Origin of the sequence: Nocardiopsis sp. CNR-923, from assembly GCF_001942255.1 — a bacterium.
In the GTDB taxonomy this organism is placed as follows: domain Bacteria; phylum Actinomycetota; class Actinomycetes; order Streptosporangiales; family Streptosporangiaceae; genus Nocardiopsis.
The window spans coordinates 1-57486 of the sequence record NZ_MKKC01000079.1 but is presented as its reverse complement, the minus strand read 5'-3'; the positions used below and the strand labels follow the sequence as shown (position 1 = coordinate 57486).

The window sequence follows — 57486 nt, the reverse complement described above, 5'->3', positions numbered from 1 at the left end:
AACACTCCTGCGGAGGTGTACGCGGCCCATCAGGAGATGCGTCTGGCCGCGTGATGCGGACGGTTCAAAGCCTGTCCGGAAACAGCAGGGCCCCTCAGGTCTGGTCAGGCCCCGCACCGCACGGACCGGAGCGCGCTGACCTCCGGTGTCGTACCCCCTGGAACCGACCACCCCACACGTGTCTGACGTCCTCCTCGGCGGAAGGAACCTCCGGTGTCTGGAAACCACGGCTTCGCGAGCGCCATCGGCGCCCGTGCCGTCGTGCTCTCCGCACCGGTCCGGCGGGCGCTGCTGTCGGCCGTCCTCGTCGCGGGGGCCCTGTTCGCCGTCTGGTTGGCGTCGGCCACTCCCGCGCACGCGGCCCAGGCGGCCGAGCGCTCTTCCGGGGAGGGGCTGTTCGGGCAGGTGGAGCAGGCCAGCGGACTCGGTGCCTTGGCGCAGAACCGGACCTCCGTGGCGGGCACGCCGGAGCAGGGCCGGGCCGAGCACGGCGCCGCGGAGGACCGCGGCGGCGAGCCCGGTGGGAACCGCTCCGGGGTCGTCACCCCGGTCGCGACCGCACTGGACCGCCAGCCCCTGAGCGGGGCCGTGGCCGGTGTGGGCGAACGGACGTCGCACGCGGTCCAGGCGGCCTCCGACTCCGTCTCCACGCCCGTCGCCGAAGGCGCTGACGTGGCCGAACGGATCCGCGAGGCGATCCGTCACGGGCAGCCCGAGCACGCCCACGATCCCGCCGTCGAGCTGGATCGGGACGACGCAGACGGGCCGACCGACGGAGTCGAGGAGGCGCCCGAGGCGGATGTCGCCGTCCTGCCCGAGCTCGTCGTCCACGCCCTTCAGCATCCGGTGGACGGCGCAGACGCCCACGCGCCCGACTCGGCGGACGAGGTCGCGCCCGACGCGGACGGGAAGGACGAGCGGCACCGCGCCGTCGTCGACTCCGCCCGTTCGGCCGTCGCCTCCTCGTCCTCCGCGCCCGGCGGCGCGGTCGGCGGCGTCGGCGTCGCGGGCTTCCTGTCCGCCGCGACGGCCCCCGCCCCCTCTCCCGGCCCACTCCAGGCCGCCTGGCACGTTCTGCGCGCGGCGCCCGCCGACTCCGCCGACGAGCCGACCTTCTCGCCCGACTAGCACGGCGCTCTCCGTCGGGTCGCTGAGCGACCCTTCCCTTTCTGGCACCTCCCGCCCAGACCCGGGACACCCGTCGGCCTCCGCCTCGGGTCACCGTCCGGACGTCTCTGGGGGTTGACGTGAGCCGCGCACCTCGACGGCGAGGTTCACGTCAGTCAGTGGTCAGCCAGACCGAGGACTGTCGACCGGCCGAGTCCCGCCGCTCCCTCCAGGCGTGACGGGCTCTCCGGACCGCATGATCGCAGCACGCGGAACGCGTCCCCCCGGCCAGGGGACCGGACCGTCGGGCAGCGGGGCCCGACACCCGCTCCGCCGCCCTCCCGACACACAGCCGTACACCTACGTAGTTCCGGAAGGAATCCCATGTTCAAGACCGCGCGCACCACCGCCAGGACCGCGCTGATGGCCGCCAGCACCGCGGGTTTCGTCGCCTTCGGGGCGGGGATCGCGGGAGCCGACACCCTCGGCGGCGTCACCGACGGCCTCCCCCTGGGCGACCTGGGCAGCCAGGTTCCCGCGCAGCTGACCGAGGGTGTCTCCTCTCCCCTCGGCGACCTCGTCAAGGTCGAGCCGGGCACGGTCTCGGCGACCCCCGAGATCGACCACCAGTCGAACCCCGTCGACGGCGTCCTCGGCGAGGGCGCTCCCGTCCACGCCCCGATCGGCGACGAGGCCAACGCCGCGAACGTCGGTCCGCTGGACCTGGGGAGCGTGCAGGGCGCCATGCCTTTGGCGCACGCGGTCGACCACCAGGCCGTGGCCGCGGGCGACCCGGTCAGCGACCTGCTGGGCGGGTCCGGGGGCGACCCGGTCTCCGGTCTGCTGGGCGGTCTGCTGGGCGGCGTGAACTCCGGGGGCGGCACCCTGCCGCTGGCGCACCCCGTCGCCGCGTCCGAGACGCCCGGCTCGGTGGGGGACGTCCCGGCCGTGGTCGGAGAGGTCCTGCCGATGGCCGCCGCGGACACCCCCGTCTCGTTGGACCCGGGGGAGAACTCCGACCTGACCGGCGGCGCCACCACCCTGCTCCCGGCGGTCGGGCTGCCCGAGCCCACCGCGGTCCTGCCCATGGCGGCCCCCGACGCCTCCTCTCTGACCGGCCTGGTGCCCATGGACGCGCTCGGCGGCGACCTGGTCGCCGTCGAGGGGATGCCCACCGTGGGTCAGCCTCAGGTCGACCCGGGTGTGACCGACATGGTCGGCGGCGTCCTGGCCTGACCCCCGAGAACGTGCGCCCGCCGGTGGTGGCGGGCGCACAGGGCCTCGGGCGGTGAGCGGAACCCGTCCGCCGACGGCGGCGCCGGTCAGAACTGTGGGGGTTCCCGGCGCGAACCGGCGGAGACCGCGTGTTCCCGCCGCCTGAGGCCAGCGCGGCCCCGGACGAGCCAGTCCGGGGCCGCGTCGTCCGTGTTCGGGGCCGGGGCGGCTCCGGACGACGGAGACAAAGAGCGGGTCGGGACGTCCCGGCGCTCCTGGCCGGTTCGGGGAAGCGTCCCCTGGCTCAGCTCGCCTGGCCGGTGCCGAAGCCCAAACCGTCGACGCACGGGTTCGCGGTCGCGTCGCGGCCCTCGAAGGGCGCGGTGGACGGTTCTTCCCCGTCGATTCCCCCCACGCCGGAGGCGGCGGTCTCCGGGACCGCGACGGGCGCGGCGGACTCCACGGTATCGCGGGGGGCTCCGACCTCGTCCGCCGCCAGGTGCGCGGGCAGCGACCGGTCCTCGCGCACGGCCGTGAACAGCTCGGCGGCCCGCGCCTCGTCCCACAGGATCCGGTTGGGGTCGTAGGGCGCCTGGTACCACGGCACGGTGTGGAACTCGATGTCGGACAGATCGACGTCGGCGAGCGTGACCGCGATGGAGAGCATGCGGTCGAGGGTGAGGTCCTGGTCGGTGGCGCTGTTCTCGGCCACCGCGTTCAGGAGACCGTTGAGACGGGAGGGGCTGGTGAGGACCTCGCGCCGACCCACCTGCTCGGCGAGCGCGCCGAGGAACATCTGCTGACGGTCGATGCGGCCGATGTCGCCGCCGTTGCCGATCTCGTACCGCGCCCGTACGAAGGACAGCGCGTCGTCGCCGTCGAGGATCTGCTGCCCCGCCTCCAGGTCCAGCCCGGAGCGCTCGTCGCGCATCGGTGCGGGGATGCACATCTCGACGCCGCCGATGGCGTCGACCACGTCGCGGAAGCTCATGAAGCTCAGGTGCACGAAGTGGTCGACGCGGATGCCGGTCAGCGACTCGACGGTGCGCACGACGCACGGCGGGCCACCGTGGAACATCGCGGCGTTGATCATGCCGAAGTAGCCGCTGGTGCCCTCGGACTGGCCGTAGGGGGCGCAGTCGGGGAGTATGACGAGCGAGTCGCGCGGGAAGCTGATCACGGAGACGCCCTCGTTGCCGGGGGAGACGTGCGCGAGCATCAGCGCGTCGGAGCGTTCACCCTCGAACTCCCGGCTGTAGGCGGTGGTGCCCTCCTCGTACCCGTCGGCGCCCATGAAGAGGATGTTGACCGCGTCGTTGAGCCGGTCCGGGCGGTCCTCCTCCTCCAGCACCGCGCTCAGATCGTGCTGGACCATCCCCGAGCGCAGGGAGCTGTAGTAGCCGTAGGCGGTCCCCACCCCCCCGGCCAGCAGCACGGCGACGCCCGCGGCGGCCCACAGGAGGGCGCGGCGCCATCGGCGGCGCACGGGAGGTGGAGCGGTCGGGGCCTCCGCACCGGTGTCGGCGGAGGAAGTGTCGTCGCGCATCGGGCAACCTCGGTGAGTTCGGCCGACGGCAGGTCATGGCCGCCGGCTCGCGGTGGGGCGCACATCCGTGTCCTGGGGGGAGAGGAGGGGACGCGGAGAGCGGGCGCGGGTCGCCGCGGGATCCGGGAGGGCCTGGGGGAGGGGCTGTCGGTCCCGGGGCGGCGGACGGGCCGGGAAACGGTCGGATCCCGGTGTGTCCGCGCGTGTCAGTGATCCTAGGCGAAGAAGCCGTCGGCCGCGCGTTCCGGTTGTCCGCGCGCGGGGTCACTGACCACAATTGCGCCGCACAGTTTCTTCGCCGGGTGGTCGTCCATTGACGCTGCTGCGATCGACTCTCGCATCCTGGGCCGCGTTGATCACGTTCGACCCGCCGAATGCGCGGGTCTTCGACGATCCGTGGACGGATCCGGCACGACGACGCGGGGTGCGGCCCACGCGTCGACGGGGTCCGTCAGTCGTCCCAGAAGGCGCTGTCCTTCTCGGTCTCCGCGTCGGTGGCCGTGTCGCCGCTCTTGGCGGACCGGGTGGTCGTCCCGCTCTTCGCGGAGCTCTTGGCCGTCTTGCGGGACGCGGCCTTGCCGGTGGCGTTGTGCCGGGGCCGGGGGGTGACCTGGGCCTTGGCGATGGGCTCGCCGGGCTTGGGCGTCTCACCCGCGTGGATGCTGAGCGCCTCCTCCTCGACGCTCAGCATCTTGCGGACCTGGGCGGGCACCTCGGGCAGGCGCTCGGCGCGCAGGTGTGCGCCGAGGACCTCCAGCGCGTGGTCGCACAGTAGCTGCCGGGCGCGCGCCGACTTGACTCCGCTGAGTTCCTCGATCTCGGGGAGTTCGCGCTCGCGGAGGAGGCGGATGACGTCGCGGAGCCTGTCGCGGGTCTTGCGGTCGGTCATGGCCATGACCGTCAGCTCGGCCTCGGCGAGGAAGCTCTGGGTGGCGTCCTGGGCGTCCCGCTCGGCGATGAACGCGCTGGTCAGGCTGCGGGCGGAGGAACGGGAGGCGTTGCGCACCCCGTCGCGGCGGATGAGCTGGGCCTGGACGGCGGTCACGACGACGCTGGTGACCAGGCTGACTGCGGCGCCCAACAGGACGAGCAAGAGGGGGTTGTTTTCTAACACTGTGAGTGCCTTTCCGGGCGGCGGTCCGCACGGGGCGCGGTCATGGGGGTGAGCGGAGGTGTGCGGGAGGGACCGGGTGCTGGGCGACTATTCGGCACCGCGGGCGTGCTTGTCAAGTGCCAGCAGGTGCACGGCGCGTGTCGGCAACGGTGTCGCCGCAGGTCAGGTCGCGCCTCGCCGTAATCGATTCGGTGCTGGGAGTGAGGGGGAGATTCCTCACTCTCATGGCCTGCCCGGCCGTGCGGGGGGCGCAAACCTCGCTGTCCACAGGCTGTGGACAGAGAACGCGCGAGCCCGGAGCGGCCTCGGCCGGCCGCTGTCGCACACGCTCATCCGGCCAGGAGTTTGTTCACCGCCTCCGGCGACAGGATCTCCTCGATCACCATCGCCGCGCACCCGCGTACGCCCGCCTCGTCCCACAGCGCGCTCGGCACCACGCGCAACTGGCGGGTGGCCAGGGCCGTGCACTGCTGGAAGACGATCTCGCGTACGCCCGCGACCAGGTGGTCGTAGGCTTCGGACAGATCGCCGCCCAGCACGATGACCTCGGGGTTGAGCAGGTTGACCGCTCCGGCGAGCACTTCTCCCAGTCGTCGGCCGGCGTCCCGCACGAGGGTGACCGCGACCGGGTCGCCCTCCTGCGCGAGGGCCACCAACTCCTTGAGCCCGTCGAGGCGGCGGCCGCCCGCCGCGGCGCCCTCCAGCAGCCGCCGGCCGCCGGCGACCGCCTCCAGGCAGTCGGTGTTGCCGCAGCGGCAGGGGAGTCCGCCGCCGTCGCGGACGGGGATGTGTCCGATCTCCCCGGCCGCGCCCAGGCGCCCCGCAGCATGCGGCCGCCGGACAGCAGTCCCGCGCCGATGCCGGTGGAGACCTTCACGAAGATCATGTCGTCGGCGGGGCCGTGCCCGCCCGCGATGTGCTCGCCGAGGGCCATGACGTTCACGTCGTTGTCCACCGTCACGGGCACAGGGAAGCTTTCGGCGACGAGCGGGGCGAGTGGGACGCCGGCCCACTTGCCCAGGGCGGGGCGGTCCTCGGCGCGGCCCGCCTGGAACTCGACCGTGCCGGGCAGTCCGATACCCACGCCGCGCACGTCGGAGGGGTCGCGGCCGAGAGCGGCGAGCTGCTCGGTCCAGGTGTCGAGGAGCCAGGGCACCGTGACCTCCGGCCCCTGCTCCATGTCCGGGGAGCCCGGGGTGCGGACCAGGATCCGGCCGTCCAGATCGCACACGGCGGCCTGGCTCCGGGCCATTCCCAGGGCGCTGGTGAGGATGAGGCCGCTGGCGGCGTTGAACTCCAGCAGCGTGGGCGGCCGACCCCCGCTGGAGACGGCTCCCGTCCCCTCGACGACCAGTCCGCTCTCGATCAACTCCGTGACGCGCAGGGCGACCGTGGGGCGGGAGAGACCGGTCGTGCGCGCGATCTCCGACCTGCTGGTGGCCGCGCCGGTGCGGATCATCTCCAGGATGTGGCCGCTGGTGGCCGTCGAGGACAAGCGTCCAGGGGTTCTAGCCATGCCTCATTGAATCATCGCGTTTCGACGGTACCGGGATGGATGGGAGGTTATGTAAAGAAGTGTTCTGAAGTGTGCTTGGTTTTTTACCATAGTCGGGCTTAAGGTCGGAAGTGCCGGGTGGAACCGGTCACGGGTTCCACCGGGGTTCACCCCCGCGCATCCCACGGCGCGCGCCCCGCCTCCCGACCTCCTCTTTCGACGGAGCAGCCCGAACATGTCGCAGCAGTCCGCGCCCAGACCGACTGACCTGGTGGTCTTCGGGGGTACCGGCGACCTCTCCATGCGCAAACTCCTGCCCTCCCTCTACCTGTTGGACCGCGACGGTCACCTGGGCGGGGAAACACGCGTGGTCGCCGTCTCCCGCGACGGGCTGACCGACGCCGACCTGCGTGACAAGGCCGCGGCGGCGGTGGGCGGACACCACGCCGTCCAGGTCGCCGAGCCCGACGTGCTCGCGCGCTTCCTCAGCCGTCTGTCCCACGTGACGGTCGACGTCGGCGGGGACCCCTCCGGCTGGTCCGACCTGGCCGACGCCCTGGGCGGCGACCGCGACCGCGTCTTCTACCTCGCCGTCCCGCCGATGATCTCCGGCTCCATCTGCCGGGGCCTCAGCGAGGCCGGACTGGTCACCCCGAGCTCCCGCGTCGTCATGGAGAAGCCCCTCGGACGCGACCTGGCCTCCTCCCGCGAGGTGAACGACGCCGTCGGCGCGGTCTTCGACGAGTCGCAGACCTACCGGATCGACCACTACCTGGGGAAGGAGACCGTGCAGAACCTGCTCGTCCTGCGGTTCGCCAACGTCTTCCTCGAACCCCTGTGGAACTCCCGCTGGATCGACCACGTCCAGATCACCGCCGCCGAGACCGTCGGCGTCGGCGGCCGCCGCGGGTACTACGACACCTCCGGCGCCATGCGGGACATGGTCCAGAACCACCTGCTCCAGTTGCTGTGCCTGACCGCCATGGAGCCCCCGGCCACCTACGACCGCGAGGCCGTCCGCGACGAGAAGCTCAAGGTCCTCCAGTCCCTGCGACCCCTGACCGGCGAACGTGTGGCCGAGGACGCGGTGCGCGGCCAGTACGTCGCCGGAACCGTCCAGGGCTCGCGGGTCCCGGGCTACCTCGACGAGCCGGGCGGAGCGCCCACCAGCACCGCCGAGACCTTCGTCGCACTGCGCGCCGAGATCGCCAACTGGCGGTGGGCGGGTGTCCCCTTCTACCTCCGCACGGGCAAGCGCCTGGCGCACGACCGCTCGGAGATCGTGATCCGCTTCCGCGAGGTCCCGCACACGATCTTCCCGGGGACCAACACCCTGTCCGGGGCGGGCAGCCTCGTCATCAGACTCCAGCCGGACGAGGGCATCCACCTGACGATGCTGGCCAAGGCGCCCGGCGCCGGAGCGCTGCGGCTGCGCCCGGTCCCGTTGGAGCTGAGCTTCGCCAACACCTTCGCCACCCGCTCGCCCGAGGCCTACGAGCGGTTGCTGATGGACGTGTTGGCCGGGGACTCCACCCTGTTCATGCGGCGCGACGAGGTCGAGGCCGCGTGGCGCTGGGTGGATCCCATCATCGAGGCCTGGAACGGCCAGAGCACCACCCCCGAGACCTATCCTGCCGGGAGCGCCGGCCCCGCGGGCGCGCAACGGCTCATCGGCCGCACCGGCCGGACGTGGTACGAAGAGGAGCAGCCCCGATGACCGCGCACACCACCGAAGTCCGTCCCGTCGTCGCCGAGGTCACCGCGCGCCTGGCCGAGCGCAGCGCGAAGACCCGGTCGGCGTACCTGGCCAGGATCGCCGAGGCCGCGGGCCAGGGCCCCGCCCGGTCCGCCCTCGGCTGCGCGAACCTGGCGCACGGTTTCGCCGCCTGTGGCGTGTCCGACAAGCTCGCGCTCGCCGGCGGCGTCACGCCCAACGTCGCGATCGTCTCCGCGTACAACGACATGCTCTCCGCGCACCAGCCGCTGGAGGCCTACCCCGCGATCATCAAGGCCGCCGTGGCCGAGGGGGGCGGCGTCGCCCAGTTCGCGGGCGGGGTGCCCGCCATGTGCGACGGCGTCACCCAGGGCGCCCGGGTATGGAGCTGTCCCTGTTCAGCCGGGACGTCATCGCGATGGCCACCGCCGTCGCGCTCTCGCACGAGATGTTCGACGCCGCCCTGATGCTCGGCGTGTGCGACAAGATCGTGCCGGGCCTGCTCATCGGCTCGCTGTCCTTCGGCCACCTGCCCGTGGCTTTCGTCCCCGCCGGGCCGATGCCCTCGGGCCTGCCGAACAAGGAGAAGGCACGCGTCCGGCAGAAGTTCGCCGAGGGCGAGGTCGGCCGCACGGACCTGCTCCAGGCCGAGTCCGCGGCCTACCACTCGCCCGGGACCTGCACGTTCTACGGGACCGCGAACTCCAACCAGATGCTCATGGAGGTTATGGGCCTGCACCTGCCCGGGGCGAGCTTCGAGCAGCCGGGCACGCCGCTGCGCGAGGCGCTGACCGCCGAGGTCGGACGCCGGGTCCTGGCGCACACCGCGCTCGGGGACGACTACACCCCGGTCGGTGAGCAGGTCGACGAGCGGGCGATCGTCAACGCCGTCGTCGCGCTGCTCGCCACCGGCGGTTCCACCAACCACACCCTGCACCTGGTGGCCATCGCGCGCGCCGCCGGGATCCAGCTGACGTGGGACGACTTCGCGGCGCTCTCCGAGGTCGTGCCGCTGCTCACCCGCATGTACCCCAACGGCGCCGCCGACGTGAACCGGTTCCACGAGGTGGGCGGGATGGCCTACCTGATCGGACAGTTGCTCGACGGCGGTCTGCTGCACGAGGACGTGCGCACGGTGGCGGGGCCGGGTCTCGGTCGGTACCGGCAGTCCCCGATCCTGGAGGGGGCCACGCTGACGTGGGGCGACGGGCCCAAGGAGAGCGCGGACACGACCGTCCTGCGCGGCGTGGAGGAGCCCTTCGCCGCCGACGGCGGTCTGCGCATGCTCTCGGGCAACCTGGGCCGCGCGGTGATCAAGGTGTCGGCGGTCGCCCCGGAGCGGCACGTCGTCGAGGCCCCTGCGCGGGTCTTCGGCGACCAGGCCGAACTCCAGGCGGCGTTCTCCGCCGGTGAGCTGACCGGTGACTTCGTGGCCGTGGTCCGGTTCCAGGGCCCGCGCGCCAACGGCATGCCGGAGCTGCACAAGCTGACCCCGCCGCTGGCGGTGCTCCAGGACCGGGGGCAGAAGGTGGCGCTGGTGACGGACGGGCGGATGTCGGGCGCGTCCGGCAAGGTGCCCGCGGCCATCCACGTCTCGCCGGAGGCCGAGGCGGGCGGCGCGCTGGCGTACGTGCGCGACGGCGACGTCATCCGGCTCGACGCCGTGGCGGGCACACTGGAGGTGCTGGCCGACCTGAGCGGCCGTGAGTCCGCCCAGCCGACGGTGGACTCCTCCGTCGGAACCGGCCGCGAGCTGTTCGCCGCGCTGCGCGGCGCGGTCGGTCCGGCTGAGGCGGGCGCGGGTGTCTTCGGCGTCTGACCCCCTGCGCGCCGCCGGCGCCTCGGTGCCGTGAACTCCGACGAATCGACCCTGGAGACGACAGATGACGACGATCCCCCGCTCGGGAGCGGACGTGCTCGACCTGGCCCCGGTGCTGCCGGTGGTCGTGGTCTCGGACGCGGAGGTCGCGGTGCCGCTGGCCCGCGCGCTGGTGGCGGGCGGTCTGCCCGGCATCGAGGTGACCCTGCGGACCCCGGCCGCGCTGGCGGCGATCGAGCGGATCGCCGCGAGGTGCCCGAGGCCGTGGTGGGCGCGGGCACGGTGGTGGGCGCGGAACAGGCGGCCGCGGCGGCCGGGGCGGGGGCGCGGTTCCTCGTCAGCCCCGGGTGCACGCCCGACCTGGCGGCGGCGATGGCCGACACCGGGCTGCCGTTCCTGCCCGGCGTGAGCACGGTGTCCGAGGCGATGGCGCTGCTGGAGCGCGGCGTCTCGGAGCTGAAGTTCTTCCCGGCGGAGGCGGCGGGCGGGGCGCCGTTCCTGACGTCGCTGGGCGGGCCCCTGCCGCAGGTGCGCTTCTGCCCGACCGGCGGCATCACGCCCGCCTCGGCGCCGACCTACCTGGCGCTGCCGAACGTGGGGTGCGTGGGCGGCAGCTGGCTGACCCCGGCGGACCTGGTGGCGTCCGGGAAGTGGGACGAGATCACCGCCCTGGCGCGGGAGGCGGCGGCCCTGCGCGGCTGACCGCAGGGTGGGGGTCCGCCGGGTGAGGTACTGGAGGTCCGCGGCGTTCACCGCTTCGCCTCCTGTTCGTCCTGCCGGATGTCGCGGAGGTTGTACAGGTCGCCGAGGCGGAACATCCGCCAGTTGCCCGGGGTGCGCAGGCATCGGATGATGCCCCGGCGCTCCCACTCCCGCAGGGTGGTGGAGTGGACTCCCACGATGCGCGCGGCCTCGGCGGCGTAGGTGTACAGGTCGGGGTCCAGGTCGTCGTTCATCGGCCCACCCCCAGGGCCAGCGCCTGCCGGAGCAGGGTGGCGAGTTCGAGGTGCAGCACGTAGGCGCGGACGCGTCGCGATCGTCGCCGCAGTAGGGTGTGCACGTCATCAGCTCCTCATTAGCTGGTGGCCATGCCCCGGGAGCCGTCCGACCGGCTCGCCGGGGTCTGTCATGCCTGACGCTAGAAGGCTGGACACGACGAAGGGGGTAGCGTCGCTACCCCCTCGCCGACAGGTACAACCCGTACCCCCTACGCCGCCTGCACTCCGATCTTGCGCGCCAGGTGCCGCACGTCGTCGCGGATCATCGCACTGGCCGAAGTCGACAGGTCCATCACGGCCGACCGCGTGAACCGGTTGAACCTCGCCGTCTCGGGAGACACGTCGTAGGCCTTCTTCAGCAAATGCACGACAGCGATGCTCTCGCCCTGCAGGCTGTGGGCGCGCGCCGATTCGATCATGTGGAAGCTCCGGCGCGTCGCCGACGGCATCGGCGCGAGGTCGATGCGCTCCGCCATGCTGACAGCTGTACCGGCGCACATGAGGTCGTTGTTCATGGTGATGGCGTAGGCGTCGACCATGCCACGGCCGAAGATCAGGAAGGGGTGCGAGTACCGGTCGCCGAGACGGCGGGCGGCGCCGTCCGCACGGTCCCAGTAGTGCCATGCCTCGCCGCTCCGGCCGACCTTCGCGAAGGACAGGCCGCCGCCAGGTGGAGGAGACCCCACCGCGCCAGATCCTCCGGCCCGTGCTCCGGGGCGAGCAAGCTGGCGGCGCTCATCGCCAGGTCCACGCGCGCCTCGTGCCGCTCCCCGGCGTCGCGGAACACGTGGTTCGTGTACCAGGCCGCGACCGCCATGGCGTGCGGGTCGTCGGCATCCTGGGCCGCCGCCATGGCGCGGTCACCGGTCAGCGTCACCAGCTCCGGCGCGGGCTGGAAGCTGAGGTAGAGCTGTGCCAGGTGGTACGTCTCAGCGAGCGCGACCAGGGCGCGCCGCCGGTCAGCACCCTCGTGTACGCGCACGGCGTGCCGAAGATCGGCGAGGAGTTCGGGCAGCACCATGGACACGCGCGTTCGGTGGTCGCGGTTCCCGTGCCAGAGTTGCCAAGCCTGTCGGACGCGTTCGCGCAGTTCCGGCACCGTTGGCGGTTCGGAGTCGGACACGGTGAGCCGATACGTGGTCAGGGCGTCCCGCACAGCGGGGAGCGCGTCGTGTGCGGCCCTGGTGTACGTCGCGGCGGACAGACGTTCCTCGCCGGTCAGCTCCGCGAGGTCATCGATGCCGAGGACCTCGGCGAGACGCAGCAACAGGGGGAGCCGGGGGGTCTTGAGTCGACCGGTCTCGATGCCCTTCACCCACTCCGCGGAACGGCCGACGAGGCCGCCCAGAACCGCGCGGGTCTGGCCGTTGCGCTCGCGGAAGCGGCGCACGCGCTGGCCGAAGGTGAGGGAGAGTCGCGGGGTACCATCATGGGGCATGGTCCTGTCCCTTCCTGATCAGGTCGCACCGTCAGGCTAAGGGGCGGGACCTTCCTCATGTAAGGAATCAGGGCACCCGAACGCGCCTCACCCGCGCGTCACATCGTCCTCCCCGGCGCGGGAGTCCACCAGGGCCTGGACGCCGTCGAGGACGCGTTCCAGGCCGAACGCGAACTCGTGCTCCGGCTCGTACACCGCCTGGTGCTCCTGGCCCGCGGCGGAGCCGACCCGGCTCGCCACGGGGAAGCGCTCCTCGTTCGCGAACGTCCCCAGCAGCGGGCCGTGGACCGCCCACCACTGGCCGTCGGTCAGCCCGGAGCTGCGTTCGAGTTCGGCGACCTCGACGGCGCGCCGGACGGCCCCCTCGACGTAGCCGGTGACCAGGTTGACCGTGGAGTCCATCTCGACGTCGGACAGGCCGACGCCGTCCACGGCCGACAGTTCCATCTCGTACTTGGCCATGAGGCCCGGTCCGAGCAGCCGTGCGCTGGAGACCTGGAGCATCCACGGATGGTCCAGATACAGGCGGCGGTTCGCGTGGGCGACCGCGCGCAGCGCCTCCCTCCAGGGCTCGGGCAGGCCGTCCCGGTACAGGCCCGCGTAGGCGGCGTCGAGCATGAGGTCGACCAGTTCGCCCTTGCCCGGGACGTAGGTGTACAGGGACATCGTGCCCACGCCCAGCCGTTCGGCGACCCTGCGCATCGACAGCGCGCCGATGCCGTCGGCGTCGGCCATCTCCGAGGCCACGGCCACGATCCGGTCCACGCTCAGGTCCGGTGTGCGCCTGCGGCTGGTGGGCTCCGTGGTGCGCCACAGCAGGGCGAGGCTGCGCGCGGGATCGCCGCTCTTGCTGTACTGCGTGGACATCGGCCGTCCCCGGTGGTCGGTTGGGATTCGCGTCAGTGTACGTCGGTGGGAACGGCGCCGGGGGCCGTGCGGGCGCCGGAGGGCGTCCCGGCGCCCGCACGGGGTTCATCCGCTCAGGGCGCGGAAGCGCCGCACGCTCAGCGGCGCGAACACGGCCACGACCAGGAGCGGCCAGACCACGGCCATGGTGACCGCGTTCTGGGCGATCCAGCCGTCCGCGGCCAACCCGGAGTGGCCGAACAGATCGCGTGTCGCCCCCACGGTGGCCGACAACGGGTTCCAGTCGGCGACCACGCCCAGCCACACCGGCATGGTGGCGGTGGCCACGAACGCGTTCGACAGGAATCCCAGCGGGAACTCCAGGGTCTGGAGCACGGCGATGGTGCCCTCGCCCTTCATCACCAGCCCCAGGTAGACACCGACCCAGACCAGGGCGAAACGGAGCAGGAGCAGCAGGCCGAACGCGGCGAGGGTTGGTCCGGGACCGCCGTGCCACTGCCAGCCCACCAGGAGTCCGCAGCCGACCAGCAGGGCCAGCGTGACCGTGGACTTGAGCATGTCGGCCGCGCACCGGCCGACCACCACGGCACTCGGCGCCATCGGCATCGACCGGAACCGGTCGGTGACTCCGCGCGAGGTGTCGTGGACGACGGCCATGACGGTCTCGCTCAGGCCGAAGACCATGGTCATGGCGAACATGCCGGGCATGAGGTACTCGCGGTAGTCCCCGCCGCCGGGGACGGTGATGGCCCCGCCGAACAGGTAGCCGAACACCAGCACCATGAGGATCGGGAACAGCAGACCGAACACGACCTGCCAGGGCTGGCGGAGCCAGTGGGTCAGGTCACGGCGGGTGACCGTCCACCCGTCGGCCAGCGCCCAGCCCAGACGGGCCGGTCCGGTGGGCGGGGAACCGGGGACCGGGGTGTCGGGGCGGGTTGTCGCGGATGCGGTGGTCATCGGCTCACGGCCTCCTCGGAAGCGTCGTCGCGGTCACCGGTCAGGTGCAGGAACACCTCGTCGAGGGTGGGACGGCGGAGGGAGACGTCCTCGACGGACGTGCCCCGCTCCTCCAGGGCGGTCACGACCCGGGTCAGGGCGGCCACGCGGTCGTCGACCTCGGCGCTGAGGCGTCGGGTCCCCGCCTGAACCGTCACCTCCGATCCGGTCAGCCGTCCCACGAGCGCGACGGCTTCGGGGACGGCGGACTCGTCGTGCAGAACGAGTTCCAGCCGGTCCCCGCCCACGCGCTCCTTGAGTTCGGCCGGGCCGCCCTCGGCGACGACCCGGCCGGAGTCGATCACGGACACCCGGTCGGCGAGCTGGTCGGCCTCCTCCAGGTACTGGGTGGTGAGCAGCACGGCGGTGCCGTCGTCGACCAGCCCGCGCACCGCCGCCCACACCTCCCCCCGCGCGCGCGGGTCGAGTCCGACGGTGGGCTCGTCGAGGAACAGGACCGGGGGTGTGAGGATCATGCTCGCGGCCAGGTCGAGGCGGCGGCGCATGCCACCGGAGTAGCCGCTGACCGGTGTGGTGCCGGTGTCGGCCAGCCCGAACCGTTCGAGGAGTTCGTCCGCCCGGCGCCGGGCGGATCGGGCGCCCAGGTGGTAGAGGCGGCCGAACATCTCCAGGTTCTGCCGTCCGCTGAGGATCTCGTCCACGGCGGCGTTCTGGCCGACGAGCCCGATCCGGTAGCGGACCTGTTCGCCCTGGGCGGCCACGTCGAATCCGGCGATCTCCGCACGGCCCTCGTCCGGCCGCAGCAGGGTGGTGAGGATTCGGACGGCCGTGCTCTTGCCCGCGCCGTTGGGTCCGAGCAGGCCTCGGACGCTTCCGTGGGCGACGTCCACGTCGAAGCCGCGCAGGGCCCAGGTCTTCCCGTAACGCTTGCCCAGTCCCCGCGCGCTGACGGCGTGCTGTGTCGTCGGCATCGGGCTCCCTTCAGTCGTACACTGTGCCGTACATCGTACGGCACAAGGAACGAGGCTCCGCCCGAGGAATTCCCGTACGGCGTACGCATTGGTGGATTTTTCGTGTGCCCAGGTCAGGGCGGTCAGCTGGTGCGCTGGTCGGTGGTGAGCAACCCCCGCGAGGCGGCGTCCGCGGCGGTGCGGGCCGCGCGGCGGAGGTCGGCGGCGGTCACCGGTTCGCGGCTGACGAAGAGTCGGTAGTAGACGGGGGCGACGGCGACCCTGACGACCTCGTGGGCGTCGGTGTCCTCGGGGACCTCGCCCCGGACGGCGGCCTCCTCGACGACGACGGCCGCGCGTGCGTGCCGGTCGGCCATGAAGGCGCGTAGGGCCTCGGCGACGGTGGCCGAGGAGATCGCGGCGGCGATGGACGCGGTCGACAGATCGCTCTCGGGCGCGTCGGTGAACCCCTGGGCGACCGTCTCGGCCAGCCGGAGGAGGTCGGTGTACAGGTCACCCGTGCGGGTCGGTTCCCACGCGTGGGCGGTGGACCACTCCAGGGCGGCGGACACGAGTCCGTCCACCCCGCCCCAACGCCGGTAGACGGTGGCCTTGTGCACACCCGAGCGGGTGGCGACGCGTTCGACGGTGAGTCCGTGGTAGCCGTGTTCGCCCAGCTCGTCGAGGGTGGCCTGGAGGACCGCCGCGGTGTTGCGCGCGGTCCGGCCGCCGGGGCGGGAACCGCCCGAGGTGTGCGTGTTCGAGGTCATAATGCAAATGTAGTTGCATTTGAGGATCGCACGTGTCATAGTCACTAACGCGACGAACGTCGCGTCAATCGACCTTCCGAGGAGGAGATCACAATGGGCCGAGTCATCCGAACCCTAGGTCCCCAGCCGTTCTCCACCGTCCCCGGGAGGTCCGGATGTCCTTCTCTGTCGTCTGTTCACGACTCACCTTCGCCTGGCCCGACGGCACCCCCGTCTTCACCGACCTCGACGCCGCCTTCGGCCACGGCCGGACAGGGCTGATCGGCCGCAACGGCAGCGGCAAGTCGACGCTGCTCACGTTGATCACCGGAGCGAACGTCCCGTCCTCGGGCACCGTGTCGGTCAGCGGCGACGTCGGCTACCTGGACCAGGGCGTCACCCTGGACACCGGCCGCACGGTCGCCGAACTGCTCGGCGTCGACCGGGCGCGCGCGGCCCTGCACGCCATCGAGGGCGGCTGGGGCACCGAGGCCGACTTCGACGCCGTCGGAGACGACTGGGACGTGGAGGAACGGGCGCTCGCCCAGCTGGAGCGCTTCGGGGTCGACCTGGACGGGGGCGCTCCGCTGGACCGGTCCGTCGGGACGCTCTCGGGCGGGGAAACGATGCTGGTCGCGCTCGCCGGCCTGGCGCTGCGCCGACCCGCCGTCACCCTGCTGGACGAACCGACCAACAACCTCGACCGTGCGGCGCGGGAACGGCTCCACGACGCCGTCGACTCCTGGCGCGGGGTGCTCATCGTGGCCAGCCACGACCGCGAGCTCCTCGAACGCGTCGACCAGATCGCCGAACTCAGGGAGGGGGCGCTGCGCGTGTGGGGCGGGAACTACTCGGACCACGTTGAGCAGCTCGCCGCCGAGCAGGAGGCCGCCCTGCGCACGGTGCGCGTGGCCGAGGCCGACGTGCGGCGTGAGAAGCGGCAACTGGCCGACGCGCACGTCAAGCTCGCCCGGAGGCAGCGCTACGGCCGGAAGATGTACGACACCAAGCGCGAACCGCGCGTCATCATGAAGAAGCGCAAGCGCGATGCCCAGGTGGCGGCGGGCAAGCACCGGATCATGCAGGAGGGGAAGCTGGTCGAGGCGCGCGACGCACTCGTCCGCGCGGAGGACGCCGTGCGCGACGACGCCACGATCCGGGTCTTTCTCCCGGACACCGAGGTCCCGGACGGACGCGACGTCCTGGAGCTGCGCATCCCCGGCGACGGGCGGCTGCACGTGCGCGGACCGGAACGGATCGCGCTCGTGGGGCCCAACGGTTCGGGCAAGACCACGCTGTTGCGGGCGGTGGTCGGCCGGGGAACGCATCCGCGGGTCGAGGTCGTCCGGGCCGTGGACCGGATGGGGTACCTGCCGCAGCGGTTGGACGTGCTCGACGACGGGCTCAGCGTTCTGGACAACGTCCGTTCGGCGGCCCGAACGGTGACCCCCCACGAGGTACGGGCCAGCCTGGCGCGGTTCCTCGTGCGCGGGGACCGGGTGGACCAGCGGGCCGCCGACCTGTCCGGGGGTGAGCGGTTCCGGGTCGCCCTGGCCCGGCTGCTGCTGGCGGACGCACCGCCGCAGCTCCTGGTCCTGGACGAGCCCACCAACAACCTGGACCTGGACAGCCAGCGGCAGTTGGTGGACGCGCTCGCCGACTACCGGGGCGCGCTGCTCGTGGCCAGCCACGACCACGCGTTCCTGGAGGAGATCGGGGTGACGCGGCGGTGGTCGCTCGCGCGCGGCGAGGCGCCGGTGGACGGCGGGGCCGACTGACCCGGGCCCGCCGGGTCCGGGTCAGTCGGGCTTGGCGGGGCAGCCGACCAGATGGTCCTCGACCAGCCCCGTGGCCTGGAGGTAGGCGTAGGCGATCGTGGTGCCGACGAACGTGAACCCGCGCTTCTTCAGGTCCTTGCTGATCCGGTCGGACAGGGGGGTGCTCACGGGGACCTGGGACATGTCGGTGAACCGGTTGACGACCGGTGAACCGTCCACCCAGCCCCACAGGTAGTCGGCGAAGGCGCCGTGGTCCTCGCGCACGCGCAGGAAGGCCTGGGCGTTGCGGACGAGTGAGGCCACCTTGAGCCGGTTGCGGACGATGCCCGGGTCCTGAAGGAGGGCGTCCAGCCGGGCCTGGTCGTAGGCGGCGACGGCCTCGGGGTCGAAGCCGTCCAGCGCACGCCGGTAGTTCTCGCGCTTGTTGAGCACGGTGGACCAGGACAGCCCGGCCTGGGCGCCCTCCAGGACGAGCATCTCGAACAGGTACCGGTCGTCGCGGGAGGGACGGCCCCACTCGTCGTCGTGGTACGCGGTCATCAGGCCCGAGGCGCCGCGAGCCCAGTCGCAGCGCTGTCCCACGGGTGCGGTGGTGGACATGGCGCTCCTCGGATGGCGGTGGGGACGGGTGTTCGGCCATTGTGCCCGAGGAGAGGGACACTTCGCGCGGGGCGTCCGTTCCGGTCGGGACGGACGGGGAAGGAACGGGTCATGACGGATGCGGACCGGCGCTCAGGGCCCGCCGTGCCGAGGGTGCGGCTGGTGGACCTGACCGCGGGTGTGCTGACGGCGTTGGCGGACGGGGATCTGGCCAAGGCGGGTGAGCTGGCCGGGGTCGAGTTCGGGCCGGAGTTCCTGGCCGAGCGGTGGCTGTGGGACTTCCGCCTGGCTCAGCTCACCGAGGACCCGGGCAGGGCCGGGTGGTTGACCTACGCGGTGGTGGACGCCGGCGCCGACGCCGGCCAGGGCCGCCCGAGGGCGGTGGGCAACGGCGGGTACCACGGGCCGCCCGACGCCGACGGGATGGTGGAGATCGGTTACGCGATCCACCCCGACCGTCGCCGCCGGGGGTACGGTCGGGCGACCGTGGCCGAACTGCTGCGGCGCGCCGCGGCCCTTCCGGAGGTGGCCACGGTGCGCGCGGCGATCAGGCCGGACAACGCCGCCTCCCTGGCCACCATCGCCGGGTTCGGGTTCGCGCACGTGGGTGAGCAGTGGGACGAGATCGACGGTCTGGAGTACATCTACGAGCGCCCGGCGACCGATTTCCCGCGGGACCGGGAGACGTAGGGTGAATGCGCCTTGATGTCGAGATAAGGGTTCCGTGAACGGACGCTTCCGGTCCGACTGCCCCGGCTGCACTCCGCACCGCGTCATGATGTGCGTTCCCGTCGGATCGGGGAGCGAGGACCGTGCCCTCCACGTCGACGTCCTCGGGCTCGCCGAGGCTGCCGTCCGGGTCCGGCCTTGCGCCGGTGGAACCGGTCCTATTCCGCGTCCGTCCCATTCATGACAGCGGAGTGATCCGGTTTCGGGAAGGGGCCTACGGCGGGCTGTGGACGACGGGTTCGGCCAGAACTCAGTAGTGGCAATCGATCAACTTCAGTCACACGAGCCTCATATCGTGTGAAAAACCATAAAATACACAGTGATAAGAGAGCGTACATAACGCCTGGGTTGCGAAAGCCGCAACCCGTGTCATCCGCCCCGGAATCGCGCATCAAGCTGAATGGCCGAGACGAACGACCGGGGAGTGTCGGGTGACGGAGCCTCGCAGTGACAGTCCTGTCGGACAGCTCGAAGAGGCGAGGTGTTTCGCCGACCTGATCAGAGCGGAGTGGACCGACGACGGTGGTCGCCGCCGTCCGCTCATGGTCGTGGAGGGCGGCCACGGCCACGGGAAGACTCACCTGCTGCGGTGGATGGGCGCCAACCTGAGCGAGCGCGAGATCCCCTACGCGCACCTGGACCTCGCGGATCCGCGCTACTACTCCGACGTGGCCGCGGTCCTCACCGACCTCGTGTCCGTGACCGCCAACGGTCTCGGCCACCACCGCAGGCACTACGGCCGCCTGGAGTTCCCCCGCCTGTGGATCGCCCTGCTCGCCCTGCGGCTCGACCTGGGTGACGGAGAGCCGGGCGGCGAACGCGAGCAGGTCGAACAGGTCCTCGCCCGGGTCCGTTCCCAGGACCGCGGCAGCCTGAGCTGGTTGGGCGACCGGCTCGACCGAGCCCGGGACCTCATCCCGCCCGCGGAACTCCTCGGGCCCGAGGGCGCCGTCCTCGACATCCCCCGCTGGTTCGCCTCCCTCGCCAGCCTCGGGGCCGCGGGGGCCGACCGCGCGGTCACGTGGTTCCGAACCCGGGACCGTGGCCGCGACGACGGCGAGGTGGACACCCTCGTCGCCCTCGCCCACATCGCCCGGGAACCCGACCGCACGGACCCCACGCGTGGACTCACCCACCGCCAGATCGTCACGGCCTTCCTGTGCGACGCGCTGCGCGCCGATGTGCGGCACGCGCCCAAACGCGTCCACAGCCTGCCCACGCCCGTGATCCTGCTGGACAACGCCCACCGAGGGGTGGGGCCCGAACTCGTCCAGGCCCTCACGCAGGTCCCCGGCAGCCAGGCCCCCGAACCGCTCACCGTGGTCGCCGCCAGCAGGGACGGCAGGGACAGCCTGGTCCGTGCCCTCCCCGAACCCCCGGACGGGACCGGGGAGGGCACGGCCTGGGCCGCCTTCCGGATGCGCTCCCTGACCGCGCGGGACACGGGCCGGCTCCTCGCGGAGCGGACCGGCGGCGAGGTCGCCGACGACCCCGCCGAACGGCTGTGGGGATTCACCGCCGGACACCCCGCCGCCACCGTCCGGCTGGTCGAGGCGTGGACCGAGGTTCGGGGCCTCGGCCTCCACGAGGCCCTCACACACGCGCCCGCCGCTCCCGACCCGGGACCTGCCCCGACCCTGACAACCGAGGAGCGGATGCTCGCCGACGTGCTCGGAGCCGCCCTCACCGACCTTCCCGAGGACCTGCGCGAGGCGCTCACCACCTGCTCGGCCGCACGGGACATCGACGCGGGGCTGTGGCTGTACCGCGCCCAGGACCCTCCCCACACCGTCGGTGAGAACGAACTGCGCGCCCACCCCCTGTGGGACGGCGAACACACCACCGTGCTGCGCCGCCTGCTGCTGCGCAGGCTGGGCCGGCGCGCCTCCGGCGGCCCCCACCCGGACTGGTCCGCCACCCACCGCGGCCTCGCCGACTACTACCAGGGCGCCGACCCGGACCCGGAGCACGCCACCGAGAGCGAGATCTACCACCGCCTCTGCGACGGCCAACTCCTCCGCGTCGCCTGGCACTTCGAGGGATGGCTCAAGCGCCCGACATCGGCGGGGCGCCTGGGTCCGACGGCTCCGCACGATCACCGCCGCACCGATGCGTTCCCGTCCGACCCTCCCCCTCCACGAGACCTGGCGCCGGATGTGGACGGAGCAGCTCGGCGAGAGCACCTCCACCGCGACCGAGGCCTGCCTCAAGCTCGTCGCCGCCCGCCGCATCCTCGGCGACCCGGACCTGTTCCGCACCGACCACCTGCACGCCGTCTGCTCCCAGGCGCTGACCCAGCTGTCCCAGTACTGCCCCTCGGGACAGAGCCACCTCCTCGACGAGGCCAGCGCGCACCTGGAGTACTGGCGCCGCTTCCACGGCACCGCCTAACCCCGTCGGGGTCGAGCGGGACCGACGGCAACCACTCCCACGACGGAAGGAAGTCCAGACCATGGCCGATCAGGACAGGACCCCGACGGGTGGCGGCGTGGTCATCCCACGACCCCAGCGGTTCCGCCGACTGCGACGGCTCGCGTCGGCGCTCGCCGTGGTGGCCGTCCTGGTGCTGGCGGCGAGCACGGTCGTGGTGTGGGACCGGTTCGCCTGCGGCGGGCCCGGCAGCGGCCTGCGCTCGGTCGAGGGGCAGTGCGTGGGCGTCAGCGACGGCGATCACGTCTTCCACGACGACTTCGCCGAGGTCCAGGCGCTCATCGCCGCCGAGAACGCCCGGGTGGCCGAGGAGGGCGCGACCGCGGTCAGGGTCGCCTTCCTGGGCACGCTCACCTTCGGCGACGTGAGCCCCATGGACCCCGGCCGCATCCGCGGCTCCCTGGAAGGCGCCTACACCGCCATGATGCGTGCCAACCACTCGCACGACTTCGGCGACCCGAGTCCCCAGATCCAGCTGGTCCTGGCCAACATGGGCGCCCGGCAGGAGCACTGGGAGACGGTTGTGGACGACCTTGTCGCGATGTCCGCCGAGCCGGTCCCCCTCGTGGCCGTCGTGGGCATGGGCGTGAGCGTCGAGTCCACCCGGTCGGCCGCCGAACGCCTCGCCGAGAACCAGATCCCCATGGTCTCCTCCGCGGTCACCGCCGACGGCCTCGACCACTTCGAGATCCCCGGTCTGCTTCGCGCCGCCCCCAGCAACTCCGAGTACGTGCGCGCGCTCCGCGATTACCTCGACGAACTGGAGGAGACGCCGCGGGCCACGCTCGTCTACGACACCACCGAACCCGACCTGTTCGTCAGCACGCTCCGCGACGCCTACCGGGCCCGACTCGGGCAGTACGTCACCGGCCAGGCACAGGAGTTCAGCGGGACGACGGTGGGGGACGACTCCCGGTCCGGACTGTTCAACACCGTGACCCTCAACGTGTGCGCGGCCGGGACCGACACCGTGCTGTTCGCGGGCCGTACACCGGACCTCAACGCGTTCCTCGACTCCCTCACCGCGCGGGCCTGCGCGGACACCCCCATGCGCGTGCTGTTCGTCGTCACCGGCCTGAGCGCGCTGGCCGACGAGGAACTGATGGCGACGCTGGAGGAGAGCCGCATCACCCTCGTCTACGCCTCGGGCATCGACCCCCGCTGGGCGAACGGCGCCTCCGACGTGGACGTTCCGCCCGGCTACGCCGCCTTCAGGGCGGCGTTCGCGGAGGAGGTGACCGACGACCCGTCCGCGCTGGACAACGGCTACGCCCTGGTCAACCACGACGCGTTCGCCGTGGCCGCCTCGGCCGTACGCACCACCAACGCCATGGAACTCGACGGCCCTCCGCTGTCCACCGACGTGTTCGACCAGCTCATGCTGCTGAACAGCGCCCACGAGATCCCGGCCGGGGCCGGGATGCTCAGCTACGGCCCCGAGCGCGGCGGCGAGGCGGTCGGCCGCTACGTGCCCGTCGTCGAACTGCCCATAGATCAGGACCAGCCCCAGGAACGGCCCTACGTCATCGGCCGGTGATCCGGAGCGCGGCGGGGGCGGCCAGGGGCCCTTCCAGGGCCGTCACGGCCCCACCAGGGGGAGCCGGAGCGTGAACGTCGTTCCCTCGCCGAGGACGCTCTCGACCGAGACCCTCCCACCGTGCAGCTCGGTCAGGTTGCGCACGATGGCCAACCCCAGGCCGCTTCCCCCGGTCTGTCGGCTGCGTGACTTCTCCGCCCGCCAGAACCGGTCGAACACGTACGGCAGGTCCTCGGCGGCGATGCCCGTCCCCGTGTCGGCGACCTCGAACACCGCGTCGTCGCCCTCGGCCCGGACGCGCACGGTGACCGTGCCCTCCGACGTGTGCCGCAAAGCGTTGCCGACCAGGTTGCCCACGGCCTGGAACAGCCGGGTGCGGTCGGCCCTGAGCACGACGTCGGACGTCTCGGTGACCAGGCCCAGCCCCGCCTCGTCCGCGCGCAGCCGATAGCTGGCCGCGAGCTGCTCGACGAGCCCGCGCGCCTCCACCAGCTCCAGGGAGAGCCGCAGTTTGCCGGCGTCGGCCAGCGCGAGGTCCCGCAGGTCGTCGATGATCTCCTGGAGCAGCAGGGTCTCGCCCACCAGCATCTCCATGCGCTCCGGTTCCAGGTCGGCCACCCCGTCCTGGACCGCCTCCAGCCACCCCCGCAGGTTGCTCAGCGGTGTGCGCAGCTCGTGCGAGACGTCGCTGACCATGGCCTTGCGCTGGTCCTCCAACTGTTCCAGGTGCTCCGACATCTCGTTGAACGCGGCGGCCAGTTCACCGATCTCGCCGGAGTCACGCACCTCGACCCGAGCCGCCCCCCGCCCCTGACGCATCCGCGTCACCGCGTCCGTCAGCGCGCGGACGGGGCGCACCAGGCGTGTCGACACGGCCACGCTCACCCCGACCGTCAGCAGCAGCACCAGGAGCACCACACCGGAGACCCGCAGCAGGCCCTCGCGCGAGAGGGAGGGCGCGGCGGCGGTGTCGGCGGACGGGTCGTCGATGAAGAGGAGGGCCGCCGGGGCCACGTACGGGCGGAGCAGTTCGCGGCGGGCGCTGGCCACACAGTCCGCTGTGCGCTGATCGAGGGCGGGCGACTGGGGCCCGACGATGTTCCCGGGGGCCGCCGGGGGGCCGGTCTCCTCGGTGAGCTCCTCCTCCCGAGCACGCTCCCGTGCGGCCAGCTCCTCGGCTTCGAACTCCACCGAATCGTCGTCCTCGATCCACGTCGGCTCCTCCCCCGAGTCGGCCGGCTCGGTCGAATCGGGAGGGAACGGCCCAGGTCCGGGTGACGGTGCACCGCCCTCCTCCCGGGGCGAGGGGGCGGGGGCCTCGTCGGCGGGAGCGCCCAGGGCCCCGGCCGTGGGGACGGCGAGCACCGATCCCGTCGCGGCGTCCATACGGAACCGCACCTGCGGATCTTCGTCGCCCAGGCAGTCACCGGTGAGAGCGACCAGCGTCTTCAGAACCTCCCGTTCGCCGTCGGTGGGTTCCTCCAGCTCATCGAACCCGCAGTACTCCTGTGCGAAGACGAGCTCCTCCGCGCCGTCCGCCACCGCCAGGTACGGGCGACCGCTCGGCGCGGTCTCCACCACGGCCGAGAGCCCCCACTCGTCACGGAGGCAGTCGACGGCCCCCGCAGCGACGGTCTCCAGGAGCCGCCGATCCTCGTCGGCGAGCGCGAACGGGCCGACCGCCCGCGCGTCCACACGGTCGGCACCCTCCGACACGAGCGTCACGTCCACCGCGAGCGGGTCCACGACGGACGAGGCACGCGGTGGGAGGTGAGCCTCGGACCCGGCTTCCGAGTCGGCGAGGAGACGTCGGTTCTCCGTCGCCAGGACGATGCGGCGTCCCGTCTCCTCGGCGAGCTCGTCCACGGTCGCGTCGACGGCGTCCCAGTCGGGATGGGTCGCCGCGTAGCCGACGAGCGTGTCGTGGATGCGGGTGTCGGCGGCCAGCGTCTCGCCCTGATCCGAGCCGATCGACTCCGACGTTCCCTGGACCGCCAGCCACGCGGTCGCCGTGATGGAGCAGACCGCGACGAGCACGGAGCTCGCCAGCATGCGGGCGAGCAGACTGTGCCGCAGCGCGCCCCTACGGCGCGCCATCGACCGAGCCGTCCAGTTTGTATCCGACGCCGTAGACCGTGACGAGCAGGGCGGGCTTACGGGGGTCGTGTTCGAGTTTGCGGCGCAGGTTCATCACGTGGACGTCGATCGTGCGCTCGGTGATGAACCGGCTGACGCCGTGGATGTACTCCAGCAGTTGCGCCCGGCTGAACACCCGCCCCGGCTGGGCGGCCAGCGCCGCGAGCAGCTGGAACTCGGCGGGGGTGCAGTCGACGGGGGAGCCGTGGAGCTCGACGGTGTGCTGGTCCGGGTCGACCGCGAGCGGCCCCGCGCGCAGGACGCGGTCGGCCCGTTCGACACGGCGGCGGGACCGGCGCAGCAGGGTGCGCACGCGCGCCATCAGCTCGCGCGGGCTGTAGGGCTTGGTGACGTAGTCGTCCGCGCCCAGGTCGAGCCCCGTGAGCAGGTCCTCCTCGGTGGAGCGCGCGGTGAGCATCAGGACCGCGACGTCCGACTCGGCGCGCAGCGCGCGACAGGCGTCCAGCCCGCTCATGATCGGCATCATCACGTCCAGGATCACCAGGTCCGGCACATCGCGGTGGTGTTCGGCGACCGCGGCGCGGCCGTCATGGACCACGCGCACGACGTGACCCTCGTGCTCCAGGTAACGCCGGATGAGGTCGGCCTGGTTCGCGTCGTCCTCGGCGACGAGCACATGGGCGCACACGGTGTCCTCCGCTCGCTCGTGGGAACGCTGGCGCGGCTCGATCGTACGCCGCGCCGAAGGAAGCGGACACGCCGGCGGAAGTCGCCCAGGAACACCCTCCAGGTCAGAACACGGATCCCACACTGCGAGCACACAGGATCCACATATTCGTACGCCAAGGTTCATAACCGTCCGGCCGGGCGGAGACCGCGCCGGACGCGTCCCACACGCCTCCGGCGCGTCCCAGCGCGCCGGAGGCGACCCCCGCCAGACGAACCCGGATGGTTCCCATGCGTCGATTCCCACCGCTTCCGCGCCTGATTCGACCCGGATCGCGTGCGGCCCCGCCGCCCGTGGCGACGGTCGCGCTCCTGGTCGCCCTCACGGCGTGCTCGTCTCCCGCCTCGGACGAGGCGGGAGGGGATTCCCCCGCCGGACCCGTGGAAGCGGGGGTGACCGGGGCTGGGATCGTCACGGTCATCGGCGACTCGATCGACATCCGTACCGAGGCGGGCGGGGACGAGGTCCTCGACACGCTGGCGAACCCCAACGAGCTCGGTGCGGAGCGGACGTTCCTCGTCGAGAGCGTCGACGGCGAGTGGTTGGAGGTGCTCCTGCCGATCCGTCCGAACGGCAGCACCGGATGGGTGCGCAAGGACGAGGTGACGCTGACCAACACCGACTACCGCGTGGAGATCGACGTGACCGCGTTCGAGTTCACCGTCCTGGAAGGAGCGGAGGAGGTGCGCTCGGGGGTCATCGGCACCGGGGAGAGCGAGACGCCCACCCCGGAGGGCCGCTACTACTTCACCGAGCTGCTTCAGCCGCCGGACCCCGAGGGTCCCTACGGCCTCTACGCCTTCGGGCTCAGTGGGTTCTCCGAGACGTTGGAGACCTTCGCGGGCGGTCCCGGCCAGTTGGCGGTGCACGGCACCAACGACGAGGAGGCCCTGGGACGGCAGGTGAGCCACGGCTGCATTCGGGTCGCCAACGAGGACATCACCTGGATGGCCGAGAACCTGCCGATCGGCACCCCGGTCGAGATCTCCGCGTGAGGAGCGGTCCGGGCTCCGCGAATACGGGGGCGGAGCCGGGGCCGGAGGCGGGCGGAGACCGCTCCGCCCGCCGTGAACCACCACAGACACCACAACGAAAGGTCGATCATGCGACTGAAGCACGTGTTCCTCGCCGCCGGAGCCGCCGCGGTGACGCTCTTCGGGGCCTCGCCCGCTCTGGCCGACGACGGGGAGTCTCCCGTCCCGTCCCCCGCGCAGTCCGGGGCTCTGCCTCTTGGGCAGTCCGGGGCTCCGTCTCCCGCGCCCTCCCCCGCACCGAGCGAGGCTCCCGACGACAACTCCGACCCGAATACCTCCGACCAGGATGACCTGGAAGCGTGCTGGGTGGAGGTCCTGGAATACGCGAACATCCTCGGGGCGAACAGCGATGACTTCGCGGTCGAGGACCTGGAGGACTGCCAGGAGCTCATGATGGATCTCGAAGAGGAGGTCGAGTGGGCCGAGCAGGAGCGGAATGCCGCCGAGGCCGCCGGAGCGGCCAACCCCCTGCCCGCGGACCCCAACTACACCGGCTGACACCAGCCCCAGGAACCGGGGAACGCTGACTGGGGCGGGAGTCCTTGACGCGGCGCTTCCCGACCGTGGGACCCTCCGGCGGGGGTTGGGTCCCACACGCCCCCGGCGGCCCCGCGCGCCGGTCATACCAGCGGCCGCGGTGGTCCTCCGCCCATCCGGTCGCCGGGGGCTCTCCCCTCGCACGCGACACCCCTCCACCGACTTCGCCGTGCGGGTCCCGATCACCGGGTGCGGGAGCTGGCGGACCCTGCCGACCGAGGCGAACGGCCAACCGGCGGTCGCCGGGTACCTGTGGGACGACGGAGCGGGCGCGCACGCGGCCTGGTCGGTCACGGTGCTGACGCTCGACGGGGACCGCGTGTGCGCGCTGACGTCCTTCGTCGGGCGCGAGCACTCCGCGCTGCTCGAATTGCCCGAAGCCCTGCCCGGGCTCACTCCGCCGGACCCGACGAGGGCAGGAGCTGCTCGGCCCAGATCGTCTTCCCGGTCCCTGAGTGGCGACTGCCCCATCGATGGGTGAGCTGGGCGACGATGAAGAGGCCGCGGCCCCCCTCGTCGAAGACCCGGGCGCGACGCAGGTGCGGGGCGGCACTGCCGGTGTCGGAGACCTCGCAGATGAGTGTCGCGTCCCGGATCAGCCGTAGCCGGATGGGCGGGTTGCCGTACCGAATGGCATTGGTGACCAGCTCACTCACGATGAGTTCCGTGGTGAGGACGCAGTCCTCCAGGCCCCAGGCCGCCACCTGGCCGCACGCCAGTTCCCGGGCGTGTTGGACGACCGCGGGATCCGTCGACAGATCCCAGGTGGCGACCCTGTCGCTGTGCAGGGCCCGGGTCCGGGCCAGGAGCAGGGCGACATCGTCCTCGGGACGGTGGCGCGCGACGTTGCGCAGAGCCCTGTCGCACACTTCCTCCAGGGAGGGCAGGGACCCGGAGAGGGCGTCTCGGAGCCGGGCGTATCCGGCGTCCTGGTTGTGATCGTGCGTCTCGACCAGGCCGTTGGTGTAGAGGGCGAGGACGCTGCCTTCCGGGATGTCGAACTCCACGACCTCGAAGGGCAGACCACCGATCCCCAGGGGAGGCCCGGCCGGTACGTCTTCGAGGTAGCGGACGTTGCCGTCCGGGTAGGTCAGGGCCGGAACGGGGTGCCCCGCCCTGGCCATGGAACACCGCTGGGAGACCGGGTCGTAGACGGCGTACAGGCACGTGGCTCCCACCTCGCCCGTGGTCTCCCCCGACCAGGCGTCGAACCGCGGGCCCTCGGAGTCCAGACGCAACACCAGGTCGTCCAACTGGGTGAGCAGCTCATCGGGTGTCAGGTCCACGTCGGCCAGTGTGCGCACCGCCGTGCGCAGCCGGCCCATGGTGGCGGTGGCGTGGATGCCGTGACCGACCACGTCACCCACCACGAGCGCCACCCGCGCCCCCGACAGCGGGATGACGTCGAACCAGTCGCCGCCGATCCCGGCATGGGAACGCGCGGGCACATAGCGGGACGCCACGTCCACGGCCCGCTGCGCGGCACCCGGCGGGGGAGCAGACTGCGTTGGAGGGCGAGGGCGGTGGCCCGCTCGTTCGTGTAGCGGCGTGCGTTGTCCATGCTCAGCGCCGCACGGGCGACCACTTCGCGAGCGAGGAGCAGATCATCCTCATCGAACGGGTCCGCGGTGCGATGGCGGGCGAAGATCGCCACTCCGAGTGTCAGGGAACGGGCCCGTACGGGCACCACGAGCAGTGAGTGGATGCCGTGGTCCCTGATGCTCCGGGCGCGGGCCGGCGAGCCCGAGGCCCACCAGGTCAGGTTCTGCTCGTCGACCCGGTGCAGCGAGGCCTGTCCGCTGGCGAGCGCGAGCGCGGGTGGCGACCCCTCGGGGTAGGTGTAGGCCGTTCCGACCCGGACGACCGCCTCAGGGCACCCGTGGAGGACGGACCGCTGGGCGGCACGGCGGAAGAGGGGATGCTCACCGGGCGGCCCCGGGATCGGCTCGTCCCCGTGCAGGACGCCGTCGAGCAGGTCCACGATGGCGAGGTCGGCGAAGTGGTCGGTGGCGATGACCGTCAGCTCGTCCGCCGTGCGGGCGACGTTGAGCGCCGTGCCGATCCTGAACCCCGCGTCGTTGAGGATGCCCAGCCGGTGTCTGGCCAGGAACTGCGCGGTGGCGTCCATGGCGGCCATCGACATCGCGCGTACGCGGCCGGACTGATCCCTGACGGGATAGAGGGTCAGCAGCCACGCGTGCTCGCGTGCCTCCCCCGGGGTGCGAAGACTGGTTTCGTAGAGCACCTCCTCTCCCGCGTTCAGCACGCGATCCACGAATTCGGGGATCCGGGCCAGACCCTCCACGCCCGGCCCGGGTGCCCGTTCCCCCGCGCTCGGGCCGAGCAGCTCCCGTTCGCTCAGGCCCATCGCCCGCTCAGTGGCCGGGTTGGCCGCGATCGTCGCACCGCGTCGGTCGAAGAGCGCCATCGGCAGCGGGATCTGTTCCAGGGCCCAGCGCTTGAGCACGCCGACGTCGGGTTCGGAGTCGTCCGTGCCATGGTCGGCGGTGGGCCGGGGCCCGTCGAACGTCAGGAGCCATCCGCCCCCGCCGACCGCGTCGAACGTGGGGTACGCGCTCATCCTCAGGTCGTGTGTGCGGCCGTCCTTGCGCCGGACCGCGATCCGCCCGTTCCAGGGGCCCGGGCCCTCACGGTCCCAGGGCAGGGGCGGCGCCGGATCCCCGGCGAGCAGGTCGGCCGCCGGGTGACCGACCACCTCCCCAGGCTCGTATCCGAGGACCCGGTGCGCCCCGGTGCTCCACGCGGTCACGACGCCTCGACCGTCCAACGTGAGAAAGGTCGGTTCGACCGAGGCGGCCCCTTCACGGTCCATCGGCGCTTCCTCCCCACGTGCGGCCGCGACCTACGGCCCGCAGGGTGCGTCTCGCGGCTCTTTTTCCAGCTTGCGCCCTCTCCAAGCTGGTGACAAGCAGGTACGTGCCGGTTGGGGACGCGGGGGCTCAGGCACGGGGCGTGCGCCCCTACACGGAGCGGGGGTGTGATGGGCCTGTCCTCGCCTGACCGGCGGGGTGAGGTGACAGGGCTCGTTCAAGATCCGCCGTCGCGGAGACAGTCCAGCTCAGGGCGGTTACGACCGAATACGCAAGCAGGACCGGGCTTGGTGATCTTTGTGGTGTCCAGCCGCGTGATCCCGAAGGTCTTCCGTGCCTGCTCTCCCATCATCCCCGATCCCGGCCCTGCTCGCGAAGCTCCGGCCACTCGACGTCGACACCATCACCGACCTGCGCCCTACCTGGCCACGGTCCCCCCATGTCCTGCTGAGTGGCCGTGTCGCCGCCGAGTTGGAACACGGATGTGCACACGACCCGGATGTCTATCTTGCGGCCATACTCGCCCGAGCGTGGAGAACGCGAAAAGACAGGGCCATCATGTCAGGGTTCCCGGAACTGAGCTTCAGCTCCATCGAAATGGCTCTGTGTCGCAGAAGTACCCCTGATCGTGTCCATGGCTCCCTGGTAAAAGATCAAAGGCTCGCAGGTTCTTCCTGTACGCCGAGCTCCACGACTTCACCCAGGATGATAACGTGGTCACCACCACTCTTTTTGTCGACCAACCGACAGGTCAGGAACGCCAGTGACTTGCTAAGGATCGGTACTTCCTCCCTGGTCCAGTGTCGCGTAACCTCCTCGGCCGGTGGACGGTTCCGGCTCGCGAACATCCGTGCCAGCGCCTCCTGCCGATCCGTCAGGAAGTTCACCGCGAAGCTGCGGGACCTTTCCAAGGCAGGGAGAGATGAGGAGTCCTTGCGCAGGCAGAAGAGTATGAGGGGAGGATCAAGGGACACTGAGGTGAATGAATTTACCGTGACACCCGAAATTCCCGTAAACCCCCTGAATGTGACGACCGTAACCCCGGTGGCGAAGTGCCCACAAACCCTCCGCAGTTCGCTCTCGTCAATCTGCTTCTGCCCTGGGGGCGCATGGTGGGCGGATGGTTGTCCGGAAGACACGCATATCCTTTCGCCCATCCCATGGGATGGGAAAGCTTAGAAACGGTCACTTCGTCACCATGCCGGGTATCGCGTGCCCGCGTGACGAAGCTCAGCCGACTGGGAGCGAAGGACCGGGAGTCCTTTCCTCACCCCACGAGGGCGTTTCCCCTCCTCGCGGCGGAGAAGTTCCTGCGGAACAGGAGCAGTGAGAGGAGGAACCAGGCGGCTCCGGACAGAAGGGTGCGGGCCGTGTGCACGGTGACCTCCGCCGCGGGCGCGCCCCCCTCAAGTCCACGTACCGCTTCCAGACCGTGCGTCATGGGGATTGTCTGGGCGGCCCACTGGACAGCGGGCGGCCAGAAGTCCACCGGAACCACCGTCCCACAGAAGCAGCTCACCCATACGGTGACGACCGCGCTCATGACGTTCCGCGCCCCGGGATAGAGCATTGCGAAGGAACCGACCACCAGAGCGAAACAGTAGGTCGACAAGGAGGCGAGTAGTACGAGTAGGAGTAGGAGGACGATCTGCACCGGCGTCCAGCTCAGGTCGAAGAAGAAGGACAGCGTCAGGATCGCCACGGAGGTCGTCACCGTGGCGGACAGGGGCCACATCACACTCCGGCCGAAGTAGAAGAACCCCGGTTCCACGGGTGAGCCGACCAGTAGGGGCAGGGTGCCCGCCGTCGTCCGGTCCCAGGTCGACGAGGCCGACGTCATCAGCGTCTCGGCCACGCAGGCCATCATGGCCGCACCGATGATCACGAAGACGACGTAGTCGGAGTCGCCGACCATGTGGCCGATCATGCTGTAGAAGGCGACCTGACACACGATACGCACGAGCCAGGCCCCCAGCCATGTACGCCATGTGTAGAAGGCCTTGAAGTCGGCTATGGCGACGACCATTCCCTGGGCGACCGCTCTCGCGGCCTGCACGGGCTGAAGCATGTGGGATCGGCCCCTTCATTCCTTGGACAGCGCGCCGAGCTGCCGTGCTCGGTGGAGAAACCAGACGATGGACAGCAGCCCGAAAGCGAGCGAAGCGGCTCCGAGCAGGAGCAGCATCGCGAAATGGAGGCCCGCGTTCTCCACCGGCTCCGGTGAGGCCGAGGCTCGGAGGAGGTCGGCGCTCCACGACAGGAAGACCAGCCTGCTGATCCCCTCCAACCAGCCGGGGAACAGGGAGACCGGCACGATGACGCCGCCGAGCAGGTACACGGGGAAGGAAAGGGTGTTCTGCACGATCCGGGCCCCCAGCGTGAGCACGAAGGCCGATGACAGGGCCGTGGCGGCGGCGGCCGTGGCCAGGGCGGTCAGGAGCAGCGCTCCGGCGAACACGCCCGGATGGTGGATCGGCATCCAGTAGCCGAAGGCGAGCCCGGCCGACACATAGGACATCGCAAAGGAGGGGAGCCCCAGCAGCATGCAGGCGCACAGACGGCCGAAGACCAGCATGGGGAACGACGTGGGTGAGGCGAGCAACAGCTCCAGCCGTCCGTTCTCCCGGTTCGCGCTGATCATTTCCCCGGAGAACGACAGGGCGGCCGTCCACAGGGTCATCAGCATGGGCGCGATGACGGCGTGGGTGTTCAGATCGGATCGCCCCGAGTACTCCATGATCGACATGTAGAGCAGGGCGAAGAACGGTGCGGTGATGAGGGCGAAGTAGGTCTCGGCTTGCCCGCGCATGGTCACGATCTGGAACTCGAACCCGGTCCAGAAGCCGGTCAGAAGGGTGAGCCTTCGTTTCGTCAGATGTTCCGTCATTGGGCGACAGTCATCCCTCTCCGGCCAATGAGGTGCAGGTAGACCTCTTCCAGGGACGGTCGGCTCCGGGTGATGTCCGTGATTCCCGCCTCGATCACCAGCATCAGGACATCGCGTACGGCCTCGCCGAACTCGGCTTCGATCCTGGTGAGTCCAGGTTCCGTCTCGGTGACGCTGGAGACACCGGGAATGTGTGCTGCCCGCCGCCTCAGCGTGTCGGTCATACCGCGCACATCGATGCGCTCCTGGGAGGAGACGATGTTCCCGATCACGTCCGGGCTCTCGGTCAGCGCCAGTTCACCGTTGTCGATGAAGGAGACCCGATCGCTGAGCTCGGCGGCCTCGGGCATGTCGTGCGTGGTCATCAGCACGGTGTGGCCGTCCGCGCGGAGCTCACGTACCAGGTCACGGAAGTCCCTTGCTGCGACCGGGTCCATCCCGACGGTCGGTTCGTCCAGGATCAGCACGGCGGGTGAGGAGACCAGGCCCCGGGCTAGATGTAGGCGCTGCTTCATACCCCGAGAGAAACCCTGGACCGCCTCGTCGGCGCGCTGGGCCAGGCCGACCCTGTCGAGCAGTTCGGTCACCCGCCGGCGGCGCTGCGCTCGGCCCAACTCGTACATCGAGGCCCAGAAGTTCAGGTTCTGCCTGGCGGTGAGCTGATTGTAGAGTCCCCGGTCTCCCCCGAAGACGACGCCGAGACACTTCTTCACTCGATGGTGCTCCTTGGCGACATCATGGCCCATGACCCTGACCGAGCCCGAGGTCGGCAGCAGCACGGTGGACAGGATCCGGCAGAGGGTGGTCTTGCCTGCTCCGTTGGGGCCGAGCAGGCTGTGCACCTCTCCCTGAGGGATGGTGAGATTGACGTCCTTGAGCGCGATGTGGTCCGGTTTTCCCTTGACCTCGTAGGAGCGGTTGAGCCCCTGGATCTCGATCGCCTTCACTGGGGGCCTCTTTCTTGTCGGGGAGGGGGCGTTCATGTGTTCTCTCCGGGCCTTGTCGTCCCCTGACACAGCCGTGGCGTGAGCGTCCGAGCGATCAGTGACTGGGCGTCGGCTCCCATGAGGTCGAAGTGCGCGTACGGCAGCGCTCGGACGTCGATTGCTCCTTCCACATGGGGCTTCCACAGACCGGGTGTGAGCCACGTGGGCCGGTCGTCCTCCCGGGAGGCGAAGAACAGCGTGTCCCCCCGGAACACCTTGGGAAGGAAGTGTTCACCGATCCGAAGGTTGTTGTTCGTGACGGCCTCGATCCGGGAGAGGCGGTCCGTTCCCATCTCCCGTGCCATGTCCGCGGACAGGTGCATCCTGGTCAGTTCGGAGGCGTCGCCCGCCCCACCGGCGAGGGAGAACACCCTGCCCAGGGGATAGGAGTCCACGAGGGCGAGCAGGGAGACCTTCTCGCCCAGCGCTTGGAGCCGGGTGGCCATGGCGTGTGCGACGTTTCCGCCGAAGGACCACCCCAGAAGCTGGTAGGGACCCTGGGGCTGGATCCGGCGCAGGTGTCCCAGATAGTCGTCCGCCATCTCCTCGACGCTGGTCGATGGAGTGCAAGCCGCGTCCAGGCCCGACGCCTGAAGCCCGTAGACGGGAGTGCTCGCGGGCAGGTGGCGTGTGAGCCCCGCGTAACTCCAGCCGAGCCCGGTCACGGGGTGGACGCAGAACAAGGGGTTCCCCTCCCCGCGCCGGAACGGCACCACCGCCGCGAACGGATCCTCCCCGGGTTCGCCGTGGGGGAGTCCGAGCAGTCCGGCGACGGTACGTCCCCGCATGAGGTCCTGGACGGTGAAGTCCAGCCCCGTCACACCGCGGATCCGGTTCGTGAGGCGGACCGCCAGGAGGGAGTGTCCTCCCAGGGCGAAGAAGTCGTCGTCGGGGCTGACCCGTTCGGTGCCCAACACCTCCGCGAAGAGCTGGCACAGCGTCTGCTCTCGCGGAGTCCGCGGCGTTGTGGGGGAACCGGTGGGGGACCGGACACACCGGGGAGTGGGAAGGGCGTCGCGGTCGAGTTTGCCGCTCGGGCTGAGTGGAACTTCGTCGATACGCACGTACTCGGTGGGAACCAGGTACGAGGGCAGCCGTTGCGAGGTGTGACGGCGCAGTAACCCCGCGTCGAAGCGCTCCTTCGGGACCAGAGTGTAGGCGACCAGGTGGGGGATGCCCGTGGCGCTGTCATGGAGCAGGACGGAGGCGTGTTCAACGTCCGGGTGCTTCGCCAGGACCGAGGCGATCTCACCGGGTTCGATCCGGACACCGCGCAGCTTCACCTGGTCGTCCGACCTGCCGCCGAACACCAGATGCCCGGAGGAGTCCCAGTGGCCCAGGTCGCCGGTGCGGTACATCCTGGAACCGGGAGGGCCATAGGGGTCGGCGACGAAGCGCTCCGAGGTGAGCCCTGGCTGTCCCAGGTAGCCGCGGGCCACCTGGGCGCCCGACAGGTAGATCTCCCCCCGCGCGAAGGGCGGCACCGGTCGCAGGGACCCGTCGAGGACGTACACGAAGGTCCCGCCGAGAGCGGTGCCCAGCCGCGGAACCGGCCGGGTGTCCAACGCGCAGGTGGTGGCGTTGACGGTGGTCTCGGTGGGGCCGTAGACGTTGTACGCCCTCACCCCGTCGGCGGCCCTCAACGCGTCCCACAGGCGCTGATCCACCGGCTCGCCGCCCAGCAGGACGACGCGGGGACCCCGGGGGTTCAGAAGCAGCCCGGAGGCGAAGAGCTGAGCCGCGTACGTCGGAGTGGAGTCCACGAGGTCCACATCGTTTTCGACCAGGTACTCCGCGTAAGCATCGGGGTCCATTCGAACCTCCTCCGCGACGACGTGGAGTTCGTGCCCCGAGACCAGGGCCGCCACCCCTTGCCAGGAGGCGTCGAAGGTCATCGCGGCTGTCAGGGACACGCGTAGCCTTCGGCGCCCCAGGCTCCGCGCTCCAGGGGCGAAGACCAGCTCCTCCATCTCGGCGAGCAGGTTCGCGAGGTGGCGGTGCTCCACCACCACCCCCTTGGGGCGCCCGGTCGAACCTGACGTATGGATCACGTAGGCGGCGTGGTCGGGTCGCGGAGCGGACTCCTGCCCCACCGGACCCGGCACGCGGTTCGGTGTTCGCGCGAGGTCGGCGCGCGTGCCCGGTGCGTCGAGGGTGATGCGCGCGATGTCCGGAAGGCTCGGGTCCGGCAGCGCGTGGTCGGTCAGGTCGATGAGCGCGACCGCCTCCGCGGCTTTGAGGATGTCCTCGTTACGTGAAGCCGGGTGGAAGGGGTCCAGGGGCACGAACACCCCTCCCGCGGCCAGGACCGCGAGCAGAGCGACGAGCTGGAGGTCGGACCGGGGTAGTAGCACGCCGACCCTGAGTTCGGGGCCGATCCCGCGCTCGACCAGGAGGTCGGCGAGTCGGTCGACCCTCTCACCCAGCTCCGCGTACGTCAGACGGGTGTCTTTGTGGACGAGGGCGATGTCGTCCGGGGCGTTGTCGACGAGATCACGCAGGGCCTGCGGTAGCAGGTGCGGTACCTCCCGGGAGGACGGTTCCCCGTATCCGACGGTGTCCTGCGGCCCGATCTCGTCCAGAGGACGCTCCGGGTCCGTGCACAGGTCGAAGAGCAGTCGACGGAACTCGCTCGCGATGCCCTCGGCGGTCTCCGGTTGGAACAGCTCGGCGCAGTAGACCATGTGGCATTCCAGGCCCTTCCCGTCCCGCTGCTCGACGAAGTCGAAGGACAGGTCGAACTTGGCCGCGCCCAGGCGGGTGGCCTTCGGCGTCACCATGGCGTCGCCGAGGGCGGAACGGTCTCGCGGCACCCCCGAGCACGTCACCATCGTCTGGAACAACGGGTTCCGACTCAGCTCACGGGTAGGGGCGAGGAGTTCGACGATCCGGTCGAAGGGCACGTCCTGGTGTGCGAAGGCCGCGAGACCCCTGTCCCGAACCCTGCGCACCAGTTCCCGGAAGCTCGGTGTCTCTGAGAGGTCGGTACGGAGCACGACCGTGTTGACGAAGTAGCCCACCATGTCGTTGAGCGACTCGTCGGTCCGTCCGGCCACCGGCGTCCCCAGCGGTATGTCGGTTCCGCCGCTGATCCGACCGAGGAAACCGGCCACGGCGGCCTGGACCACCATGAGCAGTGAGGTGCTTTCCCGGCGTGCCAGGGTGTTCAGGCGTGTGAGGGTCTCCTCGTCCCAGCGGATCGTGATCGCCTCAGCGGTGAGCCGCGGTCCCTGGGGCCTGGCGTGGTCGTAGGGCAGGGCCAACTCCTCGGGAAGGCCCTCCAGGGTCCTGGCCCAGAAGTCCAGTTGTCGCCGGGCCAGGTCGGTGGGCCGGTCCTCAGGGCCGAGGAGTCTGTAGTGCCAGGCCGCGTAGTCCGCGTAGCTGAAGGGCAGCGGGGCCCTGTCCGCCGCGCGCCCGGCTGTGCGGCGGCCGTATGCCGACGCCAGGTCCTCCCAGAAAGGTTCAAGGGACCATCCGTCGAACGCGATGTGGTGGAAGACCAGGGAGAGGACGTGGTCATCCTCACCGCTGCGGAAGAGCACGGCCCGCAGCGGAACGTCCCGTGCCAGGTCGAACTCGCGGTTGCTCTCCTCGTGTAGTAGCGCGGGGACGTCCTCGGACTTGGCGGCTACCACGGCCAGGAGCGGTTCGGGCAGGGAACCGGGGTCGAGGACCACGGGAGCGGGTTCTTCCTGGTGTCCCGGATACAGGGTTCTCAGGGCGTCGTGGCGCGTCACGACGTCGCGGACGGCCAGTTCCACGGCCGTGTCGTCCACGGAGCCTGACAACCGCACCGCGAAGGGCACGTTGTAGGCCGCACGGAAGCCGTCGAGTTGCTGGAGAAACCACAGTCCCCGCTGGGCGGGGGCGAGGACGGGCCTTTCGTCCCGTGTCGCGGCGCGCAGCCGCGGACGGGTGCTCCGAGTCTCCTCGGCCTCGGACAGCCGTGCCGCCAGTGCCGCGGGTGTGGGCGATTCGAACACGTCCTGGATCCTCAGTTCGAGCCCCAGCGTGCCGCGGATCCGGCTGATCAGCCGCATGACCAGGAGGGAGCTGCCACCGCTGGCGAAGAAGTCCTGCTCCACGCGGACGCTCTGCGTGCCGAGGATCTCCGCGAACAGATCGCACATCGCCTCCTCCACGGCATCGCGTGGTGGACGCGTCTCCGCGGCGGCGGGGTCCGCGACGGGATCGGGAAGCGCCTGTCGGTCGATCTTCCCGTTGGCCGTCAACGGGATCTCGTCGAGGACGACGACCACGGAGGGAACCATGTAGGCGGGCAGCAGTCCTCGGGTGAACTCCAGCACGTCGGTGTCCCGCGGAGCGGGTCCGCTGTCGGCCGTCACATATCCGACCAGCATGCCGTCGGCCGCCCGCGCCTTCCGGATCACGGCCACCGCCCGGCCCACGAGGGGGTGCCGGGTGAGCACGTCCTCGACCTCGGACAGCTCCAACCGGAAGCCGCGCACCTTGACTTGGTGGTCGCTTCTGCCCAGGAAGGTGATCTGCCCGTCCTCCCCCTGTCTGACCAGGTCGCCGGTGCGGTACATGCGCTCACCGGGTGATCCGAAGGGACACGCCACGAACCGTTCCGCGGTGAGGGCCGGGCGGCCGAGGTAGCCGCGGGCCAGGCCGGCGCCCGCGATGTAGAGCTCGCCCGGAACTCCCGGAGGGACTGGACGGAGCAGTCCGTCGAGCACGTGGACGCGCATGTTGTCCAGTGGCGAGCCGATGGGCAGGGAGGCCGCCGGCACCGCGGCTCGGTCCACCCGATAGGAGGTGGCGAAGGTCGTGGTCTCCGTCGGCCCGTAGCCGTTGACCACGGTGGTGTCCGGGCAGTGATCCAGCACGTTCCGCACGGCGGAGGGGGGAACGACGTCGCCGCCAGCCCAGACCTCCCGGAGCCGTCCGAACGCCTGAGGAGCCAGGTCCGCCACCAGTTGGAAGAGTCCGGAGGTCAGCCACGCCGCCGTGATGCCCGTCCGGTCCAGCAGTGAGGTCAGTGCCTCCAGGTCCAGGTCCCCCGCTGGACCGACGACGACCCGGCCGCCCGACAACAGCGGAACCCAGAGCTCGTAGGTCGAGGCGTCGAAGGCCAGGGGGGAGTGCAGCAGGACCCGCTCATGCGCTCCGTTGGCCCACCGCTGGTCCGCGATCAGTTCGGCGATGTTCCTGTGGGTGACGGCGACGCCCTTGGGCACGCCAGTCGACCCGGACGTGTGGATCACGTACGCGAGACTGTCGGGCAGCACGCGGTGGGGAAACGGCACCTTCCCGTCGTCCCCGTCCCCGCCCTCGTCCGCGTCGGGATCTTCGACGACGTACACGGGGGTTCCCAGACGGGCGGCCCGGTCAGCGTTGGCGGGATCGGTGATCAACAGGCGTGTGCCGGACTCAGACAGGATGTGTCGGAGCCGTGCGTCAGGGTCGGCGGTGTGCAGGGGAACATACACTCCACCGGCCTTGAGGACCGCGAGCGGCGCGGCGACCATGAAGGGTGACCGGTCCAGGAGAAGGGCCACCCGCTCCTCGGTCGCCACACCCCGGACGCGCAGGACGTCGGCCAGCCGGTCCGTCCAGTGCTCCAGCTGCGCGTAACTCACCTCATCGTCGCCACAGGAGACGGCGATCGCCTCGGGAGTTCTCCTGGCCTGCTCACCGAACAGCTCGGGAACCGTCAGGTCGGGTACGCGACGCGAGGCACCGCGTCCCGTTTCGAGCGCCCTCTCCCGCTCGTCGGCGGTGAGAAGGTTGAGCGCTCCGACCGGAGCGTCGGCTTCGGACACGGCCGCTGTCAGGAAGCCTGCCAGCCAGGCGGCCAGTCGGTCCACGGTGGACGGGTCGTACAGGTCGGTACTGGCCTCCAGACGCAGCCTCAACCCACAGGGTGGACCGTCCTTTCCCCGCTGCTCGGTGAAGGTCAGGGTCAGGTCGAACTTCGCGGCCGCCAGGGTGGTCGGTTCCTGCCAGCAGGACAGGTCGCCCATGTCGAAGGAGCCCCCGTGGTCCTCCTGGAACAGGACCATCGTCTGGAAGAGGGGATGCCTGGACAGCGCCCGAGGGGGGTTGAGCGACTCGACGATGCGCTCGAAGGGGAGGTCGTGGTGGTCGTACGCGGCCAGGCTGGTCTCCCGTACCCGGCCGAGCAACGTGCGGAAGTCCGGGTCCCCGGACGTATCGATGCGCAGTACCTGGGTGTTGACGAAGAAGCCGACCATGTCGCTGAGGGCCTCGTCCACCCGGGTGGTCACCACACCGCCGAGCGGGATGTCGGTCCCGGCTCCGATCCTGCTGAGGAAGGCCGCCACGGCGGCACGCAGGAGCATGACGGGGCTGACGTTCTCCGCGCGGGCCAGCTCGTTGAGCAGACGGTGTGTCTCGGCGTCCACCGCGAGGTCCCGCACGTGGGCCCGGAAGGAGGGCTCGGCTGGTCTGGGACGATCCGTGGGCAGGTCAAGCTCGGTCGCAGGGCGGTGAGGGCGGTGCGCCAGTACCGCAGCTGCCGGTTCGCCAGGCTGTCGGGATCCTCCTCGTTCCCCAGTACCCCGTGGTGCCAGACCGCGTAGTCGGCGTAGGTGACGGGGAGAGAGGTCAGGGACGGCGCCTCTCCGACGAGTTGTGCTTCGTAGGCGGCGATCAGATCACGTCTGAGCGGTGCCAGTGACCAGCCGTCACCGGATATGTGGTGCACGAGAACCAGGAGCACGTGTTCGTCGGGGCCGAGGTGGAACAGCCAGGAACGGAAGGGGGGCTCCGTGGTGAGGTCGAACCGGTGGTGCACGGCCGCATCAAGCGCGGCCGACAGTTCCTTCTCCGTTACCTCCACCTGGACCGGTGCGGGATCGCAGCGGTCCTCGGGGACGGTCCTTCGATGGGGGACGCCCTCGCGTTCGAAGAACTCGGTGCGCAGCGCGTCGTGTCGGACCATGACGTCGTGGAGCGCCCGCCGCAGTGCGTTGACGTTCAGGTCTCCTGACATCCTGAGGGCGATCGGGATGTTGTAGGTGGAGTTGGGGCCCTCCGCCTGGGCAAGGAACCACAGTCTCTGCTGCGCCGGGGAAAGCGGACCCTCCTCCTGGCCGATCGCTCTCAGCGGAGGCCGCGTGTGCCCCTCCGACTCCAGCAGCGCTGCCAGGGCCGCCGGGGTGGGATGGTCCAGGACGTCGCGGATCCTCAGATCGGCGCCCAGGGAGGAACGGATCCGGGCGGTCAGCCGGGTGACCAGGAGGGAGTGTCCGCCGAGGTCGAAGAAGTCGTCGTTGCGGCCGACCCGCTCCGCGCCCAGTGCCTGGGCGAACACACGGCAGACCACCTCCTCACGGGGGGAGAGGGGGGCGGAGTCGGGGGCGCGCTCGTTCCCGGCGAGCGTAGGAGCGGGGAGAGCGCGGTGATCCAGCTTTCCGCTGGTCGTCAGGGGGAGCTCGGGCAGGACGACGAACGCCGCGGGAACCATGTAGCTGGGCAGCCGTTCCGCGAGGTGCTGGCGCAGGGCGGAGATGTCGACCCGGTCATCGCCGACCACGTAGGCCGTCAGCACCGCCTCGTTGGTGTCCCGAGCCTCGGACGGTCGCGGGGCTATCACTGCGGCCCGGGCCACGTCGGGGTGCGCGACCAGCGCGGACTCGATCTCCCCTAGCTCGATGCGGTAGCCGCGGAGCTTGATCTGGCCGTCCGCGCGGCCATCGAAGACGAGTCGGCCGTGTGCGTCCCAGCGGCCGAGATCGCCGGTGCGGTACATCCTGGATCCGGGAGGACCGTACGGGTCGGCCACGAACCGCTCGGCGGTGCGCCCCGGCTGCCCCAGGTAGCCCCTGGCCAGCTGCTTCCCGGCCAGGTAGATCTCGCCCTGGACCCCTGCCGGCAGGGGGGCCATGTTCTGGTCGAGTACGTACACCCGGACGTCACTCAGCGCTCCGCCAATGCGCGGCCGGGGCGCCTCGCCCATCGGACAGGACGTGGCGTACACCGTGCACTCCGTCGGGCCGTAGAAGTTCCACGCCTCGGTGCGGTCGTCGGCGCGCAGCCGTTCCCACAGGGACGGTCCGACCGCCTCGCCGGCCAAGACGAGCCTGGCGGGGGCGAGTCCGGGGGTGTCGAGCAGGCCCGCGCCGATGAGTTGGGCGGCGTGCGTCGGCGTGGCGTCGACGAGGTCGATGCGCTGGTCGAGCAGGTAGTCCGTGTACGCCTCGGGGTCGCGCCGCGTCACCTCCGAGACGACGTGCAGTTCGTGGCCGGTCACCAGGGCGAGCAGTCCCTGCCACGACACGTCGAAGGAGAGGGCGGCCGTCATAGTCGCTCGTACCCGAGGTCGCCCCACCTGCTCGGCGGTGGAGGAGAACACGTGCTGGGAGAGGTGGGCGGCCAGATGGGCGATCTGGCGGTGTTCGATGACGACGCCCTTGGGCTTCCCGGTGGATCCGGAAGTGTGGATGACGTAGGCGGCGTTGCGGCGCCGGAGGGGGGTGGGGCGCTGGTGGTCGTCAGGGGCGTGGTTGGGCTGGTTGGCGAGCTCGGCGAGGGTGTCCTGACCGTCCACAGTGAGGTGGTCGAGGCCCGTGTCCGCGGTGAGCTGGGCGGCGAGGTGCTGGGTGGTGTGTGTGTTGAGGAGGAGTCGGACGCGCAGGAGCGGAGGAGTTCGGCGTTGCGGGTGAGGGGGTGGGCGGGGTCGATGGGGACCAAGACCGCGCCCGCGCACAGCACGGCCAGGAGGGAGGTGATCTGGGTCTGTGAGCGGGGCATCAGGACCGCGACGGGATGCTCGGGTCCGATGCCGCGGTGGATGAGGGAATGGGCGATTCGGAAGACCTGGTCGCCGAGTTCGGCGAAGGTGAGACGGGTTCCGTCGACGACGAGCGCGGTGTCGTGGGGGTGGTCCTCGACCTGTCGGGTGAGCATGTCCGGGATGAGCGCGGGCGTGGTGTGGCGTTCGAGCCCTTCGCCGGTGGTGACCGCCTGTCGAGCTTCGTGTTCGGTGAGCAGGGGAAGGCGGCCCAGCGGGGTGTCGGGTGCGGAGACGGCCGCCGTCAGGAAACGGCCGAAACGTTCTCCGGTGCTCTCGCCCTGGCCGTCCTCCAGGAGGTGCGAGCGCAGGCACAGGGCGCCGATGAGCTGGCCGTCGAGGACACGCGTGCTCAGCTCGATGTCGAACCGTGCCGAGTCCTGCACCGGGTACAGGCGCCTGATCCCGTCCTCGTCCGCATCCTCCACGGAGAAGGAACCGTGGTGCAGGAAGAAGGCATTGACGGGGTCGGAGCCGTGGCCAGTCCGCGTGATGACCTCTCCGTAGGGGAGCTGGTGGCGCAGTCCGTTCAGGAGCTTGGGGGCGAGTGCCCTGATGAGGTCGCTGAAGGAGGTGTCGCGGTCGATGACGCCTCGGAGCGGGAGGGTCTCGACGAAGAATCCGACCACGTCGTCGTACTCCGGCCCTGGGCGGGAGTCGATGGCCACGGCCGTGGTGATGTCCTGTTGTCCACTGTGCCGTGCCAGCCAGGCCTGGAAGGCGGCCCGACCGCACCGGTCATGGACGAACGGCGCCGGAGTGCCAGGAGCTCCAGGGCCCGGGTGCTTTCGGGCGTGAGCTCGAACCGGCAGATCTCGACGGAGTCCGCGTCCCTTTCGGGCCCGGCCTCGTCCGCCGGGAGCGCAAGGGGCTCGACCCCGCGCATCTCCTCCCGCCAGTAGGCCTCCCGGGTCTCGCGGTCCGGACCACCGCCCGGACCGGTCGCGTGAGCGCGGCGAAGGACAGGTAGTCCGCGGATAGCTGGGGGAGGTCCGGCCGCGCACCGCCGGTCTCGTGGCGGTAGAACGCCGTGAGGTCGTGGTGGAGCGTGCGCATCGAGCGACCGTCACCGACCGTGTGATGCAGCGCCAGCACCGCCACGTCGGATCCGTCCCCGCAGCGGATGAGCGCAACGCGCGGTGAAGGGCTGGTGAAGAGCGCGAAGGGGGCCGCCATGATCGACCGCGCGGCCCTTTCCCAGTCGTCGGAGGTGGGTGCGGGAAGCTCTTCGACCGGTACGCGAAAATCCGGGGTCGTCGTCTGGGTGACCGCACCGGAGGGTTCACGCACGAATCGGACGGTGAGGACGGGATGGCGGTCCACGAGCCGTGCCAGGGAGCGGTCCAGCGCCGGTCGGTCCACCCCCTTCTGGAAGAGCACGGGGAGGAAGATGTGGTACGCATCGCTGTCGGGATCGAGCTCATGAAGCCATAGCAGCCGTTCCTGGCCGGGAGACACGGGTGCGTGTGTTCGTGGCATGCAGAACCCTCACCGAAGTATGGCCAGACCCGAGGATCCGCGTTCCTCGGTCCGGCCGGCGCTGATACTGGATCGATCTGGTTTTGCCCCGCGGGCTGGTGGAGGACGTTACTGTTCGCTCTCCATCAGGCGGATCAGGCTACGCGGCCGCAGGTCCTGCCATTGCTCCTCAACGAATGACAGGCAGTCCTCTCTCTTCGCCGGGCCGTAGCCGACGGACCATCCATCCGGGACGTCGATGAACGCTGGCCAGAGGCTGTGCTGATCCTCGTGGTTGACCAGGGCCAGGTACTCCTCGTTGTTGTCTTCGAACGGATTCGTCACTGGTTGGTTCCTCAGAATTAATCCTGATATCCGGGCGGTTGGATATCGCGGGTCGGCAAACACAGGTTCTGTGTAATGCTTGTATTTTCCCGTTTATGGCGAGTTTTATGGTGCTGGCCGGTGAGTCTAGGATATTTTCTCTAGAGAGGTCAAGAAGTCTCGCTGTCCGGATCCGGCCACCGTCTCCACGTCGACGTCGACTGGCTTGCCTGGTCTCCTCGCAATAGGAGTACTGCCTGTCCTGAACTGCTGTTATGAATATCGGTTGGCGGGTGTCGGTCATCGCGGACGGTGGTCCTGTCGATCGTTGTCCCCGCTGAGTTCCTTTCGTGTTCATCCTTGAAGTTACTTATGGGTTGACTTCTCTAAGGGGGTGTGGTTGGGTCGGTTTTCGCCTGCTTGTCGAAGGTGTTATTCGGTTCTGCCAGCGCCTCCCATGGCTCCCTCGGTGTCTCGTGGGACTCGCCAGTTCGAGGTTTCCTGATCCGGTCCGCCTTTGGCATGCGCTTTTCTCCTTTTATTGACATGAGGGGTGGGTGTCCTGTGTGCAAGAACAGATCCGAGTGGTGATGAAGGAATTCGCGAAGCTGTCCGGCATCGCTGACGGAATAGCCGAGGGCGCTGACCTGTGGGAGGCCGGCATGGACTCCTTGACGAGCGTGCAACTTCTGCTTCGGCTGGAGGACTACTTCGGGGTCGAGTTGCCCGACGAGGCCCTGACAAGGGAGACGTTTCGGAGTATCCGCGCCATGACCGAGGTCCTGCGCACCCAGTTGGATCGGGAGGGATCCCACGCCTCATGAACACGACACAGGGGCCGGATACGTCCGCCCAAAGTGTGCCCTGGGAGGAAGCTGTCGGCCGCGCCAGGCGCGTGGCCGCCGGGAAGGCCGTGGAGGTGGATCGGGCGGCCCGTTTCCCGGAGGAGGCCGTCGACGCCCTCCGAGAGGACGGTCTCCTCGGGGCGGTCGTGCCCGTCCGCCTCGGAGGCCGGGGCATGTCCCTGAGGGACCTCACCCGTGCCGCCGAGCTTCTGGCCCGGGGGTGCGGCTCCACGGCGATGGTGTGGGCGATGCACCAGATCCAGTTGGCCTGCCTGGTACGGCACCATCCGGGCGCTCCGCTCCTTCGGCGGGCCGTCGAGGAGCAGTGGCTCATCGCCTCCGTGACCAGTGAGGCGGGTGTGGGCGGCGACCTGCGCCGCAGCGCGGCGGGTGTGGGCCAAGGTGCCACCGGAGAGCTCACCCTCCACAAACAGGGGACGACTGTCTCCTACGGGGAGCACGCCCAGGGTTACCTGGTCACGGCACTCCGCGGGACGGACTCGGACCAGGGGGACCAGGTCGCCGTGCTCGTCTCCCGCGACCAGGTGAAGCTCGTCCGGACCGGCGAGTGGAACACCCTCGGGATGAGGGGCACCTGTAGCCCACCGTTCGACCTGGACATGACCTTCGGCTCCGACCAGCTGCTGCCGGTGCCCTTCGGAGACATCGCGGCCCGCACCATGGTCCCGTTCTCCCACCTCCTGTGGTCCGGTGTCTGGATCGGGCTCGCCGCCGAGGCCCTCCAGCGGGCCTTGAACGTGTCCGTTCGCCGCGGTCGCGCCGGGAGGACCGCGGCCCATCCCTCGATCCCGATCGCACACACCAGGCTGGCCGGGGCCCGCGGTCAACTGGCCGCCGCGATCGCCGCCGCCGAACCCGTCATCGAAGGCGGTTCCGAACCCACGATCGCGCTCGGAGCCGAACTCAACGCATTGAAGGTCGGGGTCTCCGAGACCGTCTGCGAGGTGGTCCGGCTGTCCATGGAGGCCTGCGGCATGGCCGGATTCTCCGAGGACGGCCCCCACTCCGTCGCCCGGATCCTGCGCGATGTGCAGTCGGCCCCGCTCATGATCGGAAACCGTCGGCTGCTCGCGACCAACGCGCAGTTGCTGCTGACTCTTCGAGGTGATCAGTGAACCAGCAGCCATCGACCGCCGTGGCCGGAGCCGCTCCGACCGTCTGGGGAACGGAGCTGACCCCGAGCGCGGACGAGCAGGTCTTGGACCTCCTGCGGTCGGGCATCGCCCACCGTTTCGGGAGGTCGGGCGAGGAACACTACGTCGCCCCGCCAGTGATCGCGAGGGCGACCGTGGAGCGTGCGGGATACCAGTCGTCGTTTCCGCAGCTCCTGGGAAGCGTATACGCCGCTCCGGACGGAGGCGAGCAGGCTCTCACTGACTTGGTGCTGCCGCCGGCCGCCTGCCACCACCTCTACCCGCTCGTGGCGGGCAGCACCCTCACGGAGCCCCTCACACTCAGCCTGGAGGCGAGGTGCTTCCGGGCTGAGAGCACCGGTGAGCCGGGGCGGTTGCGCTCGTTCCGCATGTACGAGGTCGTGCGTCTGGGGCCGGAGCCCGACGTGCAGGCCTGGCGGGACGAGATGCTCGAAGGCGCCGCCGCGTGGTTGACCGATCTCGGACTGTCCGCGGAGACGGTCGCGGCGAACGACCCCTTCTTCGGCCGAACCGGACGTCTCATGGCACGGGTCCAGCGATCACAACAGCTCAAGTGGGAAATCACGGCCGAGGTGGCCGATGACACCGTCCAGGCGGTCGCTTCGGCCAACTTCCACAAGGAGCACTTCGGCGAGGCATTCGAGGTCGCGGACGCGCAGGGCGCTCCGCTGCACAGCGCCTGCCTGGCATTCGGACTGGACCGTCTGCTGCTGGCACTGCGGCACCGGCACGGCTCCGACGTGGTGGAGCGGCTCACCCGAACGGAGGCACACTCATGACACCCGCCGTGGACACGGAAGCCACCTCCTACGCTCCATTGAAGGGCGCGTGGCTCGGTGACCATCTCCGTGACCAGCCACAGCGGTGGCAGGTCACGGTGCCGGAATCCGTTTCCGGGGAACTGCTGACACTGGCCCGGGCCTCGGTGGCGAGGGCGGACCGGTGGGAGCCCCTCGCACCGCCTCCGGAGGTGTCGCCCAAGGTCAGGGCGCTCCTCGCGCGAGTGCGCGACGCTCTCGCCAGGGAACCCGAGTTCGTCCTGCTCAGGGGCTTTCCGATGGATGAGGAACCAGAGGTGGTGGAAACCGCCTACTGGTTGTTGGGCACATTGATCGGGCAACCGGTGTCCCAAACCCGGGACGGCACTTTCCTCACCAGAGTGGAGGACAGGGGAGCCGACATCGCGAGCCCCATCCAGCGTGGACACCGCAGCGCCAGCGCGCTCGCCTTCCATGCCGACCGGACCGACGTGATCGGACTGCTCTGCGTGCGGCCCGCGGAGGAGGGTGGGCAGAGCCAGATCGTGTCCAGCAAGGCCCTGCACAACATCGTTCTGGAGGAGGCCCCCGAGCTTCTGCCGGTCCTGTACGGGACGTTTCCCAACGACCAGAGGGGCGAGGAACAGCCCGGACTGCCCGGCTGGTGCCCGCTTCCCGTGTTCAGCCACACCGAGGGCGACTTCGCCGCGCGTTACGTGCGGCGCTTCATCGAGGACTCCCAGCGCCACCCCGACGCGCCGCGCCTCACCGCCCAGCAACGGGGGGCGATGGACATCCTGGACGAGATCCTCCACCGGCCGGGCGTCGCGTTGCAGATGGACCTCAGGCCGGGGGATCTCCAACTGATCAACAACTTCCAGTTGCTCCACTCCCGCAGCGCTTTCCGAGACCCGGTCGGGGAGGGGAGGGGAAGGTTGCTCCTACGCCTGTGGCTCTCCTTCGAGGCCAGCCCGCACCTGCCTCCGACCTACGGAGAGATCTACGGCGAGACATCCCGAGGCGCCTACCGGGGAGGCGTGTGGCCTCCCGGTGTTCGGATCCACCGAGAGGAACAGGAAGTGCATGGCGAGTAGACGTACGGTCCGGGTCGTGGACGCCACCCTGCGCGAGGGGATGCAGGCGGCGGGCGGCACTTTCTCCGTCGACCAGAGCGTTGACGTGGCCCGTGGACTCATCGAATGCGGCGTCGACGCCATCGAGTGCGGCCATCCCGCCATCGGTCACGAGGAACAACTACGCGTCGCCGCCGTGGCGGAGGTCGCGTCCGGAAGGGTTCCGGTCCTGGCTCACGCGAGGGCGATGAAGGAGGACATAGACGCCGTAGCCAAGACCGGTGCCACGTGGGTGGGCATCTTCCTGGGGATCAACGGGTTCTCACTCGACAGCCGGATGCCCGGGCGCAGCCTGGAGGAGCTCTACGCGAAGATCGAGGGCTCCATCGGGCACGCGCGCAGTCTCGGGCTGAGCGTGCGATTCACGGTGGAGGACAGCAGCCGCACGCAGGGCGACCTGCTGGCCGAGGCCTACGGTCGCGCGATCCGGGCGGGCGCCGAACGTGTCTGCGTCGCCGACACGGTGGGCCTGCTCGAACCCGCGGCCACCGCGGAGATCATCGGAACGCTCAGGCGTCATGAACCGGACGTGGACATCGAGGTCCACCTGCACGACGACCGGGGGTTGGCCATGGCCAACGCTCTGGCGGCCATCGACGCCGGCGTCGACTGGATCTCGACCTCCGTGAACGGGTTGGGGGAGAGGGCGGGCATCGTGGATCTGTCCGCGTTGCTGGCCAACCTCGCCCACCGGGGATCACGTCAGCTCCCGGACGGGCGGCGGCTGCGTGAGCTGAGCCGTCGGGTCGGCGCCTACTCCCGGTCCGCACCGGATGCCCGGCGCCCCGTGATCGGCCGGAACGTCTTCCGCCACGTCTCCAAGCTCCACGTTCGCGCCGTGGAACGCGACCCGAGGACCTACGAGTGGCTCCCCGCGGAGTCGCTCGGAGCACAGCGTGCCCTCGGAGCGGACGAGTTGCCGAGGGACCCGTCCGACTGGATCGTGAAGCCACCGGTGATCTCGGCCGAGGAGCTCCGGCACCACCGTGCCGGTCCCGGTGACCGCTTCGTCCTGGTGGACGACCGGTTCGTTCCGGCGGCCGGCCAGTACTGCATCGCCCGCCGCATCCCCAGGATGGAGGAGTACGGAGCTGGGCACGTGGACGGCCACGTGCACCACTGCGACAGCCTCTTCGTCTTCCTCGGCGCCGACGACGACTACCAGGGACTGTCGGTCGAGGTCAGCCTCGGTGAGGACCGCTTCCCCGTACAGAGCCCCGCGTCGGTCTTCATCCCCGCCGGGGTGAACCACAGCTACCGTGTCGTCGACGGGGCCGGGACCTACCTCAACTACGTTCTGGCCGGTGACTACAACTCCAGCCTGATCGACCAGCCGGTCGCCGAAGGCGGTGGCTGACCGTGTGCGGGGTGGCGGGCGTCTGCCTGAAACCACATGCGCGTGATGTCGAAGCGGCCCGCCTCACCGCGGATCTGCTCGCATGGTTGCGGCACAGGGGGCCGGACGGGTGCGGTGTCATCGACAGGGGGAGAGCCGCCTTGGGGATGGCACGGCTCCGGGTACGGAGCGCCCCCGAGGCATCGGTTCCCTTCACCGACGCCGAAACCGGCGCCGTTCACGCGTTCAACGGGGAGGTCTACCGTGACGGCGCCATGACCCCCGGCGGAGGCCTCGACGAGGCGCGCAGCGCGTGCGAGCCCGAACTGGTGGACGGTATGTACGCGGCGGCCAGCAGCCCCTCCGAGCATGTGCTGAGGCTGGTGCGTGACCCGCTGGGTATCAAGCCCCTGTACGTGCGGGAGACGCCGGTGGGGGTGGCGGTGTCCTCCGAGGTCGTTCCCCTTCTGGGCGCGTTCGGTCCGGCGTCGGTGCGGACCGAGGCGTTTGCGCAGTTCCTACTCACCGGTCGCCGGGTGGTCGACGGCGGGTCGTTCTTCGAGGGGATCAGACCGGTCGCCCCGGGCGAGAGCATGACGCTCGAAGCCGGTGAGATCACCGCCTCGACCCGATCGGTCCCACGGTGCTCGGAGCCGTCCGCGCCCGCCCCGGGCGAGCTGCGCGCGAGGTTCGAGGAGGCGGTCGATCGCGTGCTCCTGTCCGAACGGCCGATCGGTGTGGCACTGAGCGGAGGACTCGACTCCACGATCCTTGCCCGTGTGCTAGCCCGCCGGGGCGTGCGCCACATGCCCACGGTCAGCGTCTGCCCGGAAGGCACGGGAGACGGGGTGCGCTCACTCGGTGAGCTCGGCCTGAATGACGGGGCCGTGGCCACCTGGCGGCACCGCTGGACATCGTTCGGCCCCTCAGACCTGCTGGACGGCCTGCCGTCTGCGGTCAGGGCGTTCGGTGAGCCGGTCGCCATGACGAGTGTGCCGATGTACGCGGCGCTGGCGAAGCTGGCCGGGGCCAGCGGGATCACCGTGCTCCTGGTCGGCGAGGGTGCGGACGAACTGTTCGCCGGATACGACCGCTACGTGCCCCTCTACGCTGGCACTGTCGGTGACCCGGTGGACTTCTACCTCTCGCAGGAGCGGCTGAAGCTGGTGCGGGAGCTGATCGGGTCCGACCTGGCGGAGGCCGCCGCCGACGCCCTGCGGGCCGCCGTGGGACGGTCCGAGGCGGTCGCCGAGCAGCGGCACGGCAGGCGACCCGGCTCCGTGGACGTCGTGCGGGAGTTCGAGTACGAGCACAGCCTCGAACCCCTTCTGCGGAGGACGGACCACCTCCTCATGGCCGAGGGGATCGAGGGGAGGACCCCGTTCCTGCACGCCGGAATCCCGGACCTCGCGAGGCGGTATCCGTCGTCGGCCCTGGTCCGCGGGAACCTGACCAAAGCGGTCCTGCGGGAGGAGTTCGCGGACCTGCTTCCCTCCCACTACCGGAAGATGGCGAAGCAGCCGTTCCGGGCCCCTGTGCATCGCTGGTTCAGCGGTACCGGACTGCCTCGGATGGACAGCGCCCTGGCCGGGACGACGGAGCTGCTGTACCACGGGCTCGGTGTCCTACCCACGGGCGTGCGGACACTGCGTGACCGCCTCGCACAGGGGGACCCCCTCGCCTTCACCATGGCCTTCGGCCTGCTGTGCGCGGCGGAATGGATCTCCTGGCTTGAGGAGTCGCCCACAGCAGAGGAAGAGGCTTCCTATGCCGGACGTTGACCCCGCCTCCGGGGAAGATCGCCGCATGGTCGTGGCGCTGCACGGATACGGCGGCACGGGGGCCGACATGATCCGGTCGCTTTCGGCGGCCCGAGCGGGGAGGCACGACGTGGTCATGGTGGCCCCGGACGGCCCCCACCACCCCGAACTCGCTCCCGAGGGACGCGCCTGGTACCCGATCACGTCGCAGGAGTCGTTGATCGCGCGGTGGTCCCGGGAGCTGGCGCCGGAAGTCGCACGGTACGTGGAGCGGGAGCAGGAGCGGTACCGGATTCCGGCGGAGAGGACCGCACTGGTCGGCTTCTCCCAGGGGGTCTCCGTGGCCACGGCGGTGCTCGCCGGGTTCCGGGTCGCGCGGCGCGCCGTGTTCGCCTGCGGAAGGATCCTGGGCGGTGACCTGATGGAGCGCACCGGGTCCGGCGAGATCGATGTCCTGGTCGTGACGGGTGGGAGCGATCGCTTCGTCCGAGGTGAGGACGTCCGGTCGGACACCGCCCCAGGGCGGGACGGAACGCGGTTCCCCCATGTGGAGGTTCCCGGGCTGGGTCACGAGTTCAACAACGAGGTCGCGCGGCTGTCCATCGAGCACGCGACGCGATGAGAGTGGGGATCGACAATGATTTCTGAAGACAGGTTCCTCGAACTGAGTCAGCAATTCCTTCATGAACGGCTGGGGGACAAGGCGGCCCACGTCGACGCCGACACCGAACTGGTCGAGTCTGGCCTCCTGGACTCGCTGATGGTCCTGGAGTTCTTCTTCTTCCTGGAGAACGTCAGTGGAACGACGGTCAAGCCGGAGGAGGCGACCGTCCAGTCCCTGGCCACTCTGCGCGGTGCCTACCGACTGGTGGTGGCGTCATGAGCCTGACCATCGAACAGGTACTCGCCGGCTGCGAGTGGCAGCGCGATCTGTGCCGTAAGAACGGCGCACCGACCTACGTCGCCCTCATCGACGAGCTGATCGACCGTCTCGGTACGGACAACACGGTCACGGGGCTCCTGACGGAGGACGGTCAGAATCCCATCCAGTCCGCCCTGTGCCTGAGGCTGTTCGGTGCCGTCAACCGGATCGCCATGCGTGAATCCGCGGACTGGATCACCGACCACTACCCCACGCTCGGCGGTGAGTCCGCCCCGGAACGCGTGGTACCGGAGTTCTTCGACTTCCTCCTCGGCAACCTCGACGCCGTCCGGGAACAGATGGGCATCGCCGTGCAGACCAACGAGGTGGGTCGCGCGGCTCCCCTGTCGGCCGCGATGAACTACGTCGCACACGCCACCGGCCGCCCACTCCGCCTGCTCGAAATCGGTGCCAGCGCGGGACTGAACCTGCTCCTGGACCGCTACTTCGTGGCGGGTCCGCGGAGCTCCTGGGGGCCCAGGGACTCGGCACTGCGGTTGGAGGGACACTTCGCCTCGGGGTACCCGGAGGCGGTCGCGTCCCCCGAGGTCGTCGAGCGCCGCGGTTGTGACCTCAACCCGATCGACGTTCACGACCCGGCCACGCCGAACCTGCTGCGCTCGTTCGTCTGGCCGGAGCACGTGGAGCGCGCGCGTCGGCTCGGAGCCGCGCTGGAGGTGGCCAGGTCGGCGCCACGGCTCACGATCGACGCCGCGGACGCCTGCTCATGGGTCTCCGAACACGTTGAGGACTCCGTGTCCGGCCGCACCACGGTGGTCTTCCACTCGATCGTGCTTCCCTACTTCGATCCGGACGAACGCGCCAGGTTCACCAAGCTCATCTGTTCTCGGGGGGAGAGGACCGACGAGGACCGGCCCCTGGCCTGGATCTCATTGGAGCCGAGTGAGGAGGATTCCAGCGTGGTCGACCTGACCTGTGAGATCTGGCCTATGGGCACGAAGGTACTGCTGGCCAGGACGACCCCGCACGGGACCCATGTGCGCTGGGATCCGCAGGATCTTCTGGCATGAGTGCGGTGGTCGGTTCGCTGGCCAGTGCGATCGGCGTACCCACGCCGCTCACGGAGCTCCCCACCGGAGCCATGCCGTCCGAGGTGGCCGGTGAGCTCATGGACCGGGGGCAGAAGCTGTGCCCGGTGACCGATGACGAGATGCCGTTGGTCGAGGCGTCGGTCAACAGATCGCTGGCCGGCGCGGCGTGGACCGCCGGTCGGTGTGCCACGTCCTCGTGGCGACCGAGACGATGACGGTCAGCGGATCACGGGACGCGCACGAGAGGGTTCGCGGCCGGCTCCACAGGACGCTCTCCGGACTGGGCCTCGGCCATGCGCCCGTGACGGCCCTGACCTTCGGTGGGTGCAGCGCCGTGATGACGGCGCTGGAGTACGCCGCACTGCTGGTGGAGAGGGAACCCGGCGGCTGCGTTCTGGTGGTGGCCATCGGCCGGATGCACGCCGGTGACTCCCGGGTGCTCGCTCCCGCCATCTCAGCCATCGGCGACGGCGTCGCCAGCTGCGTCGTCCTGGCGGAGGGCACAGGGTGGCGCGTTCGCTGGATGCTGCGCCGGGCGTTCCTCCAGACGGCGGAGTTCGACCAGGCGGCGGACTTCGGTCCCACGCTGGTCGTGCTGGGGCGTGCGTTGCGCTCGTTGCGCGGGGAAGCCGAGAAGCACGGCCTGCCAGACCGGCCGCGTCTCGTGTGCAACAACTACGGACTGCCGACCGTACGGCTATTCAGCAGCACGTTGGGCGTTCCCGCCGACGACGTTTTCACGGACAACATCTCGATGCTGAGCCATCTGGGCACGCCGGACATCCTCATCAACCTGGCGAGCCTGCCCGAGACCACGACCGACGTCCTCACCCTGGCCACCGGGCCGGCCGACTGTGTCCTGGCATCCTTGGAAAGGACCCGTAGTGACCCTGTTTGACATCTACGAGCGGCTTGCCGAGCGGACACCGGACCACCCGGCGATCAGCTATCACCGGGCGCCCCACGCCGGAACGGTGCTGACCTGGCGGGCCCTGGCGGACCGGAGTCGGGAGATCGCCGACAAACTGGGCCCGGCGGGTGTCGAGGGCGGCGGCCGGTGCGCGGTGGTCATGATCGACCACCCTGACACCGTCCCCACGGTCCTCGCCGTCTGGAGTCTGGGCGCGGTCGTTGTCCCGATCGACAGCCAGTGGGGCACGGACACCAAGCGCTCGGTGCTGGCGCTCAGCGGCGCGGACGTCGTCCTCGACGCCGAACGGGACACGTGCGTTGAGAACTCCGAGGCGAGGGGAGGCGGTCCCGCGCTCCCGCCCGGGACCGCGATGATCAGTTACACCTCCGGGTCCACATCGGATCCCAAGGGAGTGGTCCTGACCCACGGGCAGCTCCTCCACGCCTACGAGTCCGGCGGTCGGGCGTTGAGGGACCTGCTGGGGCACCAGCCGTCCCGCTTCGGGGTGTCGATGCGCATGTCCGGTCTCGGCATTCTCGGTATGAACTACCTGTGGCCTGCGGTTCTGGGGATGTCCGTCGAGGTCCTTCCCGAACTCACCCTTCTGTCGGCGAGCCGGTACTGGACGGAGCTTCGTGCTCACGGTGTCGAGGCCACCTATCTGGTACCCGCCCTGGTGGAACTCCTCAACAGGGTCGCGACCGACGAGGGAGCTGAGGGAGAGGGGAGCCGCGAGACCGTGGTGTGCCTCAGCGGCGGCGCCCCTCTGTCCCCTTCGGCCCACGCCTCCTTCCAGGAGCGGTTCCAGGCGATCCTGCTCAACGTGTATGGACTGACCGAGGCCTCCTTCGCCGCGTTCTTCGGTGACAGGGACGCGTCCGGGCGGGGCACCCTGTCCATCGGGCGGCCCGCCACGGTCGACGCCCGCCTGCGCGGTGCCGACGGTGGCGTCGTCGACGGGCCGGGTGAGGGCGAGCTCGAACTGAGCGGACCGGCCGTGAGCTGCGGCTACCACGACAACCCCTCCGCCACGGAGGAACTCGTCCACGACGGCTGGCTCCGCTCCGGTGATCTGGCGCGGCGTGACGCAGAAGGCCGGTACTGGATCGTGGGGCGGAGGAAGGACGTGGTTCTCAAGGGCGGGTTCACCGTGCACCTGAACGAGGTCGAGGAAGCGGCGGGGCTGCTTCCCGGGGTCCTAGAGAGCGCGGCGGTGCGGCTCGACCTTCCCACCGGTGAGGACATTGGCCTACTGGTCCGTTCCGACTCCGCCTGGGACCGGCTAGTTCCCAGCGCGGTTGTGGCGGCGCTGGAGGAGAAGTTGGGACGTCAGCGGGCTCCGCGTCGTGTGGCCGTCACCGTTGACCCCCTCCCCCGGCTCGGTCAGGAGAAGATCGACAGGCGGGAGGCACTCGCCCTCTGGAGAAGGCTGACGTCGGACTGACCGACCGGTGGAACCCATCACATCTACAGCTCACCCCCACAAAGTGAGGAGTCCCGTGTTCACCGTTGACACCGACAGATTCAGGTCCACCGGTTTTCTGGAGCTCGGCCCCTGTCTCTCTGACGACGACCGTTCCCTGATCCTGCGGCACTTCGACGCCTTGGACGGCAGTGATCGGATCTCCCCCGGCTACCAGGCACAGTACGACGGGGAAGGCGAGACGCGCAGACTGAGGAAACTCCGTCGTCTGCTCTGGAACGACCGCAAGTTCTTCGGCCCGATCATCAACCGGACGGGCGCGCCCGAACTAGCCGAGGCGCTCATCGGCCCGACCGCGGTGGCGATCCTGCACGCGGCCTTCCTCAAGCCCGCGCGCGTGGCACCCATGTCGCCCCCCACCAGGACCAGGCGCTGTGGAACCAGGAGTACCCGGGCGCGTTCAGCATGTGGATGGCCCTGACCCAGGTGTCTCCCGCCAACGGCGGCCTCTACGCCTACCAGGCTCCCACGCCGACGGGGTCATCAAGCACGCCGATGACCCGGACCATCCCTGGCACGAGAGTCTGACGCACGTCGCGGACCAGCTCGGTGAGCGCCACGACTTCATCCTGAAGCCGGGAGAGGCCGCCGTCTGGGACCGCCTGCTCGTGCACGGCAGCGGTCCCAACGAGTCCGACGACGACCGTCGCGGCATGGTGATCGTCTTCGCGGACGGAGCCGTGGAGGGCTTCAACGCACGCGATGTCATGACCCTTGAGGAGATCCGCTCCCTGGCCGACGCGTGAAAACCGGAGTCGGGGATGCACGGAGCCTGGAAGTTCGCGCTCGCGTGAACATCCAGGCTCGCGTGCTCGGGAGGTGCTTGTTCGATTTCCCGAAGGGTCAGGTTCGCAACCATCGACCATCGACCAGGGGCGTCAACCCAGGCCGCGCCGAGAATTTGGTCCTCGGCCTGGCCGCGAGCGACGGAGAACCGGCCCCATACAGATCAGGTGTGTTCTCTGGATCGGGCACGTCTGCCTGACAGTGTCCAGGCCGCCCTGCGGGGGCGTACGCGGGGCGCGACGGCACGACGCGCGGCACACCGCGGCCTCGCTCCTGGTCGAGCAAGGCGTACACCTGCGCACCGTTCAGGAGACCCTCGGGCACGGCACGCCCGGATCACGACGACCGAGCGGTACGCCCACGTAGCGACGCCGCTCGCCGAGGAAGCGGTCGGCCGTAGGGGTGGCGCCCTGTCCGGCTGATCCCCTGAGACAGGGTGAGACGTGACGACGCCCCGTGCGAATGAGGCTAGTGTTGTGATTCATAAGTTCGTTACTTAATTGTGTTGTGGTGCAAAGGGGGGTTGGTCCTGGTCGCCGTGGTGGGATGGGGGCATGGCGAGTGCGGGGCGGCCGAGGGTGCCGATTGTTTTGTCCGATGAGGAACGGGCCGAGCTG

42 protein-coding genes and 8 pseudogenes are annotated in these 57486 nt (G+C 70.2%); 26 read left to right on the top strand and 24 right to left on the bottom strand.

Translation table 11 applies throughout. The annotated features are described in order from the left end of the window. The first annotated feature begins 213 nt into the window (after window positions 1–213). Together BJF83_RS12215 and BJF83_RS12210 are read left to right on the top strand one after the other, a co-directional pair. Window positions 214–1128 carry a hypothetical protein gene (locus tag BJF83_RS12215; RefSeq protein ID WP_075926378.1) on the top strand — a complete coding sequence of 305 codons (915 nt, stop codon included), beginning with the start codon at window positions 214–216 and terminating at the stop codon, window positions 1126–1128. 363 nt (window positions 1129–1491) lie between these two features. Then, window positions 1492–2343 (top strand): hypothetical protein, encoded by an 852-nt coding sequence (locus BJF83_RS12210; RefSeq protein WP_075926377.1) that lies wholly within the window; start codon window positions 1492–1494, stop codon window positions 2341–2343. A gap of 283 nt (window positions 2344–2626) precedes the next feature. Here BJF83_RS12210 and BJF83_RS12205 read toward each other — a convergent pair. From BJF83_RS12205 to BJF83_RS12195, 3 genes and pseudogenes are all read right to left on the bottom strand, one after another. After that, window positions 2627–4055 (bottom strand): annotated as a pseudogene (locus tag BJF83_RS12205) (LCP family protein). A gap of 264 nt (window positions 4056–4319) precedes the next feature. Further along, window positions 4320–4982, bottom strand: coding sequence for a hypothetical protein (locus BJF83_RS12200; RefSeq protein ID WP_075926375.1), 663 nt, complete (start codon window positions 4980–4982; stop codon window positions 4320–4322). A 329-nt stretch (window positions 4983–5311) separates the two neighbouring features. Then, a pseudogene (locus tag BJF83_RS12195) lies at window positions 5312–6498 on the bottom strand (ROK family transcriptional regulator). 214 nt (window positions 6499–6712) lie between these two features. Between BJF83_RS12195 and zwf the strand changes: the two are divergent. The 3 genes and pseudogenes from zwf to eda all read left to right on the top strand — a co-directional run bounded on the left by zwf (window position 6713) and on the right by eda (window position 10712). Beyond that, window positions 6713–8194 (top strand): glucose-6-phosphate dehydrogenase, encoded by a 1482-nt coding sequence (gene zwf, locus BJF83_RS12190; RefSeq protein WP_075926374.1) that lies wholly within the window; start codon window positions 6713–6715, stop codon window positions 8192–8194. Further along, a pseudogene (edd, locus tag BJF83_RS12185) lies at window positions 8191–10010 on the top strand (phosphogluconate dehydratase). Before zwf ends, edd begins: the two are co-directional and overlap by 4 nt. 64 nt (window positions 10011–10074) lie before the next feature. After that, window positions 10075–10712, top strand: a pseudogene (gene eda, locus BJF83_RS12180) (bifunctional 4-hydroxy-2-oxoglutarate aldolase/2-dehydro-3-deoxy-phosphogluconate aldolase). Window positions 10713–10759: 47 nt separating this feature from the next. Here the strand turns inward: eda and BJF83_RS12175 are convergent. The 7 genes from BJF83_RS12175 to BJF83_RS12150 form a co-directional block, all read right to left on the bottom strand. Further along, window positions 10760–10966: a MerR family transcriptional regulator gene (locus BJF83_RS12175; RefSeq protein WP_075926373.1), complete on the bottom strand. Its 207-nt coding sequence runs from the start codon at window positions 10964–10966 to the stop codon at window positions 10760–10762. 251 nt (window positions 10967–11217) lie between these two features. After that, a complete protein-coding gene (locus BJF83_RS29000) occupies window positions 11218–11547 on the bottom strand; it encodes a hypothetical protein (RefSeq protein WP_262391488.1) in 330 nt (109 codons plus the stop codon). 14 nt (window positions 11548–11561) lie between these two features. Beyond that, window positions 11562–12446, bottom strand: coding sequence for a helix-turn-helix transcriptional regulator (locus BJF83_RS12170; protein WP_262391487.1), 885 nt, complete (start codon window positions 12444–12446; stop codon window positions 11562–11564). Between the two features lie 87 nt (window positions 12447–12533). Next, window positions 12534–13313, bottom strand: a complete 780-nt coding sequence (locus BJF83_RS12165) for a TetR/AcrR family transcriptional regulator (protein ID WP_075926372.1) — start codon at window positions 13311–13313, stop codon at window positions 12534–12536. Between the two features lie 105 nt (window positions 13314–13418). Further along, window positions 13419–14273, bottom strand: coding sequence for an ABC transporter permease (locus BJF83_RS12160; RefSeq protein WP_075926371.1), 855 nt, complete (start codon window positions 14271–14273; stop codon window positions 13419–13421). Further along, window positions 14270–15244 carry an ATP-binding cassette domain-containing protein gene (locus tag BJF83_RS12155; protein WP_075926370.1) on the bottom strand — a complete coding sequence of 325 codons (975 nt, stop codon included), beginning with the start codon at window positions 15242–15244 and terminating at the stop codon, window positions 14270–14272. The genes BJF83_RS12160 and BJF83_RS12155 overlap by 4 nt, the downstream gene beginning before the upstream one ends. Before the next feature lie 122 nt (window positions 15245–15366). After that, a complete protein-coding gene (locus BJF83_RS12150) occupies window positions 15367–15993 on the bottom strand; it encodes a TetR/AcrR family transcriptional regulator (protein ID WP_075926369.1) in 627 nt (208 codons plus the stop codon). A gap of 155 nt (window positions 15994–16148) precedes the next feature. On the opposite strand from BJF83_RS12150, the gene BJF83_RS12145 reads away from it, so the two are divergent. Next, window positions 16149–17750 carry an ABC-F family ATP-binding cassette domain-containing protein gene (locus BJF83_RS12145; RefSeq protein ID WP_075926368.1) on the top strand — a complete coding sequence of 534 codons (1602 nt, stop codon included), beginning with the start codon at window positions 16149–16151 and terminating at the stop codon, window positions 17748–17750. A 21-nt stretch (window positions 17751–17771) separates the two neighbouring features. Here BJF83_RS12145 and BJF83_RS12140 read toward each other — a convergent pair whose 3' ends face one another. Continuing rightward, entirely contained in the window at window positions 17772–18350 is a 579-nt protein-coding gene (locus BJF83_RS12140) for a DNA-3-methyladenine glycosylase I (protein ID WP_075926367.1), read from the bottom strand. Window positions 18351–18461: 111 nt separating this feature from the next. On the opposite strand from BJF83_RS12140, the gene BJF83_RS12135 reads away from it, so the two are divergent. The 3 genes from BJF83_RS12135 (at window position 18462) to BJF83_RS12125 (ending at window position 23046) form a co-directional block, all read left to right on the top strand. Beyond that, a complete protein-coding gene (locus BJF83_RS12135) occupies window positions 18462–19040 on the top strand; it encodes a GNAT family N-acetyltransferase (RefSeq protein ID WP_075926366.1) in 579 nt (192 codons plus the stop codon). A 470-nt stretch (window positions 19041–19510) separates the two neighbouring features. Continuing rightward, window positions 19511–21877 (top strand): hypothetical protein, encoded by a 2367-nt coding sequence (locus BJF83_RS28995; protein WP_262391486.1) that lies wholly within the window; start codon window positions 19511–19513, stop codon window positions 21875–21877. Further along, window positions 21790–23046, top strand: coding sequence for a hypothetical protein (locus BJF83_RS12125; RefSeq protein ID WP_262391490.1), 1257 nt, complete (start codon window positions 21790–21792; stop codon window positions 23044–23046). Before BJF83_RS28995 ends, BJF83_RS12125 begins: the two co-directional genes overlap by 88 nt. A gap of 42 nt (window positions 23047–23088) precedes the next feature. Here the strand turns inward: BJF83_RS12125 and BJF83_RS12120 are convergent, their stop codons facing one another. After that, window positions 23089–25143, bottom strand: a complete 2055-nt coding sequence (locus tag BJF83_RS12120; protein WP_075926364.1) for a cell wall metabolism sensor histidine kinase WalK — start codon at window positions 25141–25143, stop codon at window positions 23089–23091. Further along, window positions 25130–25831, bottom strand: coding sequence for a response regulator transcription factor (locus BJF83_RS12115; protein WP_075926363.1), 702 nt, complete (start codon window positions 25829–25831; stop codon window positions 25130–25132). Before BJF83_RS12115 ends, BJF83_RS12120 begins: the two co-directional genes overlap by 14 nt. A gap of 260 nt (window positions 25832–26091) precedes the next feature. On the opposite strand from BJF83_RS12115, the gene BJF83_RS12110 reads away from it, so the two are divergent. Both BJF83_RS12110 and BJF83_RS12105 read left to right on the top strand, forming a co-directional pair. Beyond that, complete coding sequence (locus tag BJF83_RS12110; RefSeq protein WP_075926362.1) at window positions 26092–26865, top strand: L,D-transpeptidase; 774 nt, start codon at window positions 26092–26094, stop codon at window positions 26863–26865. Window positions 26866–26973: 108 nt separating this feature from the next. Further along, complete coding sequence (locus BJF83_RS12105; protein WP_075926361.1) at window positions 26974–27402, top strand: hypothetical protein; 429 nt, start codon at window positions 26974–26976, stop codon at window positions 27400–27402. 431 nt (window positions 27403–27833) lie between these two features. Here BJF83_RS12105 and BJF83_RS28990 read toward each other — a convergent pair whose 3' ends face one another. The 11 genes and pseudogenes from BJF83_RS28990 to BJF83_RS12055 all read right to left on the bottom strand — a co-directional run bounded on the left by BJF83_RS28990 (window position 27834) and on the right by BJF83_RS12055 (window position 44727). Continuing rightward, the gene (locus BJF83_RS28990) at window positions 27834–28799 is read right to left on the bottom strand and encodes an ATP-binding SpoIIE family protein phosphatase (RefSeq protein ID WP_262391485.1); all 966 of its coding nucleotides are present in this window, start codon (window positions 28797–28799) and stop codon (window positions 27834–27836) included. Then, complete coding sequence (locus tag BJF83_RS28985; protein WP_262391484.1) at window positions 28718–30274, bottom strand: PAS domain-containing protein; 1557 nt, start codon at window positions 30272–30274, stop codon at window positions 28718–28720. Before BJF83_RS28985 ends, BJF83_RS28990 begins: the two co-directional genes overlap by 82 nt. A 651-nt stretch (window positions 30275–30925) precedes the next feature. Continuing rightward, a complete protein-coding gene (locus tag BJF83_RS12095) occupies window positions 30926–31429 on the bottom strand; it encodes a flavin reductase family protein (protein WP_262391483.1) in 504 nt (167 codons plus the stop codon). Between the two features lie 110 nt (window positions 31430–31539). Continuing rightward, window positions 31540–32340 carry an ABC transporter permease gene (locus BJF83_RS12090; protein WP_075926360.1) on the bottom strand — a complete coding sequence of 267 codons (801 nt, stop codon included), beginning with the start codon at window positions 32338–32340 and terminating at the stop codon, window positions 31540–31542. A 15-nt stretch (window positions 32341–32355) separates the two neighbouring features. Then, window positions 32356–33159: an ABC transporter permease gene (locus BJF83_RS12085; RefSeq protein ID WP_262391482.1), complete on the bottom strand. Its 804-nt coding sequence runs from the start codon at window positions 33157–33159 to the stop codon at window positions 32356–32358. Next, window positions 33156–34106 carry an ABC transporter ATP-binding protein gene (locus BJF83_RS12080; protein WP_075926359.1) on the bottom strand — a complete coding sequence of 317 codons (951 nt, stop codon included), beginning with the start codon at window positions 34104–34106 and terminating at the stop codon, window positions 33156–33158. The genes BJF83_RS12085 and BJF83_RS12080 overlap by 4 nt, the downstream gene beginning before the upstream one ends. Window positions 34107–34138: 32 nt before the next feature. Then, window positions 34139–41452, bottom strand: a pseudogene (locus BJF83_RS31065) (amino acid adenylation domain-containing protein); the annotation flags it as partial. 101 nt (window positions 41453–41553) lie between these two features. After that, a pseudogene (locus BJF83_RS31060) lies at window positions 41554–42681 on the bottom strand (amino acid adenylation domain-containing protein); the annotation flags it as partial. Window positions 42682–42767: 86 nt separating this feature from the next. After that, window positions 42768–43736: pseudogene (locus BJF83_RS31055) on the bottom strand (AMP-binding protein); the annotation flags it as partial. After that, complete coding sequence (locus tag BJF83_RS31050; protein ID WP_083678507.1) at window positions 43663–44403, bottom strand: condensation domain-containing protein; 741 nt, start codon at window positions 44401–44403, stop codon at window positions 43663–43665. The pseudogene BJF83_RS31055 and the gene BJF83_RS31050, both read right to left, overlap by 74 nt. 108 nt (window positions 44404–44511) lie before the next feature. Then, window positions 44512–44727 carry an MbtH family protein gene (locus BJF83_RS12055; protein ID WP_075926354.1) on the bottom strand — a complete coding sequence of 72 codons (216 nt, stop codon included), beginning with the start codon at window positions 44725–44727 and terminating at the stop codon, window positions 44512–44514. A 536-nt stretch (window positions 44728–45263) separates the two neighbouring features. Between BJF83_RS12055 and BJF83_RS12050 the strand changes: the two genes are divergently transcribed. The 15 genes and pseudogenes from BJF83_RS12050 to BJF83_RS11985 form a co-directional block, all read left to right on the top strand. After that, complete coding sequence (locus tag BJF83_RS12050; protein WP_316042263.1) at window positions 45264–45530, top strand: acyl carrier protein; 267 nt, start codon at window positions 45264–45266, stop codon at window positions 45528–45530. Continuing rightward, window positions 45527–46687 (top strand): acyl-CoA dehydrogenase family protein, encoded by a 1161-nt coding sequence (locus BJF83_RS12045; protein WP_075926352.1) that lies wholly within the window; start codon window positions 45527–45529, stop codon window positions 46685–46687. The genes BJF83_RS12050 and BJF83_RS12045 overlap by 4 nt, the downstream gene beginning before the upstream one ends. Further along, window positions 46684–47505, top strand: coding sequence for a hypothetical protein (locus BJF83_RS12040; protein WP_075926351.1), 822 nt, complete (start codon window positions 46684–46686; stop codon window positions 47503–47505). Before BJF83_RS12045 ends, BJF83_RS12040 begins: the two co-directional genes overlap by 4 nt. Window positions 47506–47603: 98 nt before the next feature. Continuing rightward, window positions 47604–48578: a TauD/TfdA family dioxygenase gene (locus BJF83_RS12035; RefSeq protein ID WP_158070358.1), complete on the top strand. Its 975-nt coding sequence runs from the start codon at window positions 47604–47606 to the stop codon at window positions 48576–48578. Next, a complete protein-coding gene (locus BJF83_RS12030; RefSeq protein ID WP_075926349.1) occupies window positions 48568–49974 on the top strand; it encodes a hypothetical protein in 1407 nt (468 codons plus the stop codon). The genes BJF83_RS12035 and BJF83_RS12030 overlap by 11 nt, the downstream gene beginning before the upstream one ends. Window positions 49975–50120: 146 nt before the next feature. Further along, window positions 50121–51734, top strand: coding sequence for an asparagine synthetase B (locus BJF83_RS12025; protein ID WP_075926348.1), 1614 nt, complete (start codon window positions 50121–50123; stop codon window positions 51732–51734). Beyond that, the gene (locus tag BJF83_RS12020) at window positions 51721–52335 is read left to right on the top strand and encodes an alpha/beta hydrolase (protein ID WP_083678505.1); all 615 of its coding nucleotides are present in this window, start codon (window positions 51721–51723) and stop codon (window positions 52333–52335) included. The genes BJF83_RS12025 and BJF83_RS12020 overlap by 14 nt, the downstream gene beginning before the upstream one ends. A gap of 15 nt (window positions 52336–52350) precedes the next feature. Further along, window positions 52351–52596, top strand: a complete 246-nt coding sequence (locus BJF83_RS12015; protein ID WP_075926346.1) for an acyl carrier protein — start codon at window positions 52351–52353, stop codon at window positions 52594–52596. After that, complete coding sequence (locus BJF83_RS12010; protein WP_075926345.1) at window positions 52593–53666, top strand: DUF2332 domain-containing protein; 1074 nt, start codon at window positions 52593–52595, stop codon at window positions 53664–53666. The genes BJF83_RS12015 and BJF83_RS12010 overlap by 4 nt, the downstream gene beginning before the upstream one ends. Continuing rightward, window positions 53663–53902 (top strand): hypothetical protein, encoded by a 240-nt coding sequence (locus tag BJF83_RS12005; protein ID WP_075926344.1) that lies wholly within the window; start codon window positions 53663–53665, stop codon window positions 53900–53902. Before BJF83_RS12010 ends, BJF83_RS12005 begins: the two co-directional genes overlap by 4 nt. After that, on the top strand, window positions 53884–54585 hold the full coding sequence (locus BJF83_RS12000) for a hypothetical protein (RefSeq protein ID WP_075926343.1): 702 nt from the start codon (window positions 53884–53886) through the stop codon (window positions 54583–54585). The genes BJF83_RS12005 and BJF83_RS12000 overlap by 19 nt, the downstream gene beginning before the upstream one ends. Next, complete coding sequence (locus BJF83_RS11995) at window positions 54572–56044, top strand: class I adenylate-forming enzyme family protein (protein WP_075926342.1); 1473 nt, start codon at window positions 54572–54574, stop codon at window positions 56042–56044. Before BJF83_RS12000 ends, BJF83_RS11995 begins: the two co-directional genes overlap by 14 nt. Before the next feature lie 55 nt (window positions 56045–56099). Continuing rightward, window positions 56100–56504, top strand: coding sequence for a hypothetical protein (locus tag BJF83_RS27895; RefSeq protein ID WP_083678503.1), 405 nt, complete (start codon window positions 56100–56102; stop codon window positions 56502–56504). After that, window positions 56456–56611: a hypothetical protein gene (locus BJF83_RS31045; RefSeq protein WP_394329327.1), complete on the top strand. Its 156-nt coding sequence runs from the start codon at window positions 56456–56458 to the stop codon at window positions 56609–56611. The genes BJF83_RS27895 and BJF83_RS31045 overlap by 49 nt, the downstream gene beginning before the upstream one ends. Beyond that, window positions 56551–56829: pseudogene (locus BJF83_RS11985) on the top strand (phytanoyl-CoA dioxygenase family protein); the annotation flags it as partial. The gene BJF83_RS31045 and the pseudogene BJF83_RS11985, both read left to right, overlap by 61 nt. Window positions 56830–57486: the final 657 nt, after the last annotated feature.

Excerpts from the sequence above, each read along its gene's own strand:
- BJF83_RS12210 (WP_075926377.1), top strand. The coding sequence starts at position 1,492 with ATGTTCAAGACCGCGCGCACCACCGCCAGGACCGCGCTGATGGCCGCC.
- zwf (WP_075926374.1), top strand. The coding sequence starts at position 6,713 with ATGTCGCAGCAGTCCGCGCCCAGACCGACTGACCTGGTGGTCTTCGGG.
- BJF83_RS12175 (WP_075926373.1), bottom strand. The coding sequence starts at position 10,966 with ATGAACGACGACCTGGACCCCGACCTGTACACCTACGCCGCCGAGGCC.
- BJF83_RS29000 (WP_262391488.1), bottom strand. The coding sequence starts at position 11,547 with ATGGTCGACGCCTACGCCATCACCATGAACAACGACCTCATGTGCGCC.
- BJF83_RS12170 (WP_262391487.1), bottom strand. The coding sequence starts at position 12,446 with ATGCCCCATGATGGTACCCCGCGACTCTCCCTCACCTTCGGCCAGCGC.
- BJF83_RS12165 (WP_075926372.1), bottom strand. The coding sequence starts at position 13,313 with ATGTCCACGCAGTACAGCAAGAGCGGCGATCCCGCGCGCAGCCTCGCC.
- BJF83_RS12160 (WP_075926371.1), bottom strand. The coding sequence starts at position 14,273 with ATGACCACCGCATCCGCGACAACCCGCCCCGACACCCCGGTCCCCGGT.
- BJF83_RS12155 (WP_075926370.1), bottom strand. The coding sequence starts at position 15,244 with ATGCCGACGACACAGCACGCCGTCAGCGCGCGGGGACTGGGCAAGCGT.
- BJF83_RS12150 (WP_075926369.1), bottom strand. The coding sequence starts at position 15,993 with ATGACCTCGAACACGCACACCTCGGGCGGTTCCCGCCCCGGCGGCCGG.
- BJF83_RS12145 (WP_075926368.1), top strand. The coding sequence starts at position 16,149 with ATGTCCTTCTCTGTCGTCTGTTCACGACTCACCTTCGCCTGGCCCGAC.
- BJF83_RS12140 (WP_075926367.1), bottom strand. The coding sequence starts at position 18,350 with ATGTCCACCACCGCACCCGTGGGACAGCGCTGCGACTGGGCTCGCGGC.
- BJF83_RS12135 (WP_075926366.1), top strand. The coding sequence starts at position 18,462 with ATGACGGATGCGGACCGGCGCTCAGGGCCCGCCGTGCCGAGGGTGCGG.
- BJF83_RS12120 (WP_075926364.1), bottom strand. The coding sequence starts at position 25,143 with ATGGCGCGCCGTAGGGGCGCGCTGCGGCACAGTCTGCTCGCCCGCATG.
- BJF83_RS12110 (WP_075926362.1), top strand. The coding sequence starts at position 26,092 with ATGGTTCCCATGCGTCGATTCCCACCGCTTCCGCGCCTGATTCGACCC.
- BJF83_RS12105 (WP_075926361.1), top strand. The coding sequence starts at position 26,974 with ATGCGACTGAAGCACGTGTTCCTCGCCGCCGGAGCCGCCGCGGTGACG.
- BJF83_RS28985 (WP_262391484.1), bottom strand. The coding sequence starts at position 30,274 with ATGGACCGTGAAGGGGCCGCCTCGGTCGAACCGACCTTTCTCACGTTG.
- BJF83_RS12095 (WP_262391483.1), bottom strand. The coding sequence starts at position 31,429 with ATGGGCGAAAGGATATGCGTGTCTTCCGGACAACCATCCGCCCACCAT.
- BJF83_RS12090 (WP_075926360.1), bottom strand. The coding sequence starts at position 32,340 with ATGCTTCAGCCCGTGCAGGCCGCGAGAGCGGTCGCCCAGGGAATGGTC.
- BJF83_RS12085 (WP_262391482.1), bottom strand. The coding sequence starts at position 33,159 with ATGACGGAACATCTGACGAAACGAAGGCTCACCCTTCTGACCGGCTTC.
- BJF83_RS31050 (WP_083678507.1), bottom strand. The coding sequence starts at position 44,403 with ATGCCACGAACACACGCACCCGTGTCTCCCGGCCAGGAACGGCTGCTA.
- BJF83_RS12045 (WP_075926352.1), top strand. The coding sequence starts at position 45,527 with ATGAACACGACACAGGGGCCGGATACGTCCGCCCAAAGTGTGCCCTGG.
- BJF83_RS12030 (WP_075926349.1), top strand. The coding sequence starts at position 48,568 with ATGGCGAGTAGACGTACGGTCCGGGTCGTGGACGCCACCCTGCGCGAG.
- BJF83_RS12025 (WP_075926348.1), top strand. The coding sequence starts at position 50,121 with ATGGCACGGCTCCGGGTACGGAGCGCCCCCGAGGCATCGGTTCCCTTC.
- BJF83_RS12020 (WP_083678505.1), top strand. The coding sequence starts at position 51,721 with ATGCCGGACGTTGACCCCGCCTCCGGGGAAGATCGCCGCATGGTCGTG.
- BJF83_RS12015 (WP_075926346.1), top strand. The coding sequence starts at position 52,351 with ATGATTTCTGAAGACAGGTTCCTCGAACTGAGTCAGCAATTCCTTCAT.
- BJF83_RS12010 (WP_075926345.1), top strand. The coding sequence starts at position 52,593 with ATGAGCCTGACCATCGAACAGGTACTCGCCGGCTGCGAGTGGCAGCGC.
- BJF83_RS12005 (WP_075926344.1), top strand. The coding sequence starts at position 53,663 with ATGAGTGCGGTGGTCGGTTCGCTGGCCAGTGCGATCGGCGTACCCACG.